Consider the following 57671-nt stretch of genomic DNA (forward strand, 5'->3'; position numbering starts at 1 on the left):
GGGGTTCCACGCGTTCCCATACCGAACACGACCGTTAAGACCTCCAGCGCCGATGGTACTTGGACCGCAGGGTCCTGGGAGAGTAGGACGTTGCCGGGCAAAAAGCAAAGACACCTTCATCTGAGGTGTCTTTTTCATTACGTCTCAAATTAACGGGCCTGACACCCGCTACTTGAATACATATTCACAAAATCTGCCTGCTTACGCACCACAGTCCCGCTATATGTTCAAAAGCATCGCGTCGGTATCCTCACAGCTCCGATTAACGGGCCTGACGCCCGCTATTTGTATACATATTCGCAAAAACCGCCTGCTAACGGACCCCAGGCCAACTATTTCTTCAAAAGTATCGCGTCCGCACCCTCGCAGCTTCGAATAACGGGCCTGCAGTCCGCTACTTGCATACATACTCGCATACCGCCTGCTAACGTGCCCCAGGACCGCTAAGCGCGGCAAAAAGCTACTTTACTGGTGATAATAAGATACCTCGTGATACTCCAGCCGAATAATTCCGTCTCCCCGTTCGCGCCGCAGTGACCAAAGCAGACGGAAACGCGGGTTTAAAAGCCATAAATGCCAGTAGAGCAGGGCAATTACTAATGAAGAATGAGCCCATGGATAGAACAAACCCGTGACACAGCAGCCGATAAGGAATAAATGAAAGTGCATCCTCCGGAAAACAGAAAGCTGCGTATCCATCACCGGGAGAGGGCCGATCCACGGCCAATCCAGTCGGAATGCCCATTTTTTCTCGGCCAGCGCATCCACCCTACGTACGGTTATCTTCACAACAAAAGCATGCGTGAGTATTGTTATAATGAGCGCAAGCCCGCTATACAGCAATCCGATCCAGCCATATACAGCTGTGAGCGCTGCTGCAACCAGTACCGCCGCAGCCATGTAACTATATTTCCTTTCCGGACGAAGCGATATTTTCCGGATCAGTTTATAATGATAGAAAGTGGGGTCACGAACCAAGGAGTCGGCAGCCATAGTAAACCTCCATGAATGAAAGGGTTCTCTACTTCATACTATCGGCTTAAATCTTATCGAAATTTATGTTTTTCAGATTCATGATCGCTATGAATACGTATACTTTCATAGAATTCGGGCAAACTAAATGGCATCAATAGAGAAAGGCAGGGATTTTCATGGAAGAGAACCGGCAGAAAACCTGCATTATTTGTAACGAGGAGAAAGAGGAAGGAATCACTGTCATAACGGAATTTATTTGCACATCATGCGAATCTGAAATGGTTCAAACGAAAGTGGAAGACGATCGCTATCCTTTTTTCGTACGTCAATTGAAGCAATTGTGGGTTCGTTTTAACGCATAAAGTTGATAGACGGCACAAGCGCTGGAACCGCCTAAGGGTTCCCGCGCTTTTTTTGATACAATGGAAATATAAAAATAGTAACGCGATGGGCCGACACAGACGCTTTGCTCAGTAGGGGGAACGAGTTTCATGTCAGACAAAAACAAGGCACCGCTCTATGAGGCGCTTGTCGTTCATGCCCGGCGTAAAACCGGTGCCTTTCATGTACCCGGACACAAACAGCGCGCAGCATGGGGAAACGAGGGCGAGAACGCGTTTTATGAACAATTGCTTGCCCTTGATGTGACGGAGCTGTCCGATACAGATGACCTGCACCACCCGCAAGGGCCTATTGCAGAAGCCCAGAAGCTGGCTGCGATGTGCTTCGGTGCGGAGGAGACGCAGTTTCTTGTCGGAGGCAGCACGGCGGGCAATTTAGCCATGATATTGGGAGTATGCGGACCCGGCGATTTGCTGCTCGTTCAACGCAACGTTCATAAGTCAATCATTCATGGCTTGATGCTTGCGGGTGTGCGTGCGGTTATGCTGCCCCCTGAAATAGATGCAGTATCCGGACTCGCGTTGTCACTTCATCCACAGCTGGTCGAGTCTGCGCTCGCACAGTACAGCGATGCTAAGGCACTCATCATCTCAACGCCGAACTATTATGGGCTGATGAGAAGTATAGAGCCGCTTGCCGGTCTCGCTCATCAGTATGGAATACCCTTGTTAGTAGATGAAGCGCATGGTCCGCATTTCGGATTCCATCCGCATTTTCCTAAATCTGCTCTGCAGGCGGGTGCGGATATCGTGGTACAATCGACACATAAAATGCTTTCGGCCATGACAATGGGCGCGATGCTTCATATGCAAGGGAAACTGATCGATCGGGCATCCGTTAGACAAGCACTACAAATGGTGCAGAGCTCAAGCCCTTCTTTTCCGATTCTAGCATCCTTGGATCTGGCTCGCAGGCAGCTTCATACACAAGGTGCTAAGACTTTCGTTGTTGCTCTAGCAGGTGTCGAACGAGTAAGCAGCACCCTGATGGATACCCCATTCAGGGCGTTAGGCTACGGGAACTACGCCGGCTCTGCCATTCAGTATGACCCTTTGAAAATGGTTCTGTTCGATGAAACAGGCACGCTGGATGGGTTTGAGCTTCGCGACCGGCTTGAGCAGCGCAAGTGTGTTGCTGAAATGGCGGATGCCCGATATGTCGTAATGGCGTTCGGGACGGGCTCTAGCGTCGAAGACGGGGAGATGCTGGCATCCGCATTACACGATATCGGCCAAGAAATTAGATCCAATTCAGATCTAATAACGTCCAAGTCACCCAAGGATTCAGCTGTTGATTTGTCTACAGCTGAACCGATCAGCTTACCTGAGCCTGTCACTTTTCAGAGAAACATGCCGACTCTTAGATCCATACCGCTGGAAGATTGCGCGGGCTTCATCGCAGGAGAGTGGGTTATTCCATATCCGCCGGGCATTCCGCTCCTGTACCCTGGAGAATCGATCACCCAAACGGCAGTCGAACAATTGAAGCAATGGCGGCAAAAAAGCGCGCATATCCAAGGTGCTAATGACTCCTCATTACAGCAATTACAAGTCTACGAACGCTAATTCTACACACAAAAGGTGAAATAAATGTTTGACCTGAAAAAAGATATCCGAAAGCTTGTCGCCTGGATTACAGGAATCGCAGCGGCAGCGCTGATTATATATCTCATCATGCTTCCACCTGTCTTGGGGGTAGCAGATAACGGGGATTTTGGCAGGCTTTTTAGTGTCACGGGCCTGTCTCATCTTGATCCCAATGAGAACAGTAAAGATCGATTTTATGCTTATTCACATCAACATTTCGGATATGGCGGTTACATGTGGGGCGATTACTTCTCGACACAAATCTTTTTGGTCGCGGCGGCTGGCTTGATCGGGCGCCTGTTCAACTTTCAGGTGTTTGATATACGCGTGTTGGGAGCCTTGTACACTGCTCTATTCCTATTGGCGATCATACTGTTCGTGCGATTCTCTCCCAAAGCCGCGACACGTTCCGCTACCCTTTTCGTATCGGCCGTTATTGCGGTCTGTTTGCTATTCGTCTTCGGAGATTTAGGCTATATCGTTTATTTTCAATCCTTTTTCGGAGAACCGTATGCGCTCATTGGGCTGCTGCTGACAGTCGCATCTGCATTAGCGCTGCTGTCGCACGAGAAACCATCAGGCAAGCTGCTCGCTCTATTCGTAGGCGCAGCGGTCGCCGTAGCTACGTCCAAAATACAGAATGCGCCGCTGGGTTTCGCTTTTGCGCTGCTTACTTGGCGAATGTTAACGCTGCGGCCGGATGCTCGGTGGAGGCGCCAAGTGTGGATTGGAGCAGGCATACTCCTGTTGACGTCCGCTTTAATGATTGTTGCGGCACCGGACCGGCTCAAACATGCGAACTTATACCAATCGATTTTTTACGGTGTGTTGAAGGATTCTCCCGATGTGGCCGGCGACATGAAAGAACTCGGTATTCCCGAGAAATACGCGGTTCTTGCCGGAACGAATTATTTTCAAAAAGATACGCCCATCCGGCAGAAGGATCCTATGCTCAGACAGGAAGTGCTGGAGAAGCTCAGCCACAAAGATATCGCTTTATTTTATCTGAAGCATCCTGGGCGGTTCATTCATAAATTGGAGAGAGCGGCCGACAACGCCATGTTTATTAGACCTAATTACCTGGGTAATTACGATCAATCCGCAGGTAAGCCTCCGGGAGCCAAATCTGACAGTTTCAGCGTTTGGAGCAAGTGGAAGGTTGAGAGCATGCCTCATAGCCTGGCCTGGTTCCTTGGTTTCTACGCAATTTACTTTGTTCTTCTTGGTGTCATATGGTGGCGTAATTCGTCAAAAAGAGTGCGTCTAGGCGCGGAAACGCTGGCAGCGGTCGGATTGGCGGGGGCGTTCGCTTGTGTTGTTCCCTTAATCGGTGACGGGGAGGCGGATTTGGGCAAGCATTTGTTTATGTTTAATGTATGCTTTGATATGATGGTCATAAGCGTTGTCGCGGGAATGTCCTATGGGCTTGCGAAACTCGCATCGCTTGCAAAGCGCCGTCAGGCGTCAAGTTGAAAGGGGAAGGCTGGCATTGCGAGGCGGAACATTCATCACGGTCGAGGGCGGAGACGGCTCCGGCAAAACAACTTTGATTCATTCGTTGGCTCTGAAGCTGCAACAAACAGGGCATGAAGTATTAATCACCCGGGAGCCCGGAGGAAGCCCGATTGCCGAAGCGATAAGAGCTGTTATTCTGAGTAAGGAAAATACCGCGATGGATGCGCGAACCGAAGCGCTTCTTTACGCGGCGGCACGCAGACAGCATTTGGCGGAGAAGGTTTTTCCCGCTTTACAGCGGGGAGTCGACGTTCTGTGTGACCGATTTGTCGACAGCAGCCTTGTATACCAAGGGTATGGCCGGGGGCTCGGACTTGATGCGGTATGGGACATTAACCGGTTTGCGACGGAAGGCTGTATGCCGGATTTAACGATTTATCTGGACTTGGATCCGGAGATCGGACTGAAACGGATACAGAATAATCGCGATCGGGAAATGGATCGTCTGGATCTGGAGAGCCTGGCATTTCATCGCCGCGTGCGTGAAGCCTACTTGCTTGTGGCGGAACAGTTCAAGGAGCGTATTGTAACGATAGACGCATCTGTATCCAAAGAGGAGATTGCGGCCCAAGCTTGGACACTTGTGGAAGGTAAACTGAAACTTTGACGATTTTCCGACCCGGTTAAAGGATTTTCGAGCGAAAGTGTCCAATTTATAAGTATAAAGACAGACCCAAACTTAATGAGGAGGGCCTGAACAATGAAATTACTAATAGCAGTCATCCAAGATAAAGACAGTAACCGATTGTCGAATGCTCTGATCAAGGAAGGTTTTCGTGCAACGAAGCTGGCCAGTACCGGAGGTTTCTTGCGCGCCGGGAACACGACGTTCCTGATCGGGATTGAGGATGACAGGGTGCAGGCCGCGCTCGACGTCATCCGCTCGAATTGTAAAGTGCGCGATCAGCTGGTTACGCCGGTGTCCCCTGTAAGCGGCGCCGCAGACTCTTACATTCCGTTCCCGGTAGAGGTACAGGTAGGCGGGGCGGCGGTATTCGTATTGCCGGTCGAAAGGTTCGAACATTTTTAAGCAGCCGGGTGGTGAATGGAATTGAAAATCCAGCCGGGTTTCTACCCCGTAAACAAGTCTCTTCAGCGGTGGGGAAACGTCTGCACGCCCAGTTCAGTCGCAAAGTTTCGGAGATTTGATGCAGCAGCAGGAAGAGCAGCGCACGCATGAAGAGCTTCAGCGAAAGCTGGAGGATATCCGGCTCCAAGGAGACCGCCTTACCCGCTCAATGACCGTGCGTGAACTGGTGCTGTATCGTCAGATGGTGAAAGGATTTTTAGAAGACACCGTTCGCCGCGGCATCGGCTTGAAGGAAACGAAAGGCTGGGACCGCCGCGGCCGCGGAAAGCGCTACAAGCTGCTCGAAGAAGTGGACGCCATGCTTGTCGGTATGGGTGAGGAATTGCTCCACACTGAGCAAGGACGCTTGGATCTGCTGCAACGAGTCGGCGAGATTCGAGGCATTCTGATCAACTTGGTATTTTAAAGTGCAATGATCGTGTGCGCCGGCGTTCCGTCAGCAGGATTATTGTCACGGATTTACGGAGGAGCACGCTTCATGGGATTCGAACAAATCATTGGGCAGGAAAGAGCCAAGTCATTGCTCCAGACTGCCCTGCAAACACGCAAAATTGCCCACGCTTATTTGTTCGCAGGACCGAGCGGTTCCGGCCGCAGGGAAATGGCGGGCATCTTCGCCCAAGCCCTGTTCTGCGAACGAGGCGGGAATGACGCTTGCGGCGAGTGTTTGGAATGCCGCAAAGTCGAGCATGGCAACCATCCTGACTTTCATATGATTGAACCGGATGGCGCCGCGGTTAAAATAGAACAGATTCGTTCGCTGCAGCGGGAATTGTCTTACCGCACCGCAGGAACGGGCTATAAAGTATATATTATCGAAGGTGCGGAGACGATGACGGTGCAGGCGGCTAACAGCCTGCTTAAATTTTTGGAAGAGCCGCCTTCGCCGGTTGTAGCCATACTCATAGCGCCAAGCGCACAAGCTGTGCTGCCTACGATATTATCCCGCACCCAGCTCATCGCATTCGTACCGGGAGACCGACAGGCGACGGAGAAAGCGCTGATCGCGGAAGGCAAGCCGCCGCTGCTGGCGCGTGCTGCAGTGAATCTGGCATCCGGGTTGAACTCCAGCCGCTTGTTAGTAGAGCAAAATTGGTTTGCAGATATCCGAAACGTAGTGATACAATTAGGGAAGGAGAGTCCGTCCCGGTTCTCTGCTAGTCTGCTTATCGCGCAGCAGCAGATTTTTAAAACGGATCTCTCGGAACATGTCGAAATTTTGCTGCAGATGTTAGCTTTGTATTATAGAGATATGATTTATGTCATGACCGGCCGGCAGGAACAGATGGTGTTTCCCGATCAGGCTGAATGGATCTCCAAGCACGCGTGGAGCCGATCCATAGATGATTGGGTAGCGGTAATGGAGTCCGCACTGACGGCGGCAAGGCGAATTAAGGCTCATGTGCCGGCACAGCTGGCATTGGAGCAATTTTTGTTGAACGTTCGGGAGGGGTAGTATTGTACGATGTGGTCGGAGTCCGCTTCAAAAAGGCGGGCAAAATCTATTATTTCGATCCGGCCGAGCATCCGGTATCCAAAGATGAGCATGTCATCGTGGAAACGGCACGCGGCGTCGAATACGGCAAAGTTGTCGTCGGCCCGAAGACGGTTGGAGAATCCGATGTTGTTCTGCCCTTGAAGAAAGTCATTCGGGTGGCCGGAGATACGGACGCGAAAGCGGTTGAAGAGAACCGCGGAGCGGCGAAGAATGCATTCACTGTCGGACTGCAAAAGATCAAGGACCACGCGCTCAAGATGAAGCTCGTGGACGTGGAATACACGTTTGACCGGAACAAAATCATCTTTTATTTTACGGCCGAAGGGCGCGTTGATTTCCGTGAGCTGGTGAAAGATTTGGCCGGCGTATTCCGGACCCGCATTGAATTGCGGCAAATCGGCGTGAGAGACGAGGCCAAGATGCTCGGCGGCATAGGACCGTGCGGACGCGTACTTTGTTGTTCCACATGGCTCGGCGACTTCGAACCGGTCTCCATCAAGATGGCCAAGGACCAGAACCTGTCGCTGAATCCTACGAAAATATCCGGATTATGCGGACGCCTTATGTGCTGTTTGAAATACGAGCATGACAATTACGAGAGTGCCAAGGAAGAGCTGCCTGCGGTCGGCCGCACGGTTGTAACCTCTATGGGCGAAGGCAAAGTCGTAGGGCTGAATATAGGCAGCCGAAGCGTACACGTCCAGTTGTTCGACCTCGGCAAAGTGAAAGAGCTGCCATTTGACGACGTCGTCCTCAAATGAAGAATTCGACACATCCCTGATGCCTTGAGGTGGATAGTTGTTCATGAAAGACATTTTCCTTCGCATGGATGAACTGGAATCGCATATGGGAACGCTCCATTCGAATTTCGGGGAGCTTAAGCTTAAGATCAAAGAGCTGTTGGAAGAAAATCAGCGGTTACGTATCGAAAATGAGCAGCTGAGAAAAGTGCTGAAGCGGGGAGCAGAGCCTGCCGAACTCCAACATACGGCAGATGAACCGGCTGCCGTCAAGGGAGACAAGCTTCCAGGCGCCATGGGCGTCGGGGAAGGTTATGATAATTTAGCCAGACTGTATCACGAAGGCTTTCACATTTGTAATGTATATTACGGCCATTTGCGAATGGAAGGCGATTGCCTGTTCTGTTTATCCTTTTTAAGCAAGTGATATTCCTTTAACGCGTGAAGAACACGCCGTCTTTTCCCCAGGGAAAGGACGGCTTTTTTTAGTAACTGGGAAACGCTAATAAAAACTTGGCATACAGCGGCGAATCGAGTAAGCTAGGGTGCGTGGAACGTGAAAGATTGCATAGGGATGGAGGCTGGCAAAGTCATGGATGACGCCGACCAAGCTGGCGCTGAGGTACTGCAGCCGGGTGAAAGGCTGGACGATTTACTTACGAAGAATTTAAAAATCATACAAAGCTCCGAAGTATTCAGCTTTTCATTGGATGCTGTTCTGCTGGCCCGCTTTGCGGGTGTGCCCCGGCATGGCAGGGTGCTCGATCTTTGTACGGGCAATGGTGTCATTCCACTGCTTCTCACTACGCGTACGACAGCGTCTATTGAAGGTGTTGAAATACAACCCCGGCTCGCCGATATGGCTAAGCGCAGTGTGCAGCTGAACGGTTTAGACAAGCGGGTTTCAATAATAGAGAACGATTTGCGCCTCTGGAACTTGGAGGGGGAATGGTACGATGCCATTACCGTTAACCCGCCGTACTTACCGGTACAGACCGGGGATCACAAGGAGAACCAATATCAAGCGATGGCGCGGCACGAATTGGGATGTACTTTGGAGGATGTGATCGCAGCATGCGCGCGCTCGATCCGCCCGGGCGGACGGGTGTCCATGGTTCACCGTCCTGCAAGACTGGCGGATATTATCGATTTAATGAGGCGGTACCGTCTGGAGCCCAAACGGCTCCGTTTCGTTCATCCTCGCAGTGCGGCAGAGGCTAACATGGTGTTAATAGAGGCATCACGGTACGGTAAACCTGAAATTCGACTGCTGCCGCCTTTAGTCGTATATGGACCGGACGGCGACTATACATCGGAGCTTCAGGACGTATTCTATGGACGGAACAGCCGGCTGGCGCACTCGGTTGGCGGAGAGGAGACATTACAGTGAACGACAAGACAGGCGGGGAACCGGCGGCCATACAGCGCAGTTTTACCCCGCGTGAAAAGCCTGGAACTTTGTATTTGGTTGCAACCCCGATAGGCAACTTGGAGGATATGACTTTCCGCGCGATTCGTACGCTCCGGGAAGTCGATCTGATCGCCGCGGAAGATACAAGACAAACAAGAAAGCTGCTGACACATTTTGAGATCCAGAACCGGCTGGTCAGCCACCACGAGCATAACGAACAGGCCAGCGCACCGGAATTGGTTCGGTTGCTGATCGAGGGGCGGAACATCGCGCTTGTAAGCGACGCCGGAATGCCCGCGATCTCAGATCCCGGGACAGAATTGGTTGCGGCCTCTATTGCCCAGGGGATTCCTGTCGTCCCGATCCCCGGAGCCAATGCCGCGCTGTCCGCCCTTGTCATCTCAGGACTTCCAACCGACAGATTTCTGTTTCTCGGGTTCCCGCCGCGGGATCGCAAAAGCTTGATTCGACTGCTCGACGGCGTGGAGAACGAGACGGCCACACTCATTTTCTATGAATCGCCGCACCGTTTAAAGAAAACCCTGGCTGTTGTTGCGGAACGCTGGGGCGGACGCGGCATTGCAATCGTGCGCGAATTGACCAAGCGTTATGAGGAGGCCGTGCGCGGAACGGTCCAGGCTTGTCTTGATTATGTAGAGGACAATCCTCCCTCGGGAATGCTGTATTGTGGTAGAAGGGAAACGAACATCAGCTGAGCAAAGTGGCGGGGAATTACGGGAAGGAGTCTGGTGGTCGCCTTTGACGATGCTGCAACATGTCGGGCATTACGAGCAGTTGGGCTTAAATCGCAAAGAAGCGATGAAGTCCGCTGCCGCCGATCGGGGGATTTCACGTCGAGATGTCTACCAAGAACTATTAGATGAAAAATAATAAAATTAAAAATAAATAAAAAAAGGCCTCCCGACAGGCATCTCGGGAGGGTTACAAGGAGTATAAAAAGGTTAGAATTAACATTTTTTCAGTTTACTTTTTTCATTATAACTTATTTTCTCTAATTTGTCACAGGTGTAGGTAAATCCTGCAAACATTCTCGACAAATGATTTTACCTTTAAAATATGTAACGTTCTCCGCGTTCCCGCAAAAGATGCATGCAGGCTCATATTTCTTCAGCATGATCCGTTCTCCGTCAACATAGATCTCCAGCGCATCCTTCTCACCTATGCCGAGCGTACGGCGCAATTCAATCGGGATGACAACGCGGCCCAGTTCATCAACCTTCCGCACGATTCCTGTGGATTTCATCATTTGGAAATTCCCCTCTCCTCGGGTTAAAATAAAACTGCGAATGGACGAATATGTCCGAGCTTGTCCTTTGTTGGCACAATTCGACAAAGTTCTCTGTTTTCCGGTTTCTATCGTACCAACCATTCCCAAATAAGTCAACATCGATTACAAGTTTCAAAGATGTATACAAACCTGGATTCCTGTTAAATCAAGGCATTGTCAGCAAGCATTCACGAAATATACACATTTACTAAGAGGAAAATCTTTAATAGAATAATCCGACATAATTCGACAAAAAATCAGAGAAATTGTCGAAATTTCTAACTGAGGTGATGCTGTGCTCACTAAATTGAGGGAAGAAAAGGTTTTTAAAGACCCGGTACATCATTCCATTTATGTGCAGGATGTTACGATCTGGAAGCTGATTAACACACCGGAGTTTCAGCGGCTTAGAAGGATACGCCAGTTAGGCACTTCTTATTTAACGTTCCATGGAGCAGAGCATAGCCGGTTTTCACACTCCCTGGGTGTCTATGAAATTACGCGCAAAATCATTTCCCGATTCGAGAGGAATGAGTATCCGGATTGGCCGAAAGATGAAAATTTATTAAGCTTATGCGCATCTTTGCTGCATGACATCGGGCATGGGCCTTTTTCGCATTCGCTCGAGCAGGTATTCCACACAGATCATGAACAATGGACGTGTGACATCATCTTGGGTGACACCGGTGTAAACCGCGTATTAAGAGAAGTGGACCCCGGCTTTCCCGACAAAGTAGCTTCAGTAATCTGCAAAACCTATCATAAACCGATCGTCGTAAGCTTGGTTTCGAGCCAAATGGACGCGGATCGAATGGATTATTTATTGCGGGATGCGCATTTTACGGGCGTCAACTACGGAACCTTCGATCTGGATCGCATCCTTAGGGTACTTCGACCGAACAAAGATCGGATCGTCGTAAAGGAAAGCGGCATGCATGCCGTCGAGGATTATTTGATGTCCCGCTACCAGATGTATTGGCAGGTTTATTTCCATCCGGTTACACGAAGTTCCGAAATTGTCCTTCGCCAAATATTCCGAAGAGCCCGTAAGCTCCATGACAGTGGCTTCGAGTTTAAATTCCTGCTTCCGCCGCTGCGTCAATTATTGGAAGGTTCGATGACCGTACATAGCTATCTGATGCTGGACGAGGCAATGGTGCAGACGGCGTTCGGCCAGTGGAAATTGGAGAAGGACGAGCTTCTCGCGGATTTATGCAGGCGGTTTTTGGAGCGTGACTTGTATAAATACATTCCTTTGGAACACGGAGAGGAAAGCTGGATCGAGGAACTGCGGCAACAGTGGGAACGGATCGGTTTAAATCCCGAATATGATCTGGAGGTGGATATCCCGACGGATCTGCCTTATGATGTGTACAAACCGGGTGCGCTGCCGGACAGCCGGGAGAAGCCGCCCATCCTGTTACTGGATGACAAAGAGCAGCTTACCGAGATCTCGCACAAATCTGAAATTATCCGCTCCATCGCCGGGTTGCAGCGCGGGAAATACTACATTTATTATCCCGAGTCAAAAGTGCTTCCGCACGCATTGAAATTAAGCGCGGCGATCCGTGAGAAACTCTATATATAATAGAAGGGAGACAACTTTCGACAATGTTTATCGACACGCATGCACATCTAGATTCTCCAAAATTCGACAACGACCGTGCGGAGGTAATTGAGCGTGCTCAGGAAGCCGGTATAGACACCATCGTGAATATCGGATTCAATCGCGAGACAATTCCTTCAACAATGGCGTTGGCGGAACAATACCCGTTCATCTTCGCTGCAGTCGGATGGCATCCGACAGATGCCGTTGATATGAAACTGGAAGAGGATTTAGCCTGGATCGAGAGACTTTGCAGCCATCCCAAAGTGGTCGCCATAGGCGAAATCGGACTCGATTATTATTGGGACACGTCTCCTAAGGAGCTTCAGCATACGGTTTTCCGCGAGCAAATCCGATTGGCCAAGCGGCTGAATAAACCGATCGTCATTCATAATCGGGATGCGCATGAAGATGTCGTTCGTCTGCTTAAAGAAGAGAACGCATCGGAGGTCGGCGGAATCATGCACTGCTTCTCGGGAAGCTGGGAGATCGCGAAGCAATGCCTGGACATGAACTTCTATATTTCCTTCGGAGGCCCCGTGACTTTCAAAAATGCCAGGGTACCGAAGGAGGTGATGGAGCGGGTCCCGATGGACCGGCTTCTGCTCGAAACGGACGCTCCTTCCTGGCTCCGTACCCCCATCCGCGGACAAAGAAACGAGTCGGCCTATGTGAGGCTTGTTGCGGAGGCGGCGGCAGAGATCAAAGGAATTTCTTTGGAAGAAATTTCAAATCAAACAAGCCAAAATGGACGTAATTGCCTGGGGCTTACAACATAAAACGTTAAAACAGTGAGAAAAAGCGACTCACGCGTAGTTAAAACTGGTTTTTGTTTAGAATAATTCAAAAATTAAGCCTTAAAACCAGGAAAAACGATGATATTCGTCCAAAGCGCATCCTTTACACCGCAGGTGCCTACGGGTTATCATCTACAACAGAGTTTGAATATGGCATCCCTTTTCCAGAACGCTTAATCTTCCCGATAGGAAGAGCGGGGGACCCAACGCGGCGACGATCAACAGTGCGTCCTAAGCGGTCCGAGCAATCTTGGGGTGAATTTCATGAACGGGCATCCGACAGAATGAAGTCAATGTCCCGCAGTGAATAGGGCAACTCTCTTTGCCCGAACCCGACAGCTAACCTCGCAAGCGTGACAGAGAGAGGTCAACCTCGTGCTGCCCATTTCCCTTACATTCGTCACAAGCGGAAGCCACGAACAGGTCCTCTGTCGTAGGCTTTTTGTGTTGAAAAAAAGGTGTTTAAATGGCTGGCTCGGAGGGTATTACACCTGTATGACTGGGTAAGGCGGCGCATTTTTTCGCCAAGCCGCGCGGCGAAAAGACATGTGCCGTTATCAAAATTGGATAGTCGCGTCGAAATCATGCAGTAAAGTCGACGGCGGGGCTATGAAGGAGGAAGCGAGAATATGGGCTTTGTTCCTATCGAGGAAACCCATGATCCACGACCGACCAACAAGCTTTTCGCACTGCGATGGAAGCATGAGCATTTGCGTTTCATCCTATTGGGCGCAATTCTCTCTTTTGCCATCACCGTAATGTTCACGTCTCTGCTCCATCGGGCAGCTGCGAAGAACGTCACGCTTGTGGACGACGGAATGACATCCGTCGAGCTTACAAGTACCAGCAATGTTTTGGGGTTTCTAGAGGAACAGCAAATTCAAGTTGGCCCGAATGATCGTATATCTTTGCTGCCGACTGATCCTCTCAAAGAGGGCAGCCAGATCGTGATCGATCGTGCGAAGAGTATTACGATTAAAGCGGACGGTAAGCAACAAGCTGCGTATACAACTGAAGATAGCGTTGGGGGAGTTTTAAAAGAGCTGCGCATTTCACTAGGCGGCGAAGATCGGATATCGCCATCGCTAGACACACCTGTAACACAGGGACTGAACGTGGCGATTACCAGAGTGCGTAAAGAGATAACAGAAACGCAGCATCCGATCGCATTTAAAGTAGTGAAGAAGCAGAACGAAGATCTGACCGCCGGCAAAGAAAAGGTCGTTACGACCGGAAAGAACGGTCTGGTCAAGTTCAAGACGGAGCGGGTGTTTGAGAACGGCAAGCTGGTCAGTCAGAAGCTGATCGAGAAAACCGTGGCTCAGCCCGCCATTCAACAAGTCGTTTCTGTCGGCACGAAGAAGAAGCCGGAGGTTGTGACGCTCGCGTACAAAGAGCCTGCAGGGGATGCGCAAGTATCCGCAGACGCGCGTACGATAAGCTTGAACGGCCAATCGGTGAAAATAAAGAAAATGCTGACTAACGTAACTTTAACCGCCTATTCCGCAGGTCTTGCCTCGACAGGCAAAACGAAAGGTCATCCGGAATATGGGGTTACCGCATCCGGCGCGATCGTCAAGGAAGGACGGACCATCGCAGTAGATCCGGACGTCATTCCGCTCGGCTGGTGGGTGTACATTGAAGGTATCGGCTTCCGCCGTGCCGAGGATACGGGCAGTGCTATTAAAGGCAAGAAAATCGATGTCTTTTTTGAGAGTGAGAAATACGCGAACAAATTCGGACGGCAAAGCGGATTCAAGGTTTATGTAATCGGTCCGGTGAAACCGTCATCCAGCTAGACGTAATGCATTATGTAAAAGTTGCGCCTGAAATAATACCCGGCTTTACAGGGGATGCCTCCCGCGGGGCGCATACATAAATGCGGGAACAAGCGGCAATTCGAAGATCGGGAAGAAGCTGACTGCTTCTTCCCGATTTTTGTATGAACGACAGTTGGGGACAATCTTGATGTATGGGATAATGTCTTATACGCGGATACAAGCTGTTGATTAAAGGCGGACTGGTTAAAATGATACAAGAAATGATTGTTGTCGAAGGAAAGGACGATACCACAGCCGTTCGAAGAGCGGTGGGAGCCGATACGATCGAAACCGGGGGATCGGCTGTCGGTGATGACGTGCTTCGGCGAATTGAGCTGGCACAGTCCCGCCGGGGCGTAATTATCTTTACCGATCCGGATGCTCCGGGCGAACGGATACGTAAAATCGTCGCGGAGCGGGTGCCCGGCTGCAAACATGCTTTTCTGACCAAGGATGAGGCGAGAGGGCGCAACGGTATCGGTGTGGAGCATGCATCTGACGAAGCGATCCGCAGAGCACTCGAAGTCGTGCGGACGGCGGACGGCGATAGTGGCGATTACGGTGAGATAACGTGGAGCGACCTGCTCGATACCGGTCTCATCGTTCATGCCTCATCCGCGCGCCGAAGAGAGCGGATGGGCGAGCTGCTCGGCATCGGTTACGCGAACGGCAAACAGTTTCACAAACGATGCCTAATGTTCCGGATTACGCGCGCGGAGTTTCTGGCAGCATTGGAACAGCTGGAACGGGAAGGGTTGTAGCATGAAAAACTTCGGAGATATAAGCAAAGATATTGCGGCATCGGGCCGTACACGTGACATCATTCGCAAGCATGGCTTTACCTTCAAGAAAAGTCTCGGCCAAAATTTTCTGATTGACCTGAACATTCTGGATCAAATCATTGCCGCGGCGGAACTGGACGAGACCCGGGGTGCTCTGGAAATCGGACCGGGCATCGGTGCCCTCACGGAACGTTTGGCGAAAGCGGCGGGCAAAGTGACGGCGGTGGAAATCGACAATCGTCTGCTGCCCATTCTGAAAGACGTATTGTCGCCTTATGAGAATGTCGAAGTCATTCACAGCGATATTCTGAAAACGGACTTGCAGCAATTATGGCAGGAACAGTTCGACGGCTGTTCCGCTGTAAGCGTCGTGGCCAATTTGCCCTATTATGTTACGACTCCGATTGTGATGAAATTACTCGAAGACAGGGTGCCGCTGGAGCATATTGTAGTCATGGTGCAAAAAGAAGTGGCGGAGAGAATGACGGCGAGCCCCGGCGGCAAGGAATACGGCAGTCTAAGCATAGCCGTCCAATATTATTGCGAAGCCAAGCTGGTCTGTACGGTACCCGCCGGGTCGTTTATTCCTGCTCCTAATGTCGATTCCGCGGTTATTAAGTTGACCAGGCGGAACAAGCCGGCAGTGTCCGTCACGGATGAAGCTTTATTTTTTGATGTCGTCCGCGCTTCCTTCGCGCAGCGAAGAAAAACCCTCGTGAATAATTTGTCCGCGTTTGCCGGGAAAGAACGGAAAACGGAGCTGGCCGAGCTGCTTGCCGACTGCGGCGTGAAGCCCGAGAGACGCGCTGAGACCCTGTCGCTGTCCGAGTTTGCGACGGTTACCGATGCGATGGCTGACAAAGGAATGCTGAGCTAAGCCGCCCATCTCATCTTTACGCCCGTCCGGACGCGCACCCGCGGGGCGCGTGCTCCATAGGATAGACGAAGAGGTGATGTGCCTATGAAGCAGGGGGATCTCGTCGTCCGCAAATCCTATGGCGGTGATATGTTGTTCAGAGTCGCGGCTTTCTTCGGAGGGCAAGCCGTGCTCCGAGGAACAGACTACCGGTTGCTCGCGGACGCGCCATACGCGGATCTTGAAACGGTACGGGATCCGGACGAGCTGGGCGGGACACGCCAAGCGCGTATTCATGCGAGCGAATCCTTGCGCCGTATGAGCGAGGAGCGCAACAAGCTGACGGAGCGGGCAACACATGGGTATCAAGAGGACCGGCGCAAGCCTTTCTTTGAGTTGCCAGGTAAAGTATTGCATCTTGACGGCGACGTGAATTATTTAAAAAAGAGCATGCAGGTTTACGGACAGCTGGGTGTGCCCGCTCACGGTATGCATTGCCATGAATCACAAATGCCGCAGATGCTGACCCGGATGCTGCCGCTTTATCATCCCGACATTGTGGTGATTACAGGACATGATGGCGTTCTTAAACAAAGGCCGGATATACAAAACTTAAGCAGCTACAAAAATTCTTTAAATTTTGTTCATTCCGTGCATGTGGCCAGAGAATATGAGCGCAGGCTGGATTCCCTTGTGGTTGTGGCAGGCGCATGCCAGTCCCATTTCGAGGCGTTGATGCAAGCAGGCTCCAACTTTGCGAGCTCACCGGGAAGGATCATGATCCATGCGCTTGATCCGGTCTATGTTGCGGTTCGGGCCGCTTTCACGCCTTTCCGCGAGACGATTGATATTTCCGACGTCATCGCTCATACGATCAGCGGCAGGCAAGGGGTAGGCGGAATTGAAACAATGGGACGGTTTCGCATCGGATTACCGAATATGAAGGTGCTGAACGCACCTCAAAATGTGAACATTGTGTGACGATAAAAATGCGAAGTGTGAAAAAAGCCATAAGATGCAAGGAAAATGACCGTTGACAGCAAAACATCATCGTTGTTATAATATTGTGCTCATTTGACACCTCCCCTGATTTTAGTTATAATTTACAGGGAAAGAGGTGGTAGTGGATCATGGCCAAAAACGCGCTTCTAGAGATTAAACGAAGCCTGGAACCGCACGTAGGTTCCAAAATCATGCTCCGCGCCAACGGTGGACGCCGAAAAACCATCGAACGCACGGGAGTATTGGAAGAAATATACCCATCGGTGTTCATTGTCAAGTTGGATCAAGAACAGCATGCGTTTAAACGGGTTTCTTACAGTTATGCTGATATTTTGACGGAGTCCGTAGAAGTTATGCTGTGCAACGAAGATGGCCAAGTGCGTATCAATTACGCGCACTGACAAGGTTTATTGCACGGGCAGCATCCCGCTTGACGGCGGGGGCTGCCCGTTTTGCATGCAACGGGAGCACGCAAGCCATGCTAAGGGGGAACGCCGTGTTGGCGTCACTCAGCGATGGAGGCGATGACATTGAGCCGCCGCAGAAGAAGTATCATGTCGGAACAGTTCAAAACCGAATTGGCGAAGGACCTGGGCTTCTACGATACCGTGCAGCGTGAGGGCTGGGGCGGAATTCGGGCTAAAGATGCAGGAAACCTCGTGAAACGCGCAATCCAGATCGCGGAGAAGACGACAACCCGTTCTCCGCAGCAGTAAAGGCACTCAACCGAACGCTTATTCACGCCGGGTCGAATCCTTATCAAGGGTTCGATCTCTTTTTTTAGGAAATCGCAATTGACAGGCTTGTTTGTTATAATATGTAAAGGTTTTTTGCGCGATTTGGTGAGGGTCACCGTAGACGCGGACTTGGAAGTGGTGATGACATATGCAGAAGATTTATGAGAAAGCTCCGGCCAAAATCAATTTGCTGCTCGACGTGCTCCGCAAGCGCGATGACGGTTTTCACGAAGTGGAAATGATCATGACCATGGTAGATCTCGCGGACCGGCTGGAAATGGAGGAGTTGCCGCGCGACCAAATCGTACTGACCAGCGAAGCGGGCTTCATACCGCTGGACGAGAAAAATTTGGCATTTCAAGCGGCGAGGCTGATTAAAGATCGCTATGACGTGAGACGAGGCGTATATATTCATCTGGACAAGAACATACCGGTCGCAGCCGGATTGGCAGGCGGAAGCAGCGATGCTGCCGCGGCGCTTCGCGGGCTGAACCGGCTGTGGGAGTTGCAGCTGACTCTCGGCGAACTGGAGATCTTAGGCGCGGAGCTCGGATCCGACGTGCCTTTTTGTATTCGAGGGGGAACGGCACTTGCGCGAGGCCGAGGGGAGAAATTGGTGAGCCTCGATCCGCCGCCTCAGTGCTGGGTCATCCTGGCCAAGCCTCCCATCAATCTCTCAACAGCAGATATATACGGAAAGCTGCGGGCGCACGATTTGCCGTACCATCCTTCCGCCCCCGATATGCTTGATGCGATCCGGCGCCAATCCTTCACCGACATGTGCGCGGCTCTCGGCAACGTGCTTGAAACGGTAACGCTCGATCGCTATCCCGAGGTCAGGCAGATTAAGGAATGTATGGTCAAATTGGGAGCCGACGGCGTGCTCATGTCAGGAAGCGGCCCGACAGTGTTCGGGCTTGTATCGAAAGAAGCTAAAGTGGCGCGCATCTATAACGGGCTAAGAGGCTTTTGACAACGAGTTTCGTGGCAAGAATTCTTACATAGATATTTGATTATGATGGAAACAGCTGCATCTTATTGCTCAAAACCGTATAAAAATGGTATTATATCGTATAATATTCGGATTTGCACGGGAGAGAGGACTGTGAAAAAGTTGAAACGCAGTGCCAGGCTGGTGGACATGACACAATATTTATTAGCCCGTCCTCACACGTTAATTTCCCTGACAGCATTTGCTGATCGATATCAATCCGCCAAGTCATCGATAAGCGAAGATTTGGCCATCATCAAGGAAGTATTCGAGGAGCAAGGAATCGGTGAGCTGAACACGCTGGCCGGCGCTGCCGGCGGTGTACGGTTTGCGCCGAAAACCCGCAAGGACGTGGCTTTGGAGAGATTGCTCTCGATCTGCAGGCAGCTGGAGCAGCCGGACCGGCTATTGCCGGGCGGTTACTTGTATATGACGGATTTGCTCGGGCAGCCGGCAATGATGCAGGAACTCGGCCGCATGTTCGCGTCAGCCTTCGCCGACCGTGATATCGATGTCATCATGACGGTGGAGACGAAAGGAATTCCGCTTGCGCTTGCCGCTTCGTTTTTTCTGAATTTGCCGGTCGTTATCGTACGGCGGGATCATAAAGTAACGGAAGGATCCGCGGTGAGCATCAACTATGTTTCGGGTTCCGCCAAACGAATACAGACGATGTCGCTTGGCCGCAGGGCTCTTAAGGAAGAGTCCCGGGTGCTGATCATCGATGATTTCATGAAGGCCGGAGGCACGATACAGGGCATGGTGGATTTGCTTCATGAATTCCGAGCGGTCGTTGCAGGTGTCGGCGTCTTCGTCGAATCCGGCGAGGTCGCTCAGGACGAACGCCTTTTACACGACTACGTTTCTCTTGCGCGTCTGACCGAAGTGGATCTGAAAACCAGGCAAATTAAAGTACAACCCGGCAATTACTTTAATTCTGATTCCAAATAAGGGAGGAATATCCAGAATGACTCTGAAATTCGTGTCTACCCCTCACGCGCCGGCCGCCATCGGACCGTATGCGCAAGCCGTCCGCTCCGGTAACCTGCTGTTTACATCGGGACAGATTCCGTTAACTGCGGACGGGCAGCTGATCGCCGGCGGTATCCAGGAACAGACCCGGCAGGTGCTGGACAATCTGAAAGCGGTATTACAGGCCGAAAATGCAACTTTACGGGACGTGGTGAAAACCACCGTTTTTTTAAAGGATATGAACGACTTTGCAGAGTTTAATTCGGTCTATCGATCGTACTTTGGAGAGCATACTCCGGCGCGCTCAACCGTAGAAGTATCAAGGCTTCCGAGGGATGTTTTTGTCGAAATTGAATTGATCGCGGCGATTAATGTCGAAACTGTCAGGAATTAAAATATTTTTTAAAATTTGTCCATTCTTTTTCCAATTTTAAGAAGGAATTTGCACTGACTTGTGGAATATTACACCAAGTCTTCGAGAGGCAAAAGGTGGTGAACACAAGTGCAAATTACAGATGTGAGACTCCGCCGGGTCAACTCGGAGGGGCGTATGAAAGCGATTGCTTCAATTACCATTGACAACGAGTTCGTCGTTCACGACATACGCGTTATCGACGGTAACAATGGCATGTTTGTCGCTATGCCCAGCAAGCGGACACCCGATGGAGAGTTCCGCGACATTGCTCATCCGATCTCTTCCGGTACCCGTGAGAAGATTCAAGCGGCCGTACTGGCAGAGTACGAGCGCGCGGCACAGGAAGATGAAGTATTGGTTGAAGGGGCATAATAATGGAAATAGGGAGAAGAGGGCCCCTGCAGGCTCTCTTTTCATTTGTATAAGAATAAGCTAAAATGCTTTAAGATTGAGACCTACCGAATGGAAGGGGTTTGACACCCGGATGAAGAAGATGGCGATTCTACTTGCTGCGGGTCAGGGCAAGCGCATGAAATCGAAACTATATAAGGTGCTGCATCCCGTGTGCGGGAAACCGATGGTCAGCCATGTGTTGGATACCGTACGCGAAGCCGCCTGTGAAAGAGCCGTTGTTATTGTGGGTCATGGCGCGGAAGCGGTTAAAGAAACATTGGGATCTTCCGTAGAATATGCGCTGCAAGCCGAGCAGCTCGGAACCGGTCACGCGGTCATGCAAGCCAAGGATCTGCTGGGAAGCGAAGACGGCGTAACGGTGGTGATCTGCGGAGACACTCCTCTCGTTCGTACGGAGACGGTAGATGCGTTGATTGAGCTGCACACGAAAAGCGGAGCCGGCGCTACCATTCTGACCGCACAGTTGGATGATCCGACCGGCTATGGACGGATTGTGCGCGCAGACGACGGCAGCGTGCTGCGGATCGTGGAGCAGAAGGATTGCACGACGAAGGAAGCGCAGATTCAAGAGATCAATGCAGGGACTTATTGCTTTGACAATCTTAAGCTTTTTCAGGCGCTGGAACGCGTCACCAACCAGAATGCTCAAGGGGAGTATTACTTGACGGATGTGATAGGCATCATGCAAAAGCAGGGTGACTTGATCACGGCGTATATGGCGCATGACCCGTCGGAAGCAATCGGGGTTAACGACCGCATTGCTCTGGGAGAAGCGGAAAGACTGATGCGTCTTCGAATAAACAGGAAACATCAAGTGAACGGCGTCACGCTCATCGATGCGGAACATACTTATATCGGACCGGATGTTACGATAGGCGCAGATACCGTTATTTATCCGGGTACCGTTCTGCGGGGCCGTACTGTCATCGGAGAGGATTGCAGCATCGGGCCGGCCACGGAAATGTCGGACACGATTGTCGGCAGCGGTGCGACAATCCGACAAACCGTGACGGACGGAGCGGAGATCGGCGATCAATGCAATGTCGGTCCTTTCGCGTACTTGCGACCGGGAACAAAGCTCGGACGCAACGTCAAAGTCGGCGATTTCGTCGAGATCAAAAATTCCGTCATCGGCGAGCAGAGCAAGGTGCCCCACCTGAGCTACATCGGGGATGCCGTGGTCGGCGGCAACGTCAACATCGGCTGCGGCGCGATTACCGCCAACTATGACGGGTATAATAAATTTAAGACGGAAATTGGCGACAATGTATTCGTGGGAAGTAATGCGAACCTGATCGCTCCTGTAAAAATCGGCAGCGGCGCATACATCGTAGCCGGCTCTACAATCACGCATAATGTAGAGGAGAACGACTTGGCCATTGCTCGCGAGCGCCAAGTGAACAAACCCGGTTACGCGGAGAAGATCCGTGCGCGCGCCCGCGCCAAAAAGGATAGGGCATCTACCGAATCGTAAGACTAGGATGACAAGCCGGAGGTAATGATATGACCTATCCCGATGCTACGTTAAAGCTGTTTGCTTGCAGCTCCAATCCGCAGTTGGCGGAAGCGATCGCCCGTCATATAGGCGTAAGGCTCGGCGAATCCGCTATGAGCCGATTCAGCGACGGTGAAATCCATATCCGCCTGGATGAGAGCGTGAGGGGAAGCGACGTGTATGTGGTTCAGTCCACTTCCGATCCCGTGAATGAGCATCTCATGGAACTTCTTGTTATGGTTGATGCACTCAAGAGAGCATCCGCGAAGACGATCAACGTCGTTATTCCTTACTACGGCTATGCACGGCAAGATCGGAAAGCCCGGGCGAGAGACCCGATCACAGCCAAGCTGGTAGCCAACCTGATCGAGACGGCCGGCGCACACCGGGTAGTTGCCATGATTTGCATGCGATGCAAATCCAAGGTTTTTTTGATTATTCCGGTAGACCATTTGCTGGGTGTACCGATTCTGGGCGAGTATTTCAAGTCCAAGGCACTCCACAAGCCTGTAGTGGTATCGCCGGATCACGGAGGGGTCGTCCGTGCACGCCGGCTGGCCGACGAGCTGCAAGCACCGCTGGCAATCATAGATAAGCGAAGGCCGGAACCCAATGTTGTGGAAGTCATGAACATCATTGGTGATGTCTCCGGAAGAACCGCGATTCTGATCGACGATATCATTGACACAGCCGGAACGATAGCTTTAGCTGCAAATGCGCTTAAAGAAGCAGGAGCGAATGAATTGTATGCCTGCTGCACACATGCCGTATTGTCCGGAAAAGCCGTGGAACGGCTCGAGGCTTCGCCCGTCAAGGAAATTGTCGTCACGGATACGATTCCTATCCGGGAAAAAAAGCTGCTCTGTGAGAAGTTAAAGGTGCTGTCTGTAGCTCCGTTAATGGGTGAGGCGATTGTCCGTATTCATGAGCAGCAATCGATCAGCAGGCTGTTCGAGCCCCATGTTTAACCCTGTGATTCAAAGGGTAACAATAGGTTATACCTACGCGAGGGGGGTATTCGATGAATACAACACTTAAGGTCGAACGGCGGGACAAGTTCAGCCGTGGAGATCTCAACCAGATTCGTAAAGAAGGCATGATACCAGGCGTTGTTTATGGCAAAGGCATGGACGCACCGGCACCCATTTCCGTCAATGAGAAAGATCTGATGGTGATGCTCCGCACCCATCCACACGCCGTAGTGGATCTTGAAGTCCCCGGTGAGGGCAAGCATCCCGTGATGATGGCCGACTTGCAAAGAGACACCATCACACGGCAAGTGCTGCACATCGACTTTCATCGGATCAATATGAACGAGAAGCTCAAAGCTCCGGTCCGGCTGGAAATCAGCGGACAGTCACCAGGAGAGCAAGAAGGCGGAATGCTTCAACTGGTGCTTCATGAAATCGAGGTATTATGTTATCCGAAGGACATTCCGGAATCCGTAACTGTCGATGTGTCCGGACTGCAAATCGGAGAAACGCTTTCGATTGCCGATCTGAAGCTGCCTTCCGATGTTGAAGCGGCACAGGATCCCGGCATGGTCGTCGTCTCGATATTGGCGCCTCAGAAGGGTGCGGCCGATGATGAGGAAACGGCTGATGATGCGGCGGAACCGGTTAACGAAGCGGAGACAGCGGACAAGGAGTAAAAAACAGCGGTATATACGCCAAGGGGTCGCGCTTAAGCTACAGCGCGGCCCCTTTTCCCTGCCGGTAAAATTTTAATATCCGGGCCGGGACACGAAGGTAAATTGTTTGCGGCTGTAGAAAATATTGTTGACCTGAACGAATTCTTTGCCATAATATTCGATGAACCCGATATCGCTGTGCGAACGGCCGCAATAAATCTGGATCGGAACTTGCGAGAACATGTGGTCTTGGAAATGCCGATCGTCGTAAATCATTTGTCCGTTCAAGTACACTGATATACCCCCTTATTTAGGCTCCTATTTGTTAAGGACACATGAGGGGTAACAATCGTTGCATGACTCCTTAAATAATTTTAAGCTTCAATAAACAGGGAGGTTCGGCATTAGTCATGCGATGGATCGTCGGACTGGGTAACCCCGGTCCAGCATACGCGAATACCCGCCATAATGCGGGTTTCATGGTCATTGATGAATTGGCCCGACGCTTCAATACGGACGTCAATCAAAATAAGTGCAAGGCGCTTATCGGTGAGGCGAGAGTGCAGACAGAGAAAATAGCGCTGCTTAAACCGATGACGTTCATGAATTTATCGGGTGAATCGGTTCGTTCGTTTATGGACTATTACAAGGTGAAACTTGAAGATATGATTGTCATATACGACGATCTCGACACCGAAGTCGGCCATATTCGTCTCCGTTATCAAGGAAGCGCCGGCGGGCACAACGGGATCAAGTCCATTATTCAGCACACAGGCACGCAGACGTTCAACCGGATCCGCATGGGAGTGTCCCGGCCGAAACCGGGTGTCGTCATGGCGGACTACGTGCTGTCCCCATTCGCCAAAGCGGAACAGGCCGCCGTCCGCAAAATGATCGAAGAGGCGTGCGATGCTGTGGAGCATGCTTTATTCCACAGCTTCGAGCAAACGATGGCAAAGTTTAATACGCGCGCACCTGGCAATCAGGCTTAAAAAAGGGTGAATCCGGGCATACTGAAGCAAGCGGCGGCACTGGCCGCATAACCCTACTTCAGGAGGCATACATATGGCTGTAAACTACGTTTGCCGACATTGCCGTATGCCGCTCGGACGCTTTGAGAATGCTGATGTCCCCGAGTATCGGCTCGGCTTGCATTTCTTGACCCCCGAAGAGCGAGAGCGTATAATATCGTATAATTCCAACGGGGACGTGACCGTACGGGTAATATGCGATTACTGCAGTGAGACTCTGGATGCCAATCCTGAGTTGGCTTTGCTCTCTAACCCATTGCAATAATCGCCGAATCATCACGTTCCGACATCCGCAAGGGGCCTTGGCATGTGCCGGGGCTCTTTTACTGATTTACTGCATGTGATTTACGTAAGAAAGGGGAAATGTCATGAAGCCGCTTATTGAATCCTTGGTGACGGATCCCGATCTGATAAGCGTACTAAACGGTGTCCGCGGCGGTATGCGGGAGCAGCTTGTTGCCGGCTTGTCCGGTTCCGCGCGCCAATTGGCCATAGCTTCTTTATATCGGGAACTTAACAGGCCGATTCTTGTTATTACTCATAATATGTTTTCCGCCCAGAAGACGGCCGAAGACCTTCAAGAGTGTCTGTCTTCGGACGACGTTCTTCTATATCCCGCCAATGAATTGATCGCGGCTGAGACCGCCATATCCAGTCCGGAGACTTCGGCTCGCCGGCTGGAAGTGTTGTCAAAGCTTGCGGAAGGCTTCCGCGGCATTATTGTCGTGCCGTTCGCCGGTGTCCGGAGATTTCAGCCGGAGCGCAAAGCAATGGTAGAAGCCCGCATCGATCTAAGCGTCGGGCAGACGCTTCCGATGGAAGAGTTTCTGCGCCGCATGATACAGATGGGCTACGAACGTGTGGACCGGGTTGAACAAAAAGGGCATTTGAGCGTGCGCGGAGCATTGCAGACTTTTTTCCGCTGGCCTCTCCGAACGCCTGCCGCATCGAGTGGTTTGACGATGAAGTGGATTCCATCCGTACCTTTGATCCCGCCGATCAGCGCTCTATTGAAAAATTGCAAGCTTACACCGTCCGTCCTTGCCGGGAGTGGGTGGCAGATGACAAACGCTTCCGCAACGCCGCCCAGCACGCTTCCGAGCTGCTGCAGCAGCAGCTGGAAAAAATGAGCGACCGTCAGGCGAAAGAGCGTCTCAACTCCGAAATTTCCCGGGAAATCGAGCTTTTAAGACAAAATCTGTACTTTTCTGAAATCTACAAATATATTTCTCTGCTATACCCGGAGCGCCAAACGCTGCTCGACTATATCCCGCGGGATACGCTGCTGCTTATGGATGAGCCTAACCGGCTCGGGGAAACGGCGCGGCAGCTCGAACGCGACGAATCGGAATGGACGACCCACCTTCTTCAGCAGGGTAAGTCTCTTCCTGCTTTCGTGCTGGGGCTTGGCGCTGAGCAGGCGTTATACCCCAAAGGATTTCAAATCGTGTACATGTCCCTCTTCGTGCGTCAAATCCCGCATACCCAGCCGCAGAATATCGTGAACTTCGTCTACCGTTCCATGCAGAATTTCCACGGGCAGATGAATGTGCTCAAAGCGGAAATGGAGCGGTGGCGCAAAAGCGGGGCCCGAATTATCATGCTCGCCGGCAACACCGAGCGGGCCGATCGTATGAAGCGGGTGCTGGAAGACTATCAGATTTCGCTTCCCCAAATATTACAAGGCAATTTGCAGAGCGGCTTTGAACTCCCTTCGATCAAGCTGGTTGTCATTACGGAAGGCGAGATGTTCACCCAGAAGCAGCGCAAGGCAAGGCGGGTAGATCGCCACCTTGATAATGCCGAACGCATCAAAAGCTACACCGAGCTCAAAGTCGGTGATTTTGTCGTTCATCAGAACCACGGCATCGGCAAATATCTGGGCATCGGTACGCTCGAAGTCGGCGGCATTCACAAGGATTATCTTCATATCGTATATGCGGGCGGTGATCGGTTGTCGGTGCCCGTGGAACAATTCGATCTGATCCAAAAGTACGTCGGCTCCGAGGAGAAGGAACCGAAAGTAAGCAAGCTTGGCGGTGCGGATTGGAACCGCGTGAAGTCCAAAGTCCGCTCATCCGTTCAGGATATTGCAGACGACCTGATCAAGCTGTATGCGGAACGGCAGGCGACGGTCGGCTACGGATTCGGGGAAGACACGCCTTATCAGCAGGAATTCGAAGCGATGTTCCCTTATGATGAGACGACCGACCAACTGCGCGCCATTCAGGAAATCAAGGATGACATGAAAACCGGGCGTCCGATGGACCGTTTGCTATGCGGCGACGTCGGCTACGGCAAAACGGAAGTGGCCATCCGCGCTGCCTTCAAAGCCGCTATAGAAGGTAAACAGGTAGCGGTGCTTGTCCCGACAACCATTTTGGCTCAACAGCATTACGAGACTTTCCGCGAACGATTCGCCGGCTACCCGTTCCAAATCAGGGTACTCAGCCGGTTCCGCACCCGTAAGGAACAGAACGAGACGATTAAAGCGGTGAAGGCGGGCACCGTCGACGTTGTGATCGGCACGCACCGGCTGCTTTCGCAGGACGTGGTTTTCAAGGATCTCGGACTGCTTATTGTGGATGAGGAGCAGCGTTTCGGCGTATCCCATAAGGAAAAATTGAAGAAGCTGAAAACGAGCGTCGACGTCTTAACCTTGACGGCGACGCCCATTCCGCGCACACTTCATATGTCCATGCTCGGCGTGCGGGATCTTTCCGTCATCGAGACGCCGCCGGAGAACCGGTTTCCGGTTCAGACCTACGTGGTGGAATACAGCCCGACCCTTGTACGGGAAGCGATCGAACGAGAGCTTGCGAGGGACGGCCAAGTCTATTATCTGTTTAACCGCGTTCAGGGCATTTACCAGATGGCTGAACAGATCAGCGCGCTCGTGCCGGACGCCAAGGTCGCGGTCGCACACGGGCAAATGTCCGAGCAGGAGCTTGAGCGCACGATCCTTGATTTCCTTGACGGAGAATACGATGTGCTTGTGAGCACAAGTATTATCGAGACAGGCGTGGACATCCCGAACGTCAACACACTTGTCGTTCATGATGCCGACAAGATGGGCTTATCTCAGCTTTACCAGCTGAGAGGACGGGTGGGGCGCTCAAACCGGATCGCGTACGCCTATTTCACCTATCAGAGGGACAAGGTCCTGACAGAGGTGGCCGAGAAGCGGCTGCAGTCGATCAAGGAGTTTACGGAACTCGGTTCCGGATTCAAGATTGCGATGCGGGACCTTTCCATTCGCGGGGCCGGCAATCTTCTCGGCGCGGAACAGCATGGTTTTATCGCTTCGGTAGGTTTCGATATGTACTCCCAAATGCTTGCCGAGGAGATTCAGAACCGGAAGCTGGAGCTTGGCGGCAATGCCGCAGTCCCGGTTCAGCCCGTCAACACGCAGCTTGATCTCGGAGTGGACGCTTACCTGCCGCCGGATTATATTTATGACAGCATCCAAAAGATCGAGATTTATAAAAAAGTGGCGACAGCAGCTTCTTTAGAGGATATCAGCGATTTGTTCGAGGAGTTGACCGACCGGTTCGGCGATCCGCCTAAGGCTGTCCTGAACTTGCTGGCCGTCGCCCGGATTAAAGTGTACAGCCGGCGTTACGGGATTGAGTCCATTATTACCCGCGGCGACGAGTTGCATGTGAAGTTTGAAGAGCGGCGGCGCGAGGAGATCGATCTCAAGAAAGTGAAATCGTTGGAAGCGAAGTATCAGGGCCGGATCGTCAGCGCCATCTCCGCGCACCAATTGATTATCCGCTTTAAGGTCAGAGGGCTGGACGAGGACGCGCTGTTGGCCCTTGTTGAAAGCTTTTTGATACAATACAAAGAAGTGACCAAATCGAAGGGAGAACTGCAGGATGTTGCACCTTAGTCGTACGCTGTACCTGCGGCTCGCTATCATGATGCTTGCGGCTGTAATGCTGACGGCAATGATTTCCGGCTGTGGCAAGAAAAATGAAGAGGGGCAAGGTTCCGGCAACGACAATGTGATCGCCACTTACAAAGGCGGACAAGTTACGGAATCGGAGTTCAATAAATATACGACTTTCACTCAGCTTGTGAATGCTCAGAAAGCGATGTATATGGGCATTCCGCAATTTAAAGAACAATTCGTCAAGCAATATATCGTCAGCAACGCGCTGCTCTCGCAAGTGTCCGACAAAGATATGAAAGAAGCCGACAAAGCGGCCCAAGATTTTAAGGCGGAGCTCGGCAAAGCCGTCAAAACAAACAAGCAGTTAAAAGATCTATTGGACAAAAACAACCTGTCTGTAGACGATGCTACAGCGTTATTCAAGAATGAAGTCGCTTTTGAGAAATACTACACGGCTAAAGGCGAAGAGTTAAAGCCGCAAGTCAAAGAAGAGGAAATCAAGGCGGAGTTCAACAAAAATCCGAGCGATTACAACATCGTATCCGTGCGCCACATTCTGATCGGTACGGTTGACCCGCAAACCCAGCAGCAGTTGAAAACGGATGAAGAAGCTCTGAAAATCGCTAACGAGGTCAAGGCCAAGCTTGATAAGGGCGGCAGCTGGGACGAGCTCGCCAAGCAATATTCCACGGATCCGGGTTCCAAGGACAAGGGCGGTCTTTACGACAAACAAAGGGCCGGCCAGTGGGACCCTGCATTCAAGGAAGCGGCCAACACGCAGGAAATCGGTAAAATCGGTGAACCGGTTAAATCCCAATTCGGTTATCACGTCATGAAAGTGGAAAGCCGTGAGGCGGCAGTATACGAGAAGCTGAAACCGGAGGCCAAGACCGCTTTGACGGAAACGGTCGCAGCAGCGAAATTAAATGAATTCCTCAAAGCTGAAGAGGACAAGCTGGACATCAAGGTGACTCTTCCGCAGGAACCGACGCCAAGCACATCGCCGACAGAGGCCCCCGCGCCGGGCGGCTCTCCGGCTGCAACGCCGTCGGCTTCACCCGCCGCTTCAGGAAAGTGAGCCGCAATGTAAGAGGTGCCCGCTTATCGTGCTCGCGATAAGCGGGCACTTGTTTTTGGTTTTGTTGGATGTTTCCACCAGCACAGGGTAAACGCATAAGAAAATGGGAGGGGTTAAATACTACATTTACGATTCAATGTCACCTTTTACCGAATGTTCTAGCGTTCGTCATAAAAACCGGCAGGCCATTCCAACGGTAGCATGCACAGTTACTACATCAATGAAAGTGGGGCAACAGGAGCTATGAAAGCAACCGGGATAGTACGCCGAATCGATGACCTCGGACGGGTCGTCATTCCGAAAGAAATTCGCCGCACGCTCCGCATTAGGGAAGGGGATCCGCTGGAAATTTTCGTGGATCGGGACGGCGAAGTCATATTGAAGAAATATTCACCTATTGGCGAGCTCGGCGATTTTGCTAAGGAATATGCTGAGTCTTTGGCTGAAAGCACAGGGCACATTGCCATGATCACAGACCGCGATACCATTATTACTGTAGCGGGCGTTTCCAAGAAAGAATACTTGGACAAACCCATCGGAAGCATGCTTGAAGACTGTATGGAAAACCGAAAAATCAATGTACAACCGACAGCCGGCAACTATGAAATTGTACGTGACACCGGAGAAAGCGTGGCCTCCTTCGCGGCGGCGCCGATCGTAGCCGGCGGTGATCCCATCGGTACGGTGGTATTGCTTAGCAGGGACGAGCAAGTGTCAATGGGTGAGATGGAAAGCAAAATGGTGGAGACGGCGGCAGGCTTTCTCGCCAAGCAGATGGAGCAGTAATCTCTTCGCACAACAAAAAGTTTCCCGGACAGGAGAGCGGTCTGTTCAGCGGGAAGCTTTTTTGCGTTAACGCTTTGGGCTATAATTTAGGGGACATGACAAAGAAGCGGGATGAAGGATGATGGAACGCGAACCTATAAGAGATGCCAATAAGCTTTGGGAAGGCGCTGCGCTGCTTGGCGGAGCGGCTTTGCTGTCGAAGCTGATCGGAACTCTTCAGAAAATCCCGCTGCAAAACTTTGCAGGTGATGAAGTTTTTGGACTATACAGCGCGGTTTATGCGCTTGCAGTTATGTGGATGACACTGGCGGCCGCCGGAATTCCCGTGGCCGTAAGTGTGTTAGTCGCGGAGCGGGCGGCCCATGGCGATAATCAAGGCGTGCACCGGCTCCTCAGGTGGTCTCTTGCTCTTCTTGCGGTGAGCGGCCTTCTTATGTTTGGAGTTCTGTACGCCGGTGCGGATTTATTAGCGGACTGGATGGGAGCGCAAGGCGCTGCTCCGGCGATCCGAATGTCCTCGGCGGCACTTTTATTCGCACCTGCAGCGGCTGTGCTGAGAGGATATCACCAAGGCAAGCTGCGAATGATGCGCCCCGCTTTGTCGCAGCTCACTGAACAGATGGCGCGTGTCGCGTTTATGCTCATCGCCCTAGCCTGGGCCATCAACAATGCGTGGTCACCGTCAGCGGCGGCGGCTGCGGTGCATGGAGGATTGGCCGCGGGTGCGGCCGCCGGACTTATCGCGCTGCTCTGGCCGCGTCAGTTCCGCCGGCAGCCGGTCTTTATCCTTGGAGGACACGCGAAAAAAGCGCTGCCCGCCCATCCGGCACGAACCGTCCTTCTGCCGCAATCCCGTTTAAAATTGTTAAAAACGATTCTGTCGGTTGCCGTTCCCGTTGGAATCGCTTCGGTCGTCGCTCCCATGCTTGGACTGATCGACGCTTTCTCCATTCCGCGTCTGCTGCAGCAAGAGCATGTCGAGGCCGCACGGTCCATGGCCGAATTCGGAATATATAATCGAGGCGTGGCACTGTTGCAGCTTGTCATTATGGCGGCTGCGGGGGGGAGCTGCGGCTTTGGTGCCGGCGCTCACCGCCGCGCGGGCACGGGGCGATGACGCGGAATTCGCCGGACGAGCCGTGTTCGCCATCCGGCTCGCCTGGTGGCTCGGTAGCGCCTCCGCTGTTGGGCTGGCCATGCTCGCCGGGCCGGTCAATATTTCTTTGTTCGCGGATAACAGCGGCACGGCCGCCATGGCCATCATTGCTTTTGCCGCGGCAGGCGGCACGCTGCAGGCGGTCAGCGCGGCGCTGCTGCAGGGCTTGGGCGACATGAAGTCGCCGGCCGTCAACCTGGCCGCAGCGGTACTGCTGAAGCTCACGCTCAACGTCGTTCTGGTGCCCGCATACGGCATCGCCGGCGCTGCAGCCGCCATGGCAGCGGCGTTCACCGCCGCAGCAGTGCTCAACGCGCTCTCGCTGCGCCAGCGCGTAAACCTGCCCGCGCCGCGCTTCGCCATCGCTTGGCGCACTGCCGCTGCGCTGGCCGCCATGGCGGCCGCGGTCGCGCTGACCGCGCTCGGCCTCGGCGCCGCAACCGCCGCCTTGCCATCGCGCGCGGCGGCGCTGCTCGTCGCCCTGCCGGGCGTCGCGATCGGCGCCGCCGTATTCGCCGCGGCGCTTGTCGCCTCCTGCGCCGTCACTCCGCAGCAGCTGCGCGGGCTGCCCGGACTGCACGGCAGCCGCATCGAAGCCTGGCTGCTGCGCCTTCAACAGGCAGCCAGCCGTTACAGCTCCACCCCACACTCCCGGGAAGGATGATCGCTCATATGCCACCGTCCATCACCGTCGTCGGACTCGGTTCCGGCGGCGAAGATCAACTGACTCTCGGCGCGCTCAAGGCGCTCGAACAGTCCGCTTACCGATATGTGCGTACCGCCGACCACCCGGCGGTTGCCGATTTACGTCGGAGAGCCATCGAGTTTCAGTCATTCGACGCTCTATACGAACGCCACAGCTCATTCGATGAAGTATACGAATCCATCGCGGCCGCGCTCATGGATGCTGCGGCTAACCATCCGGATGACAATGTCCTCTATGCTGTCCCGGGACATCCTATGGTTGCGGAAAGAACCGTTCAAATTCTTCGCTGGCGCGCGCCTGAACGAGGCATCGAACTTAAGCTGCTCGGCGGACAAAGCTTCCTGGATCAGGCGTTCATCAGCCTCGGCTTCGATCCGATCGAAGGCTTTCAGATGCTCGACGCTGCGGAGCTGAAGCGGGAACATATCCGTCCGCGTTTACATACCGTCATCGGACAGGTTTACGATGCTTTTACGGCGTCCGAGGTGAAGCTGACGCTTATGAACATATACCCTGACGACTACCTTATTACCGTCGGACAGTCGCTTGGCGTGCCCGGGAAGGAATCGGTCCGTCAGATCCCGCTGCATGAACTCGACCGATTGGAATCGTACGGCAACTTGATGCTGGTCCACATTCCCGCAAGTGCCGATGAAAGGCTGCGCCGCCGCTCGTTCGAACGGCTGCACGAGATCGTTACGATTCTTCGCAGCCCGGACGGCTGCCCTTGGGACCGCGAGCAGACGCATCTGTCCATCCGCAAAAATTTTATCGAAGAAACGTATGAGGCAATCGAAGCGCTCGATAATGATGATCCGGATAACATGAAGGAGGAATTCGGCGACGTCATACTGCAAGTGCTGCTTCACAGCCAGATGGAGGAAGAGACCGGCACATTCGACGTTTACGATGTGCTCGCCGAGCTGAACGACAAGCTCATTTTCCGCCATCCCCATGTGTTCGGCGGTGAGAATGCGCAAGACGCCGAAGAGGCGCTGAAAAATTGGGAGCAGATGAAAGCGGAAGAGAAGCGGCGCAAGGGCGTGCCGGAGCGCACATCCATTCTGGACGGCATTCCGAAAGATCTTCCGGCGCTGCCGCGCGCCCACAAGCAGCAGAAAAAAAGCTGCCGGAGTCGGCTTCGACTGGCCTGACCTCACCGGTGTATTCGATAAAATCGAAGAGGAGCTCCGCGAGCTTCGGCATGCGGCAGATCACGAGACGAAAGAACGGCAGCAGGATGAATTGGGAGATTTGCTGTTCGCGGTTGTTAACGCAGCGCGTTTCCTGAAGGTAGATCCCGAGGAGTCGCTGGCGGGCACGAATCGTAAATTTGCCTCACGTTTTCGCTATATTGAAGAGCAGCTGCGTATAAGAGGAAGAAGTTTTGACGACACTGATTTGCTAGAGATGGAAACTTGGTGGCAGGAGGCTAAAAGCCGGTCATAAACGATAAAATGGATCAACATTCGGCAATGTTCCCGCATTTTCTCCATATTTCGAGAAATTTTTTTGTGATCCGGCAGGATTTTTTTAGCAGAGGACAGAATAGTATTCTTCGTGCTTTAACAAACAACGTCTCACAACGTCTTTCCAGCCCGTTGTGAAACGGATGATGATTTGAAAATTAGGAGGAATCAGTACCATGAACAAAAACAGATCTGATCAACAACATCGCAGACAAAAGCGGTCTGACGAAAAAAAGACGTAGAATCCGTATTGAACGGCTTCTTGGGCGCAGTTACTGATGCTCTTGCTAAAGGCGACAAAGTACAATTGATCGGCTTCGGCACGTTCGAAACTCGCAGCCGTTCCGGCCGTGTAGGACGCAACCCGCAAACAGGCAAATCCATCACGATCCCTGCTTCCAAAGTTCCTGCGTTCAAAGCCGGCAACAAATTGAAAGACGCTGTAAAATAATTCATGCGTCTCGATAAATTTTTGAAGGTGTCGCGGCTCATAAAGCGCCGCACCGTCGCGAAGGACGTGTCCGATCAAGGACGCGTCCTTCTCAACGGTAGGGAGGCCAAACCCAGCAGTGTCATCAAGATCGGGGATGTGCTGGACATCCAGTTCGGGCAGCGCACGTTAACGGTCCGGGTCGAGCGGCTCTCGGAATCGACCCGCAAAGAGGATATAGAAGGACTGTACACGGTACTGAAGGAAGAAGCCCGCAAGAAAGAAGAAGACAACCCGTTCTTATAACAGCGTTATATCCGTCAGCTCGCCTTAGGGCGGGCTTTTCTGTTTATATTAATAATATTGGATGATCAACGCTAAAACAGGAGGCTTTCAGTTGAGTACAATTTGGGACATTTGGGTCGGTGCCTACGCACAGCAGGACGAGGTTGGCTTGACAAGGCTGCAGTTAGATTCGGAGACTGGCGTCTTGACCGAGCAAGCGGCGTTTACCGGAATCGAGAACCCTTCGTTCATTACCGGGAATCGTTCCGGACAGCATCTGTACGCGGTCAGTGAAGTGGAGGAGGCCGATGGTCAGCCGGGCGGGCGGATGTTCACGTTCGAGCTGCGGGATCACGGGACGGCTTTGCATGCAGTGCGCGCGCTTCCGACTCTTGGCGAAGCTCCGTGCTTTATTATGATGGACACCGATGAGAAGTGGCTCGCCGTATCCAACTATAACGGTTCCTCCGTCGTGTTGTATCCCGTGTCCCCGGACGGGATTCCTGCAAAAGCAAGCACCCGGTTCCGGCATTCCGGTTCCGGCCCGCACCCGGAGAGGCAGGAGAAGCCGCATCCTCATGCCGCGGTATTCAGCCCGGATGGCAGCTATTTGTTTGTGCCCGATCTCGGTATGGACAAAATACTCTCTTACGCTTATCACCTCGAACGACAGGAATGGGCGGGCCACAGCGCAGTCAGTCTTGCCCCGGGCGCCGGGCCGCGGCACTTGATCTTTCATCAAGCGGGCACAACCGCTTTCGTCGTCAATGAACTCCACTCCACGATAACCCGATTTACATATGAGGAACCGGGGACGCTGCACAAGCAGGAAACGGTGTCTACATTGCCGGCTTCGTTCGATGGTGAGAGCACGGCCGCCGAAATCGTTCTATCGCCCGACGGACGTTTTGTTTACGCATCGAATCGCGGGGACGACAGCCTGGCTATTTTCAATTTGGACGAAGTTACCGGGGAACTTGTGAGTGCCGGGTACGTGTCTTCACGGGGACGGAACCCGCGGCATTTCACGTTGACACCGGATGGACAATGGTTGCTCGCAGCCAACCAGGATTCGAACACGGTAGTATTGTTTCGCGTGGATATGGACAGCGGTCTTCCGATCTTCACCGGCACCGTTCTTCCGATCAGCAAACCTGTCTGTATCCTCATCCGCAACAAGTTCTAATTCGGTTTTTCCTCCCATAAGCTAGTCTCATAGATGTGTAGGGAGGGACCTGCCATGGAACACGGCAAAGGCGCAAAGCATCAGGAAATACGTATGCTTAACCGAAAAACATTAGAAATCACGGGTGTCAGCAACGTCGACAGCTTCGACAATGAAGAATTTCTGCTGGAAACCGAATGCGGATTTCTCACCGTTCGGGGGCAAAATCTGCATATGAAAAACCTCAGCCTGGATCAAGGCCTTGTGGCGATCGAGGGCACGATTCATTCCCTCATGTACCTGGACGGCGCCGCTGGAGGCAAATCGAAAGGCTTGTTCGGGAAGTTGTTCAAGTGAATGCCGCGGCACAGTGGATGACGATCTGGTCCATGATGCTGTGCGGATTAGCCATGGGCACGGTGTTCGACGTTTACCGGGTCGCGTCCCATCGGTTCCATGTCGCCCGCTGGCTGCTTCCAGGTTTAGACGTCGTATATTGGGCGGCCGCCACCTTCGCCGTATTCAGCATCCTGCTGAGCAGCAATCATGGGGAGGTCAGGATGTATGTGTTCCTCGGCCTGGGTATCGGGGTGACCGGTTATTTCGGTTTGTTCAGCACATGGGTGGTCAAGCTGTCGGGCTGGTCGATCGATCGTTTAAAATGGCTGTTTCATTTCCTGTGGAATGTGGTTAATACTCTGGTGTTAATCCCGTTTTTGTGGCTCGTTCGTATGTTGGCCAAGCTTTTGGACGTATTGTTTGTCGTAACGGCGGCGCTTCTGCTTTGGCTGGGGAAGCTATTGCTGATGCCGATTTCCGCATTTGGAAAGTGGGTGTGGCCGAAGCTTCTTCCTATTCGCAGGCGGCTCAGGCCGCTCGTTCAGCTTTATCAGCGGATTCGGGAGAGATGGAGAATACTGCGGGATCTGTTCAGAAAGAAGCCCTGACCGGCTTTCGACAGTATTTTTAAATCAATTGAATCGGAAGAAGGATTTTTCTAAAATTGCGAAATATGCTATAATAGTCGCGTCTCTCGGTTTTTTACATAACAGCATGGGAAGGAGGCATCGGCACAGATGTCATCTCGCAACACGGCCGCGACACCTGCCATGACAGGAGCCCGCAGAAGATTGAAATTGTTGCTGTTCGTTATGGTCATTTTTATGAGCTGGGCTGCATACACGTACTTTACCCAGTTCGGTCAGATGAGCGATCGTGCGAGTCAATTGCGAGAAGCCGACAAGAAATTGACCGATGCCGCAGCGAAGGGCGAACTGCTTAAGCAAGAGATTATACGGTTGAACGATCCCGAGTATATCGGCCAGATTGCCCGCAAGGAACAAGGCATGGGCTATCCGGGAGAGAAACCGATTCATATCGAAAAAACCGATCCATAACCTTGGGTCGGTAGTCGTATGTCTGTTGACCTAGCTTTCCATTGTCAGTTATAATCGGCATAGCCGGACTTATGCAGTCCGGGCACATTTATTTTCAGGGAGGAACATCCGTTTTTATGGCCATCGAAGTGGGCACGAAATTAGAAGGCAAAGTGACGGGCATCACACATTTCGGAGCGTTTGTGGATCTTACGGGCGGCGTGACAGGGCTCGTTCATATCTCCGAGATTGCCGACAGCTATGTGAAAGACGTTCACGAGCATTTGAAAGTTAATGATATGGTTAAAGTGAAGGTCATTAACGTAGATAAAGATGGCAAAATTGGACTGTCCATTCGTCAAGCCGTGGATAAACCGCCGGAACAGCAGCAGCAACAACAGCAGCCGTACCAGCGCGGACCCCGTGATCGCGGAGGCCGTCCCGGTTTCAAGGCAGGTGCTGGCAGATCTCCCTCTTTTGATGACAAATTGTCTCGCTTCCTTAAGGACAGCGAAGAACGGATTTCTACTCTTAAGAAAAGCACTGAATCCAAACGAGGCGGACGGGGCGGACGCCGTTCGTAAAATATAATAACTACAGCCGAACCTGAGGGTTCGGTTTTTTTGTTGTGAAATTTAATTTTTTTATTGCAAGCAAACATTCGCGAACATCCGGCAAGCCCGGCGTGCTTGTTGTGTCCCAAAGCCTCGCGTTGCGGCGGCAGCCGCTGTCACATGAGCGCGTATTTTTGCTCTCGGAATGCCTTGTTCATAACTGTATAGCCAGCGAATGGTTGAATTAATCCAGCGGCGATGCGGTTTTCCACTTTTCGCAAAATGGCCGGCGCGCGTAAGCCGAAGGTGTCGGAAAAAACTTTGCGGCCGCAGGCGGCTTCTGACAAACTTCCTGAAAGCGCCGATCTATAATAAGGGCACATTCAATCTGGTAAATGGGGTGTGCAGTTATGGACAAGCCGTCCGTCGTTCCGTTCGTGCCGCGTCTGGTGACGGAAGACAATTCCGCGGCAGTGAAGCGGAAGAAACCTTGGTTGTTCGGGAGAAAAGCGGCCGAGAACGCGAAGAGAGGCAATTCCGCCAAATGGTTCACGCGATCGGGACAAGCGCTCAAGCGGCAGCAGTGGCTGTTGTTGATCGTCGGAATCGGATTTTTACTGGGTCGTGCGGTCATGCTTGAGGGGATTACACCGTTTGCCGCCGCTTTTTTCGCTGTGGTGCTGTATCTGCGAAAAGAAACGGCTTTTCCGGCCGCGCTCGCCTTGGTTGCAGGCAGTTTCTGGGCGGTCGATCCGAGGCCTCTCGTCATCCTTGCAGAAATCGGCGTGGTCTATTTGTTCTATCGCGGATTGATTCTCTATGAACGAGCGGATCTGTCGCACGCTCCGGTTATCGTGTTTGCTTCAACGCTGCTCGTCCGTTTGTTCGAAACCCTGATGGCGGACGATCTCTCGTGGATGCCGTATATGCTGACTCTCGTGGAAGCGGGGCTGGCCTTTGTACTGACGCTCCTGTTCGTACACGCAATCCCTATACTCACCAGAACGAGAAAAGCCGCTCAATTGCGTCATGAGGAATGGGTAGGCCTCATTATTTTGCTGGCTTGTCTTCTGTCAGGCATGACGGGGTGGACCGTGTATGGGATCGCGGTCGCAAGCGTGTTTTCTCGCTTTCTGGTGCTGCTCACGGCCTTTGTCGGCGGACCGGCTCTGGGCACATCGGCCGGAGTGGTGGCCGGCATGATCCTCAGCCTATCGAATCTCGGAGCGGCATCCGAAATCGGTCTGCTGGCTTTCGGAGGTTTGATGGCCGGACTCATTCGTGAAGGCGGGAAGGCTGCATCCGTGTTCGGCATGCTTCTCGGGACATCCGTCTTGGCGCTCTACGGAGGCGATGCGGCAGGCATGATGGCTTCCACCTGGGCTACGGTGACCGCTGCGGTCATGCTGTTGTTTACGCCGAAGAGCATCATAGATTCTATTTCAAGATATGTTCCGGGTACTCTAAACTATGCACAAAATCAACAAGAGTATGCGCAAAAAGTAAGAGATTTGACGGCCGAGAGAGTCGAGCGCTTTTCAGAAGTGTTCCGCCAGCTTTCCCGCAGCTTCCGGCAGATGACGCAGGCCGGGGAGACGGCCCGGCAAAGCCAGGACTTCGATCATTTTGTGAATGCGGTCCACGAGCGCGCATGTGACCATTGCCATCGCCGAAGCTTGTGCTGGGACGGGCAATTTTTTCAAACGTACAAGCTGATGACGGACATGATGACCGCGGTCGAGGAAGACCCGGGAATCGCGGCCTCGCAATTGCCGAAATCGTGGAGCCGCATCTGTGTGAAGACGCCTCAGGTGTTGGATGTGATGAAACGGCAGTATGACGTTTACCGCTATGACCTTCATTGGCGGCGGCAGCTGCAGGACAGCCGGCTGCTGGTGGCGGACCAGCTCTCCGGAGTATCGCAGGTAATGGACGATTTGGTGAAGGAAATCCGCCGGGAAGCGAAGCAGATGGAGCATCAGGAAAGTGAAATACGCGATGCGCTCGAATTTCTCGGGCTGGCGATCCAGAATATCGATATTATCAGCCTGGAGGATGGACATATCGAGATCGAGATGGTTCATGCTTTCAAATCCGGCTATGACGAATGCCGAAAAATGATAGCCCCGCTTCTCTCCGATATTCTAGGTGAAACCGTGAGCGTCCGGACTGAACGGAACGGCGCTCCGGCAGCCCATTTAACGACGGTGAGCTTCGGTTCCGCCAAGCTGTTCGAGGTGGAGACCGGCGTAGCCGGGGCAGCGAAGGAAGGGGATTTGCTGTCCGGCGACAGCTTCAGCATGGTTGAGCTCGGCAGCGGCAAATTTGCAGTCGCATTGAGCGACGGCATGGGGAACGGCGCACGGGCCCGGATGGAAAGCAGCGCGGCATTGTCCATGCTGGAGCAGCTGCTTCAGTCCGGAATAGATGAAACGCTGGCGGTGAAATCCGTGAACTCCGTCCTTCTGCTGCGCTCCCCCGATGAAATGTTCGCGACGGTAGATCTGGCCTTGATCGATTTGTATACCGCGCATGCCACAATGCTGAAGATTGGGTCTACGCCCAGCTTCATTAAACGGGGCCGTGAAATTATACCTATCGCGGCTAATAACCTGCCTATCGGCATCCTGCAAGATATCGAGATCGATCTCTTGCGGGTGCAGCTGCAGCCGGGCGATACGCTGATTATGATGACCGACGGAGTTCTCGACTCTCCCGGTCACGCGATCAACAAGGAGGTGTGGATGAAAAGAGTGCTTCAGGAGCTTGAGGCCGACGATCCGCAGGAGCTGGCCGACGCTTTGCTGGATACGGCGCTGCGGCAATATCCCGGTCGCGTCCAGGACGATATGACCGTAGTCGTGACCCGAATCAGCCGGTATCAGCCGGACTGGGCCGCCGTCCGCTGGCCGGGCTTTAACCGGCTGGAACGCCCGAGGACGGTGAGCTGAAGGGCTGACGGCAGCGACCATGTTATCGATCACGTTATATAGAATACATCGAGACCGCTCTCTCATTTGAGAACGGTCTTTTTGGCGCGTTCCCGGCTTGCACTGCAGTAAACTCGGTTAAATCTTCTACTCCTTGGCGACAATGTTAATAGATGTGAGAGAATAAGGAGCGAGTAATGTGATGAGACAAATATTGCTCATTACCGACGGCGGCTCTAACGTCGGTGAGAGTCCCGTTGTGGCGGCAGCCCAGGCCAATGCCGAAGGTATTACCGTGAACGTAGCCGGAGTGGTCGACGAGGGAACGATAGGAGAATTCGGTGCGGCAGAGATTGCGGAGATTGCAAGGGCCGGAGGCGGAATAAGCCGGATCGTAACCTCCCGCCAGCTGTCACGCACCGTGCAGATGATGACGAGGCAAACGGTTGCCGGCAGCATCCGGCAAGCGGTCAATCAGGAGCTGCGGCAATTGTTCGGAGTCGAGTCCGTCGGCGCTCTGCCACCGCCTAAGCGCGCAGAAGTCGTGAAGGTCATGGAAGAGATGGAAGAGACCGTCTCGCTGTCCGTCGCGCTTCTCATAGACGCCAGCGCCAGTATGAAGCCGAAGCTTCATTCCGTGGAGGAAGCGATCCGCGATCTGACGCTGAGTCTGCAAGCAAGAGAGGGTAGCAGCAAGGTCGCCGTATTTCATTTTCCCGGAGACTCTTATCAGAAAGCTGCCGTTATGGATTCCGACTGGACTGCGAACCCCGCGAAGCTGGGCGCCCTGTTCAACCGGATCCGGATGCACGGCACTACGCCCACGGGTCCGGCTCTTTTGCAGGTGGTTGATTTTATCCATGAAACTTGTGGTAATATCAGAACAGAGCTTGTGGACACGCCGCAGCTTTCCGAAGGCGATCTGAACGAGGTGCGGAGTGACTACGTTGTCTGATAAAAAGCCTTTGCCGCCGGGAACGAAACTGGTCGGCAAATGGAACGGCAAAAGCTATCATTTGGAACGTCTGCTCGGCTTGGGCGCCAACGGTCAAGTTTATTTAGCTTTGGCGGGCGGCCGCTCGGTATGCGCGGTCAAGATCGGCTTGGAAGCCGCCGAACTTCAGGGAGAAGCCAATATATTGGCTTCTCTGAATATTTTGGAGAAGCAGCGGCGGCCGTTTCTGCTGGACGTGGATGATGCCGTGCTGGACGGCAAAGATGTTCCTTTCTATGTGATGCGTTACATTCCCGGGAGTCCGGTCAAAGATCACTTGCGCGCTAACGGCTCGCACTGGTTCGGCGTCATCGGGTATCGCCTGTTGGAGCGGCTGGCCGCTCTGCATGAGGCGGGCTGGGTGTTCGGTGACATTAAAAGCGATAATGTGCTTGTTACCGATTACGGACAAGTCGAGTTGGTCGATTATGGCGGCATGACCGCAAAGGGACGAAGCATCAGGCAGTTTACGGAAATTTACGATCGCGGTTATTGGTCTGCAGGAACCCGTATCGCCGATCCGGCTTACGACTGGTTTGCCGTGGCGATCCTGTGGCTCCATTGTTTCGACGGCAAACGGCTTACGCAGCTGTCACGCACGCTGATTCCGCAGAATCGGCATCCGCGCGAGCTGATGAAGCTCGTCCGCAGCAATCCGCGGCTGAAGCCTATGGAAGCATGGATGGACAAGGCATTCGCGGGCCGGTTCCTGGATTCACGCGACGCTTGCGCCAACTGGCGCGAAACAATCCGGGAAACACACTCGGCGAAGGCGAAGGCATCCCAGGTGCCGGCGTGGATGGCCGGCCTGTTCGCCGCTTCTATTGTTTTATGCGCAACAGCCGCTGTCTGGTTATTTCATTAAAGATCTGATGTAAAGGAGAAATGACGGTGGAACCGCATGACGAATTGTGCGACCGCGTCATGGCGGAAGCCAAAGCGGCCGGCTGGTGGCCGAAAGGGATCCCCGTTGTGGCCGCGGTATCCGGCGGTCCGGATTCCATGGCTCTCCTCCATATGTTAAAAACAATGGCGGAAGAGAATCCATTCCGTATCGTCGTGGCTCATGCGAACCATCAATTCCGAGGCGCAGAATCCGATGCCGAAGCGGAAATGGTGCAGAGAACGGCCGAACAATGGGGCTTGCCGTTCGAGACCGCTTCACTTGATATCCCGGCATTCATGGCCGAGACGGGCATGAATGCACAAGCTGCGGCCCGCGAGAAAAGGTACCGGTTTCTGATGGAAGCGGCACATCGCCATTCATGTCCGTTCATCGTTCTCGGCCATCATGCCGGCGATCAAGCGGAAACGGTGCTGATGCGGATTATTCGCGGAACCGGCGTCGGCGGGCTTTCCGGAATACCCTTCCGCCGGCGTGAAGAAGATTTGGAACTGATCCGGCCTTTACTACGTATATACAAAGGTGAGCTTCTAGCCTATTGTAAGCGAAACGGGGTGCCTTACGCGGTTGACAGCAGCAACGCCGACCGCCATTATTTTCGCAATGCCGTCCGGATGGACTTGATGCCGCTGCTCGAGAAGTATAACCCGCAGCTGCAGTCGTCATTGGTAAGGCTGGCTGATATGGCGGGAGCGGACGATGACTATCTGGAGGCGGAAGCGCTCCGGATTTTCCGGAACCTGGTCATCCCCACCGGCGGCGGATTCCGGTTGGAGCGGCAGCGGTTCTGCAGTCTGCACGTCGCTTTACAACGCAGATTGATTAAACTAATATTGAGTTATTGTGCAAACCCGCGCGAGACAGTGGAATTCAGGCATATTGAAGATATCGTGTCAGCTGTCGGACCGAATCAGCCCGCTGTCGCTCGATTCGATCTGGGTGACGGTTGGGTGTTCAATCGGGAATACGACGAGGTGTATATCGGACCGTCCCTTCCGGAAGCCAATAGTTATAACTATATTGTACGGGAGCCGGCTGGAGAGGTAACGATAGAGGGTACGGGAGATAAACTTGTTTTTCATCGTATAGAGGGACCTTGTCCCGCAAATGCAGGCAGCCGTGTGGATGCCTATTTTGACGAAGAATTGCTTGCTTTCCCCCTGGCCGTCCGCAGCCGGATCCCCGGCGATGTGTTGCTTCCATACGGATTAAACGGCTCCAAAAAAGTGCAAGATATGTTCGTCGATGCCAAAGTGCCACGCTCCAAGCGCGATTTGCAGCCGCTGCTGGCGGATGCGCACGGGCAAGTACTGTGGATTCCCGGTATGAGGCGCTCGCGGCATGCTCTTGTTTCCGCGAATACCGAACGGGTCGTCCACATCACGTTCATCGAAGCTGAAAACCCGACATGAACGGGCTCTTGCCATCATACCGTATAATCACTGGGAGGTACCTCGTTTTGCAAAATGATATTCAAGAAGTTCTCTACTCGGAAGAAATGATCCGGCAGAAGGTGCAGGAGCTGGGTGCCGCAGTGAGCCGCGACTATGAAGGACGCAATCCGCTCATCATCTGTGTGTTGAAAGGCGCTTTTATTTTTATGGCGGACTTGTCCAAAAACATAACGGTGCCTATCGAACTGGATTTCATGGCGGTGTCAAGCTACGGCAAATCCACCCGTTCTTCCGGCGAGGTGAAGATTATCAAGGATCTGGACACCTCGGTAGAAGGCCGGGATGTTCTCATCGTGGAAGATATTATCGACAGCGGTCTGACCCTGAGTTATCTGATCGATGTGTTGGAGCGCCGCAATGCTTTGTCCGTTCGGGTGGTGGCGTTGTTCGATAAACCGGGACGCCGCACCGTAGATCTGAACGCCGATTACACCGGCTTTATCATTCCCGATGCATTCATCGTAGGCTATGGATTGGATTACGCGGAGAAATACCGGAATCTGCCCTACGTCGGTGTGTTGAAGCCGGAAATTTATACGAGCTGAATCGCGTAATGAAAGCGGCGCGCGTTGTTATTGTGATGCCAAGACAGGCTATGGTAAAATGATGTAAGCGTGTCGAGAGGAGGCCAGGGATGAATCGTTTCATCCGGAACACAGGATTTTACTTGCTCATATTTTTGGTCACCGTCGGAATCGTCCAGTTTTTTATCGGGAAGAACGAAACCGCGGACGAATTAAATTACAACCAAATCATTCAAGTGGTTCAAACGGGCAACGTCAAACAGATGACGCTGCAGCCCCAGAACGGCACGTATTTAGTTACGGGTGAATATAAGCAGACACCGCCGAACGCCAAAGGCGATAACTTCACCGGCCGCATTGTGATGGCGGAGTATTCTGTTCAGAGGCTGACCGATGTCGCAGTGCAGAACAATATACCGGTCGAAGTGCTTCGCATGCCGGGACAGAACTTCTGGCTCACCTTTCTGACCTCGATTATTCCGTTCATTATTATGTTCGTGCTGTTCTTCTTCCTGATCAATCAGGCGCAGGGCGGCGGCGGCAAAGTAATGAACTTTGGAAAAAGCCGTGCCCGGCTTTATAATGAAGAGAAAAAACGGGTCACGTTCGAGGATGTGGCCGGTGCGGATGAAGAGAAGCAGGAATTGGTCGAAGTGGTCGAGTTCCTCAAGGATCCCCGCAGGTTTGCCGCGCTCGGGGCCCGCATTCCGAAAGGCGTCCTGCTCGTAGGCCCTCCGGGTACCGGTAAAACCCTGCTGGCGCGTGCGGTTGCAGGCGAAGCCGGCGTTCCTTTCTTTACGATTTCCGGTTCCGACTTCGTTGAGATGTTCGTCGGTGTCGGTGCTTCCCGCGTACGTGATTTATTCGAGAACGCGAAGAAGAATTCACCTTGTATCATCTTTATCGATGAGATCGATGCTGTCGGACGTCAGCGTGGAGCCGGCCTAGGAGGCGGACACGACGAACGTGAACAGACGCTTAACCAATTGCTGGTCGAGATGGACGGCTTTGGCGCCAACGAGGGAATTATTATTGTTGCAGCGACCAACCGTCCGGATATTCTAGATCCTGCATTGCTGCGTCCAGGCCGTTTTGACCGTCAGATTACGGTCGACCGTCCGGATGTGAAAGGCCGCGAGGCAGTTCTGAAAGTTCATGCGCGCAATAAGCCGCTGAACAAAGATGTGCGTCTCGGCACAATCGCGAAGCGGACGACCGGCTTCACCGGAGCCGATCTGGAGAACTTGCTGAACGAAGCGGCATTGCTTGCCGCCCGACGCAACAAGAAGGATATCGCGATGCAGGAAGTCGACGAAGCGATTGATCGCGTCGTCGTCGGTACGGAGAAGAAGAGCCGAGTCATCAGCGATCGTGAGAAGCGGATTGTCGCGTATCACGAAGCCGGCCACACGATTGCCGGTTACTTCCTCGAACATGCCGATACGGTGCATAAGGTTACGATCATCCCTCGCGGACGCGCAGGCGGTTATGTCATCATGCTTCCGAAAGAAGATCGCATGCTTGTAACGAAGCAAGAGCTGCTCGATAAAATTACGGGCTTACTTGCCGGCCGAGCCGCCGAAGAAATATTCATCGGTGAAATCGGCACCGGAGCTTACAGCGACTTCAAGCAAGCGACCAGCATCGTACGCGCGATGATTATGGAATACGGCATGAGCGAGAAGCTCGGAACGATGCAGTTCGGCCAAACCCAAGGGCAAGTGTTCTTGGGACGCGATATTGGGCATGAGCAGAACTATTCCGATGCGATCGCTTATGAGATCGACCAGGAAATGCAAAGCATTACGCGCGACTGCTATGAGCGGGCCAAGAAGCTTCTGAACGAGAAGAGCGAAGAGATGCATTTGATCGCGAAGACTCTCCTGCAAGTGGAGACACTCGATCTTGAGCAGATCAAGCAATTGATCGAGAAAGGCAACTTGGAGGTCTCCGATGATGGCGAAGGCTCCTCCGGCAATAATGATGGAGAGTCTCATGGTGACCCGATCGTGGATACACTTGGGAATGTGCGTGTTCGCATCCAGACGAGGGATGACGAGCCTGCACGCCCGGTAAACGATGCGGGTAACGACGGCGGTACCGACGAGTCCAAATAATGCAGGATAAGAATAGGGTTGTTCCTTAGCCGAGAGGCTACAGGAACAACCTTTTTTATATTGCATTGATCAATTGACAGCCATTCGCGGCAAGTGTAAATTAGTTGTAAATGCAGGATGAGTAAACTTCCGAGATGAAGACAGTACTGCCGCTATGTTTGTGCATTCATTCACAAACTATATGCCAAGAGTACGCGAGGCCGTATCGTACCGGGGAGGAGTTCTATCTATGGAAGCGTTAGCTATAGAACGAAAAGCGGAGCAGAATCGAGAGCTTCGCGAGCGCCTTATGCAGCTGAAAAAGGAACGCAACGCTATTATTCTCGCTCACTATTATCAGCGTGATGAAATACAGGAGGTGGCCGATTTCCGAGGCGACTCCTTTCTGCTGGCTCAGAAAGCCGCAGCAACCGAAGCGGACGTCATCGTTTTCTGCGGTGTGCATTTCATGGGAGAGAGCGCGAAGATACTCGCCCCGAACAAGGTCGTTCTTGTACCCGACGAGCGGGCGGGGTGTCCGATGGCGGATATGGTGCATCCGATCGGTCTGCGGGAAATGAAGGCACGGCATCCGAACGCGAAAGTCGTTACGTATATAAACTCCTCAGCAGACGTGAAGGCGGAGACCGATATTTGCTGTACGTCCGCTAACGCGGTGAAAGTAGTCAACTCTGTCGATGCGGATGAAATCATCTGGTGCCCCGACAAGAATCTGGGGCATTACGTTTCCCAGTTCACCGACAAGAAAATGATCATATGGGAAGGTTATTGCAACACCCACGATATGCTGACGATCAAGGACGTTGAAGAGACGCGCGCCAAGCATCCGAATGCGCAATTCGTCGTGCATCCGGAGTGCCGTCCGGAAGTCGTGGCCATGGCCGATTTCGTAGGCAGCACGACCGCTATATTGAAATATTGCCGGGAATCCGACCGGCAGGAATTTATTGTCGGAACGGAAGACGGTACGGGATACCAATTGCGCTTGGACAGCCCGAACAAAATCTTTCATTTCGCATCGAAGTTTCTGGTCTGTCCTAATATGAAAGTGAACAATCTGAAGAAAGTCGTCAAATGCCTGGAAACGATGCAGCCGCAAATCTATGTGCCGCAAGAAGTAGCGGACAAAGCAAGAGTATCGCTGGAGCGCATGCTGCTGGTGAAGTAGCGTGCGTTACTCTCATAATCTGAGCGGAGACGAAAAGCCATGATCCCCCGTTACATTGTCGATTTTGATCCGGTCAAGCTTCGCCGTGTTGAGACGGATGTCGTCGTCATCGGAGCCGGCATTGCCGGACTGTATACGGCGCTGAAAGCAAGCGAGACGAACCGGGTTCTTATGATCACCAAGAAATCGCTCTTCGACAGCAACACGCGTTATGCCCAAGGCGGAATTGCCGCTGTCATATCGGAAGAAGATTCACCGGACTTCCATCGCGAGGATACGTTGATTGCCGGAGCAGGTCTATGTGATGCGGCGGCGGTCGACGTTCTTGTTCATGACGGCCCCAAAGGCGTTGAGCAGCTGATCAAGTTCGGCACGCATTTCGACGAGGAAGACGGCCGCCTCGCTTTAACGCAAGAAGGGGCACACAGCCGGCGGCGCATTCTGCATGCGAATGGCGATGCAACCGGATTTGAAATTGTAAGGGCACTGGCGGAGAAGGCGGTTGCGAACCCGGCCATCGAGCTGTGGGATGATCATTTTGTGCTGGATCTGTTGACCGAAGAAGGAGAATGCCGCGGCGCGCTCGTGCAAAAGCCGGACGGATCAAGGGTTGCAGTGTTCGGAAAAGCAATTATTCTGTGCAGCGGCGGTTCGGGCCAGTTGTACCGGTACACGACAAATCCCGAAGTAGCGACCGGCGATGGTATTGCAATGGCCTATCGGGCGGGTGCTGTTATCCGGGACATGGAATTCATCCAATTTCATCCGACCTCTCTCTGTTATCCGGGCGCGCCAAGGTTTCTCATATCGGAAGCGGTACGCGGAGAAGGGGCGATCCTTCGCAACATTCGGGGAGAGCGGTTTATGGAAAAATATCATCCCCAGCTTGAGCTTGCACCGCGGGATATTGTCGCGCGTGCGATCATAAGTGAGATGGAAGCGACGAAATCCACATACGTATACATAGACATTACACACGAAACGCCTGAACTGATTAGGCACCGTTTTCCTACGATTTATGAGTATTGTTTGAATTACGGACTCGACCTGACAAGCGACTGGATTCCGGTGGCGCCTGCTGCGCATTACATGATGGGCGGAGTGAATACCGATTTGCACGGGGAAACGAGCATTCGGCGATTGTTTGCTTGCGGGGAAGTGTCCTCAACGGGAGTGCACGGCGCCAACCGGCTGGCCAGCAACTCTTTATCCGAGGCTGTCGTATTCGGGCAGCGCATCGTGGATCGCATTAACGGATTGACGGCGCAGCCCGCTTTTGTGAGCGATAAATATAGCGACGATAGAGAGGCAGCACCGAGAGGTGCTATACTGGAGCGGCGATTAAAGCTGCAGAAAATGATGGTTCGGTATGCAGGGCTGCGGCGTAATAAAGCGGGGCTGATGAAAGCAATGGAAGAGTTGAAGCGGCATATCCCCTTGCTGCGGATGAACCTCAGAAGCCGGGAAGAGTTCGAGTTCGCCAATTTGCTTACTTGCGCCGTTCTTGTCACGGAAGCGGCGCTGAATCGCGAAGAAAGCAGAGGCGCTCATTATCGGGAAGACTATCCGGAGCGGGATGAACCGGTCTGGCGCAAACATACGATATTGCATCGTGAACACGGGATTGGAGAAGAGAGGGTCGGCAATGTTTGATAAAGAAAGCGATTGGTTGGCCGGCGGCCCCGCCGTTGATGCCGTGAGAGAGCAGATTCGCCAATGGTTGGCCGAGGATATCGGGTCAGGTGACGTCACGACCATGGCAGCCGTTCCGGCCGGCCATCTGTCCCAAGGTGTCATTCATACGAAACAATCCGGAATTATCGCAGGGCTGCCATTAGCTCGCCTTGTATTTAGTGTAGTAGACCCGGGTCTTCGGTTTGACCAGTACGTTACTGATGGAGATTTTGCGGAAAAGGGGACCGTGCTGGCGCTTGTCGAAGGGTCCACGCACAGCATTCTCACCGGTGAGCGGTTATCGCTTAACCTGCTCCAGCGGTTATCGGGAATCGCATCCAAAACGAACAGGTATGTATCAGCGGCAGCAGGGCTGCCCGTTAGAATTTCGGATACTCGCAAGACGACTCCCGGGCACCGGACGCTGGAAAAGTATGCGGTAAGAGCAGGCGGAGGCGCGAACCACAGATTCGGGTTATATGATGCGGTCATGATCAAAGACAATCATATTAAAGCAGCCGGGGGCATTGCGGCAGCTGTTAGAGCGGTGAAGTCCAGAATTCCCCATACGATGATGATCGAAGTGGAAGCGGAAAATTTAATGCAGGCGGAAGAAGCGGCGCAAGCGGGCGCACACATCATCATGCTTGATAATATGAACACAGAGATGATGATTGAAGCTGTTACGCTCATTCGCCGCCTCGCATCTCACATTGTCATAGAAGCGTCCGGCGGCATTACAGAGGAACGGATTGCAGAGATCGGCAGATGCGGTGTCGATGTCATTTCGGTGGGCGGTTTAACGCACTCTTTTCAAGCGCTCGATATCAGCCTGGATTTGAACGGTATAAAGAAGGAGGCGTTGCTGTGATTTTGGTCGTGGATGTCGGGAATACCAACATTGTACTTGGTTTATATGAAGGGAGCAGCCTCGCCCATCATTGGCGTCTGAGCACCAATCGATCCTCTACGGTAGATGAGTACGGCGTTCTGATCCGCAATCTGTTTCAATTGGCGGGGGTTCGGGCAGAACAGGTAGAAGGCGTTATTTTATCGAGTGTCGTCCCGCCTTTAATGAACACATTGGAGCAGCTTTTCGTCAAATATGTAGGACGGGAGCCGCTTGTGGTCGGCCCCGGCATCAAAACCGGACTGAATATCCGAAGCGAAAATCCCCGTGAGGTCGGTGCGGACCGGATCGTCAACGCGGTTGCCGGGATCGAGCACTATGGCGCTCCTCTGGTTATTGTGGACTTCGGGACCGCGACGACCTTCGACTATATCGACGAGTCGGGCGCTTACTTGGGCGGTGCCATCGTGCCGGGAATCGGAATTTCGGCAGAGGCATTATATCAAAGAGCGGCAAAGCTGCCGCGCATCGAGCTGACGAAACCCCGCACAGTGGTCGGACGAAACACCGTTGCGGCAATGCAGGCGGGAATCGTATACGGATACGCCGGCCAAGTGGATGGAATCGTTCGCCGGATTTGCAAGGAATTCCTGGTTGACCCGCAAGTAATCGCTACCGGCGGTTTGGCTACGTTGATTGCGGAAGAATCGGAAACCATACAGAAGGTGGATTCACTTCTCACTCTTGAGGGTTTAAGAATTGTGTATGAGCGGAATAGGTAGGCAGCATCGTGAAAGGGGTATTTGAATAATGAAAGACGAATTGGTACGCGGCACAGCATGGAACGGTGCAATCCGGGTTTTCGCGGCGCGTACGACGAATTTGGCAGCGGAATTGCAGCGGCGGCACGGCGCTTTTCCGACTGCTACTGCAGCTTTGGGGCGGGCAGCCACGGCGGCTGCCATGATGGGTGTGATGCTGAAGGATGACGGCAGGCTGACCGTACAGGTGAAAGGCGACGGCCCCCTCGGACAGATCGTCATTGACGCAGATGCGGATGCTCATGTGAGAGGCTACGTTGATAATCCTCATGTGGATCTGCCCAGCAATGAACAGGGTAGCTGGACGTGGCCGGCGCAGTGGGACGTAACGGTTATTTGCATGTCATTAAAGACTTGGGCATGCGTGAGCCCTATCGGGGCAGTGTTCCGATCATCTCCGGCGAGCTTGCCGAAGATTTTACGTTATATTTTGCCGAATCCGAACAAACGCCGTCGGCGGTAGGGCTCGGTGTTCTCGTTAATACGGATGATTCGGTCATTCATGCCGGCGGTTTTATCGTCCAGATCATGCCGGGAATGTCGGACAGCCAGCTGGACCGGCTGGAGCGTGCGGTCGCATCGATGCCTCATGTTACGGCACTGCTTGATCAAGGAGAAACGGCGGAAGGAATTCTTAAATTTTTGGTGGGGGAAGATGTAACGATCCATCAGACGGTGGAGCCCATTTTTAAATGCATGTGCTCGCGGGAACGGGTAGAACGGACTTTAGTGACGATCGGAACGGCGGATTTGCGCAGCTTGATTGACGAGGATGGGCAAGCGGAAGTACACTGCCATTTTTGCAACGAGAAATACGTATTTGAACGGGAAGAGCTAGAGGCAATTCATAACCGTGCTACGCGGGATTAATGAGGGGATGATGAGCATGAGGGGGACGATACGGCATTGGCGGCCGCTCGTACTGTTTGCCCTCCTAGGAACTTGGATTTTGTTGTCCGGCTGCACGTCGGATTCCGTCATGGAAACCGTGTCTCCGATCGCCACCCCTGCTCAGGACGCTAATAAGAGCAGCGATGTCGTGGCCTCTATAGGCGGCGTGACGATTACACGCGAAGAGCTGACGAATCGCATACTTGCCGATTACGGGGCGCAGACGCTGCGGACGGTCATGCTCGCCGAGGCAGTCAGACTGGAAGCGGAAGCACTCCGGCTGAAGGTGACGGAAGACGAATTGCAACTGGAACTGCTGAGCATGAGACAAGGGTATGAGGACGAACGACAATTTTACGCCGCCATGAAAGAACAATTGGGAATGAGCGCAGAACAGGTGAAAGAGGACGCCCGATATCGGCTGCTGTTAGAAAAGATTGCGATTCATAAAGTGATCGTAACGGATCGGGAAATCGATCGTTACTTGGATGAGCACCGGGAGGAATACGAGCCTCGTAAACAGTATCGGCTCGCGCAGATTCTCGTTAAGGATGACGCGGAAGCGGAGAGTATCCTGTCCCAGCTGAGCGGCGGGGCAGACTTCGGGGCCTTAGCCCGCCGTTACTCGCTAGACGAGTTTACAGCCGACAACGGAGGGGATCTGGGATGGGTAGAGGATCAGGATCCTTTTGAAGCTCCTGAGGTGCTGCGGACAGCGTCCTCCATGGAGGTCGGACAAGTGACTGGGCCCGTTCAGACAGGGCAAGGTTACGTGATCCTGCAGCTTAACGGTATAAATGAAGTAACGGCGAAGCTCCTGAAGCGATTCGGGCAGAAGTGAGACGTCTGTTGGCGCTGGAACGGGCCGGCTCACTGAGGGAATTGGAGCAGTCGTTGCTGACTAAATATGAAGCGAAAATTCTCGAGCCTTCGCTGCGCCGCTGAGGCTCACTCTTGACAATGTGCATTCCAAATTGCTAAGATGAAAGAAACGAAAAGCCGACTGGTTTAGTCGGATTAATGCAATGAGGCGGCATCAGCCGTTTATTTCGGGAGGGAACATATCCAATGGCTAAGGTTGTGCAGAACGTCACGCAATTAATCGGAGATACGCCGCTTGTCCGGTTGAACCGGATCGTACCGGAAGGCAGCGCAGAGATCTACGTAAAATTGGAGTACCAAAATCCGGGTGCAAGCGTGAAAGACCGGATTGCCGTCAGCATGATTGAAGAAGCGGAAAAAGAAGGTTTCATCAAGCCAGGTCAGAGCACGATCGTTGAGCCGACCAGCGGAAATACCGGAATCGGTCTCGCAATGGTTGCCGCGGCCAAAGGGTACCGCGCGATTCTTGTTATGCCCGACACGATGAGTATTGAACGCCGCAACCTGCTGCGCGCTTATGGCGCAGAGCTAGTGTTGACGCCTGGATCCGAGGGTATGAACGGCGCTGTCAAGAAAGCCGAGGAAATCGTTGACGGCAATGAAGGCTACTTCATGCCGCAGCAATTCAAGAACAAAGCAAACGTGAAAATCCACCGTGAAACGACGGGGCCTGAGATTGTTGAAGCGATCAATTCCCTTGACGGGAAATTGGACGCGTTCATTGCAGGTATCGGAACGGGCGGTACCATTTCCGGAGCAGGTGAAGTGCTGAAGCAAAGCTTCCCCAACATCAAAATCTACGCAGTCGAGCCTGCCGGATCGCCGTTGCTGTCCGGTGGAAACCCAGGTCCGCACAAGATTCAAGGAATCGGCGCGAACTTTATTCCTGATATCCTGAACCGTGACGTTTACGATCACGTTCTTACAGTCGAGAACGAAGACGCGTTCGAGACGGCCCGCACGGTGGCCAAAAAAGAAGGACTTCTCGTCGGCATCTCTTCCGGCGCCGCAATCTCCGCAGCGCTGAAAGTCGCCAAAGAACTCGGCGCAGGCAAACGTGTCGTAGCGATTGTGCCTTCTAACGGTGAACGCTACCTGAGCACTCCGCTGTTCAACTTTGAGAATTAATCAGACGAACATACAGAAGCTCCCGCCCGCAGCGGGAGCTTTTTTTGGCAGGAAAGAGCCCGCGTCTGTTGTATTCTGCTTGTTCATCACCCTATTGAGGAGCTGCATACGTGGAACTTGTATCGCTGCAGCAGTGGGCCATTTGGAACGGTAAATACACGCTGCTTCCTTATGTACGCACAATGAAGATCGAGACGGATTCTTTATTGCCATTGTTCTGGGACGCATTTTGGGAGGACGCCTCGCCGTATGCTTGTATTCTGGAAAGCGGCAAAGGAGGCCGTTATTCGGTAATCGGCTTGAAGCCTGTATCTGTCATTACGGGGAAAGGTAATCATGGTAAGGTGCTCGAGCCTGATGATAATGGGACCGGCTTTACGGAAGCAAGGCAGCTGCAGGGGGCTCCGATTGAACAAGTCCGCGAATGGATGCGTGCGTGGAGCGGCCCGAAGCCGGAAGCACTTCCCGATTGTATAGGCGGTGCGGTTGGATTGTGGAGCTACGATATGGCTCGCAGCCTTGAGAAGCTCCCCGAATCGGCGCAAGATGATCTTCTTTTTCCGGACTTTCTGTTCCAGCGGTACGAACAGCTGTGGATTGTGGACCACTCGGAATGCTCTTTGTATTTGACGGTTCATGTACCGGTGCCGGGCGGAAAGATCGATTCATTGCAGGAAGACTGCCTAAGCCAGCTTTATATGGATGCGCAACAAACGGCGATGGAGATGGAGAAGCAGTGGGAACGTTGGTCATCCGCCGGCTTAGCTTCTTATCAACGGCAGCAGAGAATGCGGTCAGTTATCGAACAGGACCGGCTTGAAAAGGATATGGAACAATGGCCTGGGCTGATCACATCTATGAGTAAAAGCGAATTCGAGCAATCGGTTCGCCGGGTTCAGCAGTATATCGTTCAGGGCGATGTGTTCCAAGTGAACCTGTCGCTCCGTCAAAGCCTCGCCGCTCAAGTGTCGGCCGAAACTCTGTATGATTGGCTGCGGCTGATCAATCCGTCTCCTTATATGGGCATGCTGCGCACACCCGATTTCTCGATCGTGAGCGCATCTCCGGAATTGTTAGTGAAGCTGGACAACGGGAAGCTGTCCACCCGACCCATTGCCGGGACACGCCGCCGCGGCCAGACGCCTATGGAAGATCGAGCGATGGAGGATGAGCTGCTTACAAACGAGAAGGAACGCGCCGAGCACATTATGCTGGTCGACTTGGAACGCAATGACATCGGCAGAGTGGCAGCTTACGGATCGGTGCATGTGCCGGAGCTGATGACCGTGGAGCGATACTCGCACGTGATGCACCTTGTGTCTCAAGTTGAGGGACTGCTGGCTCCCGATAAAGATGCATTCGATGTTCTGGCAGCGGTCTTTCCAGGGGGAACGATTACGGGAGCCCCGAAAATACGCACCATGGAAATTATTGAAGAACTGGAGCCGGTGCGCAGAGGACCGTATACCGGTTCTATAGGATGGTTTGACTACAGCGGTAATATGGAATTTAATATAATTATTCGCTCAATTTTGGTGCGGGGCGGCATCTGCCATATTCAAGCCGGAGCGGGCATCGTCATCGATTCCGATCCGGAGCGGGAATTTTACGAGTGCCTGAACAAGGCCAAAGCGCTTTGGAAAGCGGTGCAACACGGCGAAACACAGGGGGAACCGACATGATACTGGTTATCGACAACTATGACTCTTTTACGTATAACCTGGTGCAGCACTTGGGCGAATTGGGAGAGAACATCGCGGTGCATCGCAACGATGAGATCGATGTGGATGGCATTGCTGAGCTTAAGCCCGATCACATTCTCATATCCCCGGGACCCAAAACTCCGAACGAGGCCGGTGTCAGCTTGAGTCTGCTCCAGAGATTCAAGGGTGAGATTCCTATTTTCGGCGTATGTCTGGGTCACCAAGCGATCGGACAGGCTTTCGGGGGACAGGTCATTCGTGCCGGCCAGTTGATGCACGGGAAAACTTCGGAGATCAAGCACGACGGCAAGACCATCTTCGAAGGACTGCCTTCTCCGTTCACGGCAACAAGATATCACTCCCTGGTCGTAGAACGGCACACGCTTCCGGATTGCTTGGAAATCAGCGCGCAAACCGACGATGGTGAAATTATGGGGCTCAGGCACAAAGAGTATGTTGTAGAAGGCGTGCAATTCCACCCTGAATCCATCATGACGGAATACGGCCTTCGGCTGTTGAGCAATTTCCTGAAGCATAAGTCCGGCATAAGAGCATGAAGCTTCTATGGAACGGAGAATTGATTGACAGCAAACAGACCGTGATCTCCGCTCTTGATCACGGTTTTTTGTACGGTATGGGTCTGTTCGAGACATTTCGTACGTATAACGGCCGGCCTTGGTTGTTGGAGCGGCACGCCGCCAGGCTCAGTGAAGGCTGTGAAATATTAGGCTTTGCCTATATGCCTGATTTGGACCGAATGGAAGCTGCTGTTAGACGCGTACTGGAGGCGAATGGCTTGGCGGACGGCTATATTCGTTGGTCCATATCGGCCGGCGAAGGATCGTTGGGTCTTCCGACGGTGAATGATTATGACAAGCCCAATGAAATCGTGTATGCCAAGGAGCTTTCACTCGATCATCCCGCTGCGCGGAAAGGCAAAACGCTGCGTCTGCTGCATGTGCGGCGCAGTACTCCGGAACACGGCGTTCGTTTAAAATCTTTCCATTATATGAACAATATTGTTGCCAAAGGGGAACTGATCACCTCCGGCGCAGGGCCTCTCACTGAGGGTTTGTTCCTCGATTCCTCCGGCTATGCCGCCGAAGGTATCGTCAGTAATGTGTTTTGGGTGAAAGACGGGGCACTGTTCACACCCTCGCCGGAGACCGGGCTGCTGCCGGGCATCACGCGGGCGTATGTGTTGGAGTTGGCTGAGGGTATGGGTATATCCATAGAACAAGGGTTATTTGAATGGAAGGATCTCTTGAATGCCGACGAAGTGTTTCTAACGAATTCCATACAGGAGATCGTTCCGGTAACCAGGGTGGAAGACAAGGACGGTCACGGAACAGCAACGGGTGGACTGGCAGCTGCAGGTCCATTGACCTATCAATTGATGCTAAAGTATCGGGCGGCAGCCGAGGGGACAGGCGCAGAATGAAGAGAACAATATTTTACCGGCGATCTTATACGCTCCATGACGGAATGAAGCTGGATCTGGGGCAAAGGACCTTGATCATGGGGATCTTGAACGTAACTCCTGACTCATTCTCCGACGGCGGGCGGTTTAATGACATGGAAGCGGCTGTCGAACGAGCCAGAGAAATGGCTGCTGCAGGCGCCGATATTATTGATATAGGAGGAGAGTCTACCCGGCCCGGTCATCAAGGTGTATCGG

At 52.9% G+C, this 57671-nt stretch carries 56 protein-coding genes, 1 rRNA gene, 6 pseudogenes and 1 riboswitch (1 of these 64 running past the window's edge); of the genes and pseudogenes, 59 read left to right on the forward strand and 4 right to left on the reverse strand.

The features are described from left to right. Positions 1-99: ribosomal RNA gene (gene rrf, locus SD71_RS16360) — 5S ribosomal RNA — on the forward strand; the annotation flags it as partial. Positions 100-465: 366 nt separating this feature from the next. Here rrf and SD71_RS16365 read toward each other — a convergent pair. Next, on the reverse strand, positions 466-993 hold the full coding sequence (locus SD71_RS16365; protein WP_041065507.1) for a hypothetical protein: 528 nt from the start codon (positions 991-993) through the stop codon (positions 466-468). Positions 994-1151: 158 nt separating this feature from the next. On the opposite strand from SD71_RS16365, the gene SD71_RS16370 reads away from it, so the two are divergent. The 11 genes and pseudogenes from SD71_RS16370 to rsmI all read left to right on the forward strand — a co-directional run bounded on the left by SD71_RS16370 (position 1152) and on the right by rsmI (position 10108). Beyond that, positions 1152-1337 carry a sigma factor G inhibitor Gin gene (locus SD71_RS16370; protein ID WP_041065509.1) on the forward strand — a complete coding sequence of 62 codons (186 nt, stop codon included), beginning with the start codon at positions 1152-1154 and terminating at the stop codon, positions 1335-1337. Between the two features lie 129 nt (positions 1338-1466). After that, positions 1467-2942 carry an aminotransferase class I/II-fold pyridoxal phosphate-dependent enzyme gene (locus SD71_RS16375; RefSeq protein ID WP_041065511.1) on the forward strand — a complete coding sequence of 492 codons (1476 nt, stop codon included), beginning with the start codon at positions 1467-1469 and terminating at the stop codon, positions 2940-2942. Positions 2943-2966: 24 nt separating this feature from the next. Beyond that, positions 2967-4436 (forward strand): glycan biosynthesis hexose transferase WsfD, encoded by a 1470-nt coding sequence (wsfD, locus tag SD71_RS16380; protein WP_052476333.1) that lies wholly within the window; start codon positions 2967-2969, stop codon positions 4434-4436. Positions 4437-4452: 16 nt separating this feature from the next. Then, positions 4453-5085, forward strand: a complete 633-nt coding sequence (tmk, locus tag SD71_RS16385; protein WP_041065512.1) for a dTMP kinase — start codon at positions 4453-4455, stop codon at positions 5083-5085. Positions 5086-5178: 93 nt separating this feature from the next. Then, positions 5179-5508: a cyclic-di-AMP receptor gene (locus SD71_RS16390; protein ID WP_041065514.1), complete on the forward strand. Its 330-nt coding sequence runs from the start codon at positions 5179-5181 to the stop codon at positions 5506-5508. Positions 5509-5529: 21 nt separating this feature from the next. Further along, a pseudogene (locus SD71_RS16395) lies at positions 5530-5974 on the forward strand (YaaR family protein). A gap of 72 nt (positions 5975-6046) precedes the next feature. After that, on the forward strand, positions 6047-7024 hold the full coding sequence (gene holB / locus SD71_RS16400) for a DNA polymerase III subunit delta' (protein ID WP_041065516.1): 978 nt from the start codon (positions 6047-6049) through the stop codon (positions 7022-7024). 2 nt (positions 7025-7026) lie between these two features. Next, positions 7027-7827, forward strand: a complete 801-nt coding sequence (locus SD71_RS16405; RefSeq protein WP_041065518.1) for a PSP1 domain-containing protein — start codon at positions 7027-7029, stop codon at positions 7825-7827. Between the two features lie 43 nt (positions 7828-7870). Then, on the forward strand, positions 7871-8233 hold the full coding sequence (locus tag SD71_RS16410; protein WP_041065520.1) for an initiation-control protein YabA: 363 nt from the start codon (positions 7871-7873) through the stop codon (positions 8231-8233). A 165-nt stretch (positions 8234-8398) separates the two neighbouring features. Further along, positions 8399-9196, forward strand: a complete 798-nt coding sequence (locus SD71_RS16415) for a tRNA1(Val) (adenine(37)-N6)-methyltransferase (protein WP_052476334.1) — start codon at positions 8399-8401, stop codon at positions 9194-9196. Further along, positions 9193-10108 (forward strand): annotated as a pseudogene (gene rsmI, locus SD71_RS16420) (16S rRNA (cytidine(1402)-2'-O)-methyltransferase). The gene SD71_RS16415 and the pseudogene rsmI overlap by 4 nt, the downstream one beginning before the upstream one ends. A gap of 121 nt (positions 10109-10229) precedes the next feature. On the opposite strand, the gene SD71_RS16425 reads toward rsmI, so the two are convergent. Then, positions 10230-10484 carry an AbrB/MazE/SpoVT family DNA-binding domain-containing protein gene (locus SD71_RS16425; protein ID WP_041065522.1) on the reverse strand — a complete coding sequence of 85 codons (255 nt, stop codon included), beginning with the start codon at positions 10482-10484 and terminating at the stop codon, positions 10230-10232. Positions 10485-10800: 316 nt separating this feature from the next. Here SD71_RS16425 and SD71_RS16430 point away from each other — a divergent pair, with 316 nt between their 5' ends. The 15 genes from SD71_RS16430 (at position 10801) to SD71_RS16500 (ending at position 24043) form a co-directional block, all read left to right on the forward strand. After that, positions 10801-12093 carry an HD domain-containing protein gene (locus SD71_RS16430; RefSeq protein ID WP_041065524.1) on the forward strand — a complete coding sequence of 431 codons (1293 nt, stop codon included), beginning with the start codon at positions 10801-10803 and terminating at the stop codon, positions 12091-12093. 23 nt (positions 12094-12116) lie between these two features. Further along, complete coding sequence (locus tag SD71_RS16435; protein WP_041065527.1) at positions 12117-12890, forward strand: TatD family hydrolase; 774 nt, start codon at positions 12117-12119, stop codon at positions 12888-12890. A gap of 178 nt (positions 12891-13068) precedes the next feature. Further along, a riboswitch (cyclic di-AMP (ydaO/yuaA leader) is annotated at positions 13069-13277 on the forward strand. A gap of 260 nt (positions 13278-13537) precedes the next feature. Next, positions 13538-14707: a 3D domain-containing protein gene (locus SD71_RS16440; RefSeq protein WP_041065529.1), complete on the forward strand. Its 1170-nt coding sequence runs from the start codon at positions 13538-13540 to the stop codon at positions 14705-14707. Positions 14708-14937: 230 nt separating this feature from the next. Continuing rightward, positions 14938-15489: a ribonuclease M5 gene (gene rnmV / locus SD71_RS16445; protein ID WP_041065531.1), complete on the forward strand. Its 552-nt coding sequence runs from the start codon at positions 14938-14940 to the stop codon at positions 15487-15489. Position 15490: 1 nt separating this feature from the next. Continuing rightward, entirely contained in the window at positions 15491-16387 is an 897-nt protein-coding gene (gene rsmA, locus SD71_RS16450; RefSeq protein WP_041065533.1) for a 16S rRNA (adenine(1518)-N(6)/adenine(1519)-N(6))-dimethyltransferase RsmA, read from the forward strand. An 84-nt stretch (positions 16388-16471) separates the two neighbouring features. Beyond that, positions 16472-17347, forward strand: a complete 876-nt coding sequence (yabG, locus tag SD71_RS16455; protein ID WP_041065535.1) for a sporulation peptidase YabG — start codon at positions 16472-16474, stop codon at positions 17345-17347. A gap of 149 nt (positions 17348-17496) precedes the next feature. Further along, entirely contained in the window at positions 17497-17769 is a 273-nt protein-coding gene (gene veg, locus SD71_RS16460) for a biofilm formation stimulator Veg (RefSeq protein ID WP_041065537.1), read from the forward strand. Positions 17770-17898: 129 nt separating this feature from the next. Continuing rightward, on the forward strand, positions 17899-18084 hold the full coding sequence (locus tag SD71_RS16465) for a protein sspF (protein WP_041065646.1): 186 nt from the start codon (positions 17899-17901) through the stop codon (positions 18082-18084). A gap of 169 nt (positions 18085-18253) precedes the next feature. Further along, entirely contained in the window at positions 18254-19078 is an 825-nt protein-coding gene (gene ispE / locus SD71_RS16470; RefSeq protein WP_041065539.1) for a 4-(cytidine 5'-diphospho)-2-C-methyl-D-erythritol kinase, read from the forward strand. A 132-nt stretch (positions 19079-19210) separates the two neighbouring features. After that, a complete protein-coding gene (purR, locus tag SD71_RS16475) occupies positions 19211-20047 on the forward strand; it encodes a pur operon repressor (protein WP_041065541.1) in 837 nt (278 codons plus the stop codon). 16 nt (positions 20048-20063) lie between these two features. After that, positions 20064-20462, forward strand: coding sequence for a RidA family protein (locus SD71_RS16480; RefSeq protein ID WP_041065544.1), 399 nt, complete (start codon positions 20064-20066; stop codon positions 20460-20462). A 108-nt stretch (positions 20463-20570) separates the two neighbouring features. Next, positions 20571-20855 carry a septation regulator SpoVG gene (spoVG, locus tag SD71_RS16485; protein ID WP_041065547.1) on the forward strand — a complete coding sequence of 95 codons (285 nt, stop codon included), beginning with the start codon at positions 20571-20573 and terminating at the stop codon, positions 20853-20855. A gap of 112 nt (positions 20856-20967) precedes the next feature. Further along, positions 20968-22371 (forward strand): bifunctional UDP-N-acetylglucosamine diphosphorylase/glucosamine-1-phosphate N-acetyltransferase GlmU, encoded by a 1404-nt coding sequence (gene glmU / locus SD71_RS16490; protein ID WP_041065550.1) that lies wholly within the window; start codon positions 20968-20970, stop codon positions 22369-22371. A gap of 29 nt (positions 22372-22400) precedes the next feature. Continuing rightward, positions 22401-23360: a ribose-phosphate pyrophosphokinase gene (locus SD71_RS16495; RefSeq protein WP_235427182.1), complete on the forward strand. Its 960-nt coding sequence runs from the start codon at positions 22401-22403 to the stop codon at positions 23358-23360. A 53-nt stretch (positions 23361-23413) separates the two neighbouring features. Next, positions 23414-24043, forward strand: a complete 630-nt coding sequence (locus SD71_RS16500; protein WP_041065552.1) for a 50S ribosomal protein L25 — start codon at positions 23414-23416, stop codon at positions 24041-24043. Positions 24044-24115: 72 nt separating this feature from the next. Here SD71_RS16500 and SD71_RS16505 read toward each other — a convergent pair whose 3' ends face one another. After that, positions 24116-24316 (reverse strand): hypothetical protein, encoded by a 201-nt coding sequence (locus SD71_RS16505; RefSeq protein WP_041065555.1) that lies wholly within the window; start codon positions 24314-24316, stop codon positions 24116-24118. Positions 24317-24432: 116 nt separating this feature from the next. On the opposite strand from SD71_RS16505, the gene pth reads away from it, so the two are divergent. The 15 genes and pseudogenes from pth to SD71_RS16570 all read left to right on the forward strand — a co-directional run bounded on the left by pth (position 24433) and on the right by SD71_RS16570 (position 37983). Beyond that, on the forward strand, positions 24433-25014 hold the full coding sequence (gene pth / locus SD71_RS16510) for an aminoacyl-tRNA hydrolase (RefSeq protein WP_041065558.1): 582 nt from the start codon (positions 24433-24435) through the stop codon (positions 25012-25014). A 73-nt stretch (positions 25015-25087) separates the two neighbouring features. Further along, positions 25088-25318 (forward strand): anti-sigma-F factor Fin family protein, encoded by a 231-nt coding sequence (locus tag SD71_RS23215; RefSeq protein WP_082034296.1) that lies wholly within the window; start codon positions 25088-25090, stop codon positions 25316-25318. 103 nt (positions 25319-25421) lie between these two features. Further along, positions 25422-28945 (forward strand): annotated as a pseudogene (mfd, locus tag SD71_RS16515) (transcription-repair coupling factor). Beyond that, positions 28932-30026 carry a peptidylprolyl isomerase gene (locus SD71_RS22420; protein ID WP_052476335.1) on the forward strand — a complete coding sequence of 365 codons (1095 nt, stop codon included), beginning with the start codon at positions 28932-28934 and terminating at the stop codon, positions 30024-30026. Before mfd ends, SD71_RS22420 begins: the two are co-directional and overlap by 14 nt. A gap of 243 nt (positions 30027-30269) precedes the next feature. Next, the gene (spoVT, locus tag SD71_RS16525; protein ID WP_041065560.1) at positions 30270-30812 is read left to right on the forward strand and encodes a stage V sporulation protein T; all 543 of its coding nucleotides are present in this window, start codon (positions 30270-30272) and stop codon (positions 30810-30812) included. A gap of 118 nt (positions 30813-30930) precedes the next feature. Continuing rightward, the gene (locus SD71_RS22425) at positions 30931-31929 is read left to right on the forward strand and encodes an oligosaccharide flippase family protein (protein ID WP_052476336.1); all 999 of its coding nucleotides are present in this window, start codon (positions 30931-30933) and stop codon (positions 31927-31929) included. Then, positions 31889-32632 (forward strand): MATE family efflux transporter, encoded by a 744-nt coding sequence (locus tag SD71_RS22430; RefSeq protein WP_052476337.1) that lies wholly within the window; start codon positions 31889-31891, stop codon positions 32630-32632. The genes SD71_RS22425 and SD71_RS22430 overlap by 41 nt, the downstream gene beginning before the upstream one ends. An 8-nt stretch (positions 32633-32640) precedes the next feature. Continuing rightward, positions 32641-34123 (forward strand): annotated as a pseudogene (gene yabN, locus SD71_RS16535) (bifunctional methyltransferase/pyrophosphohydrolase YabN). Positions 34124-34335: 212 nt separating this feature from the next. Further along, positions 34336-34594: pseudogene (locus tag SD71_RS16540) on the forward strand (HU family DNA-binding protein). 3 nt (positions 34595-34597) lie between these two features. Next, on the forward strand, positions 34598-34879 hold the full coding sequence (locus tag SD71_RS16545) for an RNA-binding S4 domain-containing protein (RefSeq protein ID WP_041065562.1): 282 nt from the start codon (positions 34598-34600) through the stop codon (positions 34877-34879). Between the two features lie 91 nt (positions 34880-34970). Beyond that, the gene (locus SD71_RS16550) at positions 34971-36044 is read left to right on the forward strand and encodes a lactonase family protein (protein WP_041065565.1); all 1074 of its coding nucleotides are present in this window, start codon (positions 34971-34973) and stop codon (positions 36042-36044) included. A gap of 54 nt (positions 36045-36098) precedes the next feature. Then, a complete protein-coding gene (gene yabP, locus SD71_RS16555) occupies positions 36099-36380 on the forward strand; it encodes a sporulation protein YabP (RefSeq protein ID WP_041065568.1) in 282 nt (93 codons plus the stop codon). Beyond that, positions 36377-36970: a spore cortex biosynthesis protein YabQ gene (yabQ, locus tag SD71_RS22435; RefSeq protein WP_052476338.1), complete on the forward strand. Its 594-nt coding sequence runs from the start codon at positions 36377-36379 to the stop codon at positions 36968-36970. The genes yabP and yabQ overlap by 4 nt, the downstream gene beginning before the upstream one ends. Before the next feature lie 129 nt (positions 36971-37099). Further along, the gene (locus SD71_RS16565; RefSeq protein WP_041065572.1) at positions 37100-37420 is read left to right on the forward strand and encodes an FtsB family cell division protein; all 321 of its coding nucleotides are present in this window, start codon (positions 37100-37102) and stop codon (positions 37418-37420) included. Between the two features lie 116 nt (positions 37421-37536). Continuing rightward, positions 37537-37983, forward strand: a complete 447-nt coding sequence (locus SD71_RS16570; protein ID WP_041065574.1) for a S1 domain-containing RNA-binding protein — start codon at positions 37537-37539, stop codon at positions 37981-37983. 146 nt (positions 37984-38129) lie between these two features. On the opposite strand, the gene SD71_RS24060 is transcribed toward SD71_RS16570, so the two are convergent. Next, a complete protein-coding gene (locus SD71_RS24060; RefSeq protein WP_161793409.1) occupies positions 38130-38300 on the reverse strand; it encodes a hypothetical protein in 171 nt (56 codons plus the stop codon). 63 nt (positions 38301-38363) lie between these two features. Here SD71_RS24060 and spoIIE point away from each other — a divergent pair, with 63 nt between their 5' ends. The 17 genes and pseudogenes from spoIIE to folP form a co-directional block, all read left to right on the forward strand. Next, positions 38364-40904 carry a stage II sporulation protein E gene (gene spoIIE / locus SD71_RS16575; RefSeq protein ID WP_041065577.1) on the forward strand — a complete coding sequence of 847 codons (2541 nt, stop codon included), beginning with the start codon at positions 38364-38366 and terminating at the stop codon, positions 40902-40904. A gap of 181 nt (positions 40905-41085) precedes the next feature. Further along, the gene (locus SD71_RS16580; protein WP_041065580.1) at positions 41086-41838 is read left to right on the forward strand and encodes a vWA domain-containing protein; all 753 of its coding nucleotides are present in this window, start codon (positions 41086-41088) and stop codon (positions 41836-41838) included. Continuing rightward, positions 41831-42742 (forward strand): serine/threonine protein kinase, encoded by a 912-nt coding sequence (locus tag SD71_RS16585; RefSeq protein ID WP_235427184.1) that lies wholly within the window; start codon positions 41831-41833, stop codon positions 42740-42742. The genes SD71_RS16580 and SD71_RS16585 overlap by 8 nt, the downstream gene beginning before the upstream one ends. A gap of 26 nt (positions 42743-42768) precedes the next feature. Next, positions 42769-44193, forward strand: a complete 1425-nt coding sequence (gene tilS, locus SD71_RS16590) for a tRNA lysidine(34) synthetase TilS (protein WP_052476339.1) — start codon at positions 42769-42771, stop codon at positions 44191-44193. 47 nt (positions 44194-44240) lie between these two features. After that, a complete protein-coding gene (gene hpt, locus SD71_RS16595; RefSeq protein ID WP_041065589.1) occupies positions 44241-44780 on the forward strand; it encodes a hypoxanthine phosphoribosyltransferase in 540 nt (179 codons plus the stop codon). A gap of 89 nt (positions 44781-44869) precedes the next feature. Next, entirely contained in the window at positions 44870-46876 is a 2007-nt protein-coding gene (gene ftsH, locus SD71_RS16600; protein WP_041065592.1) for an ATP-dependent zinc metalloprotease FtsH, read from the forward strand. A gap of 229 nt (positions 46877-47105) precedes the next feature. Further along, the gene (gene nadA, locus SD71_RS16605; protein WP_041065595.1) at positions 47106-48044 is read left to right on the forward strand and encodes a quinolinate synthase NadA; all 939 of its coding nucleotides are present in this window, start codon (positions 47106-47108) and stop codon (positions 48042-48044) included. Positions 48045-48083: 39 nt separating this feature from the next. Continuing rightward, positions 48084-49697: an L-aspartate oxidase gene (gene nadB / locus SD71_RS16610; RefSeq protein ID WP_041065597.1), complete on the forward strand. Its 1614-nt coding sequence runs from the start codon at positions 48084-48086 to the stop codon at positions 49695-49697. After that, a complete protein-coding gene (gene nadC / locus SD71_RS16615) occupies positions 49690-50589 on the forward strand; it encodes a carboxylating nicotinate-nucleotide diphosphorylase (RefSeq protein WP_052476340.1) in 900 nt (299 codons plus the stop codon). The genes nadB and nadC overlap by 8 nt, the downstream gene beginning before the upstream one ends. Next, positions 50586-51350 carry a type III pantothenate kinase gene (locus SD71_RS16620; RefSeq protein WP_041065600.1) on the forward strand — a complete coding sequence of 255 codons (765 nt, stop codon included), beginning with the start codon at positions 50586-50588 and terminating at the stop codon, positions 51348-51350. The genes nadC and SD71_RS16620 overlap by 4 nt, the downstream gene beginning before the upstream one ends. 28 nt (positions 51351-51378) lie before the next feature. Next, positions 51379-52259 (forward strand): annotated as a pseudogene (gene hslO / locus SD71_RS16625) (Hsp33 family molecular chaperone HslO). Positions 52260-52275: 16 nt separating this feature from the next. After that, positions 52276-53121, forward strand: coding sequence for a peptidyl-prolyl cis-trans isomerase (locus SD71_RS16630; RefSeq protein WP_041065603.1), 846 nt, complete (start codon positions 52276-52278; stop codon positions 53119-53121). A 227-nt stretch (positions 53122-53348) separates the two neighbouring features. Further along, positions 53349-54290 (forward strand): cysteine synthase A, encoded by a 942-nt coding sequence (gene cysK / locus SD71_RS16635; RefSeq protein WP_041065606.1) that lies wholly within the window; start codon positions 53349-53351, stop codon positions 54288-54290. A 110-nt stretch (positions 54291-54400) separates the two neighbouring features. Beyond that, positions 54401-55972: an anthranilate synthase component I family protein gene (locus SD71_RS16640; RefSeq protein WP_041065608.1), complete on the forward strand. Its 1572-nt coding sequence runs from the start codon at positions 54401-54403 to the stop codon at positions 55970-55972. Beyond that, on the forward strand, positions 55969-56550 hold the full coding sequence (locus SD71_RS16645; RefSeq protein WP_041065611.1) for an anthranilate synthase component II: 582 nt from the start codon (positions 55969-55971) through the stop codon (positions 56548-56550). The genes SD71_RS16640 and SD71_RS16645 overlap by 4 nt, the downstream gene beginning before the upstream one ends. Beyond that, complete coding sequence (locus tag SD71_RS16650; RefSeq protein ID WP_041065618.1) at positions 56547-57434, forward strand: aminotransferase class IV; 888 nt, start codon at positions 56547-56549, stop codon at positions 57432-57434. The genes SD71_RS16645 and SD71_RS16650 overlap by 4 nt, the downstream gene beginning before the upstream one ends. Next, positions 57431-57671, forward strand: partial view of a dihydropteroate synthase gene (folP, locus tag SD71_RS16655; protein WP_041065621.1) — the 5' portion only. It continues 617 nt past the right edge of the window; only the first 241 of its 858 coding nucleotides appear in the window; the start codon lies at positions 57431-57433; its stop codon lies beyond the right edge, outside the window. The genes SD71_RS16650 and folP overlap by 4 nt, the downstream gene beginning before the upstream one ends.

The organism is Cohnella kolymensis (assembly GCF_000829465.1).
GTDB classification, from domain to species: Bacteria; Bacillota; Bacilli; order Paenibacillales; family Paenibacillaceae; genus Cohnella; species Cohnella kolymensis.

Excerpts from the sequence above, each read along its gene's own strand:
- SD71_RS16390 (WP_041065514.1), top strand. The coding sequence starts at position 5,179 with ATGAAATTACTAATAGCAGTCATCCAAGATAAAGACAGTAACCGATTG.
- ftsH (WP_041065592.1), top strand. The coding sequence starts at position 44,870 with ATGAATCGTTTCATCCGGAACACAGGATTTTACTTGCTCATATTTTTG.
- SD71_RS16650 (WP_041065618.1), top strand. The coding sequence starts at position 56,547 with ATGAAGCTTCTATGGAACGGAGAATTGATTGACAGCAAACAGACCGTG.
- SD71_RS16580 (WP_041065580.1), top strand. The coding sequence starts at position 41,086 with ATGAGACAAATATTGCTCATTACCGACGGCGGCTCTAACGTCGGTGAG.
- SD71_RS16435 (WP_041065527.1), top strand. The coding sequence starts at position 12,117 with ATGTTTATCGACACGCATGCACATCTAGATTCTCCAAAATTCGACAAC.
- SD71_RS23215 (WP_082034296.1), top strand. The coding sequence starts at position 25,088 with ATGGCTGTAAACTACGTTTGCCGACATTGCCGTATGCCGCTCGGACGC.
- SD71_RS22425 (WP_052476336.1), top strand. The coding sequence starts at position 30,931 with ATGATGGAACGCGAACCTATAAGAGATGCCAATAAGCTTTGGGAAGGC.
- SD71_RS16440 (WP_041065529.1), top strand. The coding sequence starts at position 13,538 with ATGGGCTTTGTTCCTATCGAGGAAACCCATGATCCACGACCGACCAAC.
- SD71_RS16415 (WP_052476334.1), top strand. The coding sequence starts at position 8,399 with ATGGATGACGCCGACCAAGCTGGCGCTGAGGTACTGCAGCCGGGTGAA.
- glmU (WP_041065550.1), top strand. The coding sequence starts at position 20,968 with ATGAAGAAGATGGCGATTCTACTTGCTGCGGGTCAGGGCAAGCGCATG.
- SD71_RS16425 (WP_041065522.1), bottom strand. The coding sequence starts at position 10,484 with ATGATGAAATCCACAGGAATCGTGCGGAAGGTTGATGAACTGGGCCGC.
- SD71_RS16565 (WP_041065572.1), top strand. The coding sequence starts at position 37,100 with ATGTCATCTCGCAACACGGCCGCGACACCTGCCATGACAGGAGCCCGC.
- spoIIE (WP_041065577.1), top strand. The coding sequence starts at position 38,364 with ATGGACAAGCCGTCCGTCGTTCCGTTCGTGCCGCGTCTGGTGACGGAA.
- nadC (WP_052476340.1), top strand. The coding sequence starts at position 49,690 with ATGTTTGATAAAGAAAGCGATTGGTTGGCCGGCGGCCCCGCCGTTGAT.
- cysK (WP_041065606.1), top strand. The coding sequence starts at position 53,349 with ATGGCTAAGGTTGTGCAGAACGTCACGCAATTAATCGGAGATACGCCG.
- nadB (WP_041065597.1), top strand. The coding sequence starts at position 48,084 with ATGATCCCCCGTTACATTGTCGATTTTGATCCGGTCAAGCTTCGCCGT.
- veg (WP_041065537.1), top strand. The coding sequence starts at position 17,497 with ATGGCCAAAAACGCGCTTCTAGAGATTAAACGAAGCCTGGAACCGCAC.
- rsmA (WP_041065533.1), top strand. The coding sequence starts at position 15,491 with ATGAAAAACTTCGGAGATATAAGCAAAGATATTGCGGCATCGGGCCGT.
- SD71_RS16495 (WP_235427182.1), top strand. The coding sequence starts at position 22,401 with ATGACCTATCCCGATGCTACGTTAAAGCTGTTTGCTTGCAGCTCCAAT.
- pth (WP_041065558.1), top strand. The coding sequence starts at position 24,433 with ATGCGATGGATCGTCGGACTGGGTAACCCCGGTCCAGCATACGCGAAT.
- rnmV (WP_041065531.1), top strand. The coding sequence starts at position 14,938 with ATGATACAAGAAATGATTGTTGTCGAAGGAAAGGACGATACCACAGCC.
- wsfD (WP_052476333.1), top strand. The coding sequence starts at position 2,967 with ATGTTTGACCTGAAAAAAGATATCCGAAAGCTTGTCGCCTGGATTACA.
- SD71_RS16375 (WP_041065511.1), top strand. The coding sequence starts at position 1,467 with ATGTCAGACAAAAACAAGGCACCGCTCTATGAGGCGCTTGTCGTTCAT.
- SD71_RS16630 (WP_041065603.1), top strand. The coding sequence starts at position 52,276 with ATGAGGGGGACGATACGGCATTGGCGGCCGCTCGTACTGTTTGCCCTC.
- holB (WP_041065516.1), top strand. The coding sequence starts at position 6,047 with ATGGGATTCGAACAAATCATTGGGCAGGAAAGAGCCAAGTCATTGCTC.
- yabP (WP_041065568.1), top strand. The coding sequence starts at position 36,099 with ATGGAACACGGCAAAGGCGCAAAGCATCAGGAAATACGTATGCTTAAC.
- SD71_RS16500 (WP_041065552.1), top strand. The coding sequence starts at position 23,414 with ATGAATACAACACTTAAGGTCGAACGGCGGGACAAGTTCAGCCGTGGA.
- SD71_RS16480 (WP_041065544.1), top strand. The coding sequence starts at position 20,064 with ATGACTCTGAAATTCGTGTCTACCCCTCACGCGCCGGCCGCCATCGGA.
- nadA (WP_041065595.1), top strand. The coding sequence starts at position 47,106 with ATGGAAGCGTTAGCTATAGAACGAAAAGCGGAGCAGAATCGAGAGCTT.
- yabG (WP_041065535.1), top strand. The coding sequence starts at position 16,472 with ATGAAGCAGGGGGATCTCGTCGTCCGCAAATCCTATGGCGGTGATATG.
- SD71_RS16410 (WP_041065520.1), top strand. The coding sequence starts at position 7,871 with ATGAAAGACATTTTCCTTCGCATGGATGAACTGGAATCGCATATGGGA.
- SD71_RS22420 (WP_052476335.1), top strand. The coding sequence starts at position 28,932 with ATGTTGCACCTTAGTCGTACGCTGTACCTGCGGCTCGCTATCATGATG.
- SD71_RS16365 (WP_041065507.1), bottom strand. The coding sequence starts at position 993 with ATGGCTGCCGACTCCTTGGTTCGTGACCCCACTTTCTATCATTATAAA.
- SD71_RS16645 (WP_041065611.1), top strand. The coding sequence starts at position 55,969 with ATGATACTGGTTATCGACAACTATGACTCTTTTACGTATAACCTGGTG.
- SD71_RS16570 (WP_041065574.1), top strand. The coding sequence starts at position 37,537 with ATGGCCATCGAAGTGGGCACGAAATTAGAAGGCAAAGTGACGGGCATC.
- SD71_RS16370 (WP_041065509.1), top strand. The coding sequence starts at position 1,152 with ATGGAAGAGAACCGGCAGAAAACCTGCATTATTTGTAACGAGGAGAAA.
- spoVT (WP_041065560.1), top strand. The coding sequence starts at position 30,270 with ATGAAAGCAACCGGGATAGTACGCCGAATCGATGACCTCGGACGGGTC.
- ispE (WP_041065539.1), top strand. The coding sequence starts at position 18,254 with ATGCAGAAGATTTATGAGAAAGCTCCGGCCAAAATCAATTTGCTGCTC.
- SD71_RS16545 (WP_041065562.1), top strand. The coding sequence starts at position 34,598 with ATGCGTCTCGATAAATTTTTGAAGGTGTCGCGGCTCATAAAGCGCCGC.